This window comes from Streptomyces albus subsp. albus (assembly GCF_000719865.1).
In the GTDB taxonomy this organism is placed as follows: Bacteria; Actinomycetota; Actinomycetes; order Streptomycetales; family Streptomycetaceae; genus Streptomyces; species Streptomyces albus_E.
On record NZ_JOID01000008.1, the window covers coordinates 512,974 to 563,990 of the forward strand.

General features: G+C 73.7%; 48 protein-coding genes (1 of these 48 running past the window's edge). 38 read left to right on the plus strand and 10 right to left on the minus strand.

From position 1 onward, the window contains the following. The 6 genes from folE to IF83_RS0111085 form a co-directional block, all read left to right on the plus strand. Nucleotides 1-211, plus strand: partial view of a GTP cyclohydrolase I FolE gene (folE, locus tag IF83_RS0111060; protein ID WP_030543922.1) — the end only. The gene continues 395 nt to the left of window position 1, outside the view; 211 of the gene's 606 nt are visible here — the last part of the coding sequence; the start codon falls outside the window, past its left edge; the stop codon is at nt 209-211. Nucleotides 212-341: 130 nt separating this feature from the next. Then, entirely contained in the window at nt 342-1,196 is an 855-nt protein-coding gene (gene folP, locus IF83_RS0111065) for a dihydropteroate synthase (protein WP_030543923.1), read from the plus strand. Continuing rightward, a complete protein-coding gene (locus IF83_RS0111070; RefSeq protein WP_030543924.1) occupies nt 1,193-1,687 on the plus strand; it encodes a nuclear transport factor 2 family protein in 495 nt (164 codons plus the stop codon). Before folP ends, IF83_RS0111070 begins: the two co-directional genes overlap by 4 nt. Before the next feature lie 462 nt (nt 1,688-2,149). Further along, nucleotides 2,150-2,509 carry a dihydroneopterin aldolase gene (gene folB, locus IF83_RS0111075; RefSeq protein ID WP_030543925.1) on the plus strand — a complete coding sequence of 120 codons (360 nt, stop codon included), beginning with the start codon at nt 2,150-2,152 and terminating at the stop codon, nt 2,507-2,509. Next, complete coding sequence (gene folK / locus IF83_RS0111080; RefSeq protein WP_030543926.1) at nt 2,506-3,099, plus strand: 2-amino-4-hydroxy-6-hydroxymethyldihydropteridine diphosphokinase; 594 nt, start codon at nt 2,506-2,508, stop codon at nt 3,097-3,099. The genes folB and folK overlap by 4 nt, the downstream gene beginning before the upstream one ends. 80 nt (nt 3,100-3,179) lie before the next feature. Next, complete coding sequence (locus IF83_RS0111085) at nt 3,180-3,671, plus strand: DUF3180 domain-containing protein (protein ID WP_030543927.1); 492 nt, start codon at nt 3,180-3,182, stop codon at nt 3,669-3,671. Between the two features lie 51 nt (nt 3,672-3,722). Here the strand turns inward: IF83_RS0111085 and IF83_RS31160 are convergent, their stop codons facing one another. From IF83_RS31160 to IF83_RS0111105, 4 genes are all read right to left on the minus strand, one after another. Continuing rightward, the gene (locus IF83_RS31160) at nt 3,723-4,427 is read right to left on the minus strand and encodes a hypothetical protein (protein ID WP_051722644.1); all 705 of its coding nucleotides are present in this window, start codon (nt 4,425-4,427) and stop codon (nt 3,723-3,725) included. A gap of 255 nt (nt 4,428-4,682) precedes the next feature. Then, nucleotides 4,683-5,720, minus strand: a complete 1,038-nt coding sequence (locus IF83_RS0111095) for a hypothetical protein (RefSeq protein ID WP_051722645.1) — start codon at nt 5,718-5,720, stop codon at nt 4,683-4,685. A 7-nt stretch (nt 5,721-5,727) separates the two neighbouring features. Further along, on the minus strand, nt 5,728-6,432 hold the full coding sequence (locus tag IF83_RS0111100) for a hypothetical protein (RefSeq protein ID WP_051722646.1): 705 nt from the start codon (nt 6,430-6,432) through the stop codon (nt 5,728-5,730). Between the two features lie 11 nt (nt 6,433-6,443). Further along, nucleotides 6,444-7,484 carry a peptidoglycan DD-metalloendopeptidase family protein gene (locus IF83_RS0111105; protein ID WP_051722647.1) on the minus strand — a complete coding sequence of 347 codons (1,041 nt, stop codon included), beginning with the start codon at nt 7,482-7,484 and terminating at the stop codon, nt 6,444-6,446. A gap of 138 nt (nt 7,485-7,622) precedes the next feature. Here IF83_RS0111105 and IF83_RS0111110 point away from each other — a divergent pair, with 138 nt between their 5' ends. The 13 genes from IF83_RS0111110 (at nt 7,623) to IF83_RS35280 (ending at nt 20,384) form a co-directional block, all read left to right on the plus strand. Then, the gene (locus IF83_RS0111110) at nt 7,623-8,222 is read left to right on the plus strand and encodes a hypothetical protein (RefSeq protein ID WP_051722667.1); all 600 of its coding nucleotides are present in this window, start codon (nt 7,623-7,625) and stop codon (nt 8,220-8,222) included. Nucleotides 8,223-8,242: 20 nt separating this feature from the next. Then, entirely contained in the window at nt 8,243-8,476 is a 234-nt protein-coding gene (locus tag IF83_RS0111115) for a hypothetical protein (protein ID WP_244176970.1), read from the plus strand. A gap of 191 nt (nt 8,477-8,667) precedes the next feature. Then, nucleotides 8,668-8,937 carry a hypothetical protein gene (locus tag IF83_RS0111120; RefSeq protein ID WP_030543934.1) on the plus strand — a complete coding sequence of 90 codons (270 nt, stop codon included), beginning with the start codon at nt 8,668-8,670 and terminating at the stop codon, nt 8,935-8,937. Nucleotides 8,938-8,956: 19 nt separating this feature from the next. Then, nucleotides 8,957-9,730 carry a hypothetical protein gene (locus tag IF83_RS0111125; protein ID WP_030543935.1) on the plus strand — a complete coding sequence of 258 codons (774 nt, stop codon included), beginning with the start codon at nt 8,957-8,959 and terminating at the stop codon, nt 9,728-9,730. Further along, nucleotides 9,723-10,994, plus strand: coding sequence for a hypothetical protein (locus tag IF83_RS0111130; protein ID WP_107046737.1), 1,272 nt, complete (start codon nt 9,723-9,725; stop codon nt 10,992-10,994). The genes IF83_RS0111125 and IF83_RS0111130 overlap by 8 nt, the downstream gene beginning before the upstream one ends. A gap of 41 nt (nt 10,995-11,035) precedes the next feature. Continuing rightward, the gene (locus IF83_RS0111135; protein WP_030543937.1) at nt 11,036-12,529 is read left to right on the plus strand and encodes an SCO6880 family protein; all 1,494 of its coding nucleotides are present in this window, start codon (nt 11,036-11,038) and stop codon (nt 12,527-12,529) included. Between the two features lie 113 nt (nt 12,530-12,642). After that, nucleotides 12,643-14,040, plus strand: coding sequence for an ATP/GTP-binding protein (locus IF83_RS0111140; RefSeq protein WP_051722669.1), 1,398 nt, complete (start codon nt 12,643-12,645; stop codon nt 14,038-14,040). Then, nucleotides 14,037-15,797 carry a type IV secretory system conjugative DNA transfer family protein gene (locus tag IF83_RS0111145; RefSeq protein ID WP_030543939.1) on the plus strand — a complete coding sequence of 587 codons (1,761 nt, stop codon included), beginning with the start codon at nt 14,037-14,039 and terminating at the stop codon, nt 15,795-15,797. The genes IF83_RS0111140 and IF83_RS0111145 overlap by 4 nt, the downstream gene beginning before the upstream one ends. Continuing rightward, entirely contained in the window at nt 15,794-16,234 is a 441-nt protein-coding gene (locus tag IF83_RS30145; RefSeq protein ID WP_030543940.1) for a DUF4913 domain-containing protein, read from the plus strand. Before IF83_RS0111145 ends, IF83_RS30145 begins: the two co-directional genes overlap by 4 nt. Before the next feature lie 73 nt (nt 16,235-16,307). After that, on the plus strand, nt 16,308-17,456 hold the full coding sequence (locus IF83_RS0111155; protein ID WP_030543941.1) for a hypothetical protein: 1,149 nt from the start codon (nt 16,308-16,310) through the stop codon (nt 17,454-17,456). Nucleotides 17,457-17,469: 13 nt separating this feature from the next. Further along, nucleotides 17,470-19,155, plus strand: a complete 1,686-nt coding sequence (locus IF83_RS0111160; RefSeq protein ID WP_051722648.1) for a glycosyltransferase family 4 protein — start codon at nt 17,470-17,472, stop codon at nt 19,153-19,155. A 141-nt stretch (nt 19,156-19,296) separates the two neighbouring features. Continuing rightward, on the plus strand, nt 19,297-19,437 hold the full coding sequence (locus tag IF83_RS33695) for a hypothetical protein (RefSeq protein WP_158711029.1): 141 nt from the start codon (nt 19,297-19,299) through the stop codon (nt 19,435-19,437). Beyond that, complete coding sequence (locus IF83_RS35280) at nt 19,434-20,384, plus strand: zeta toxin family protein (RefSeq protein WP_030543943.1); 951 nt, start codon at nt 19,434-19,436, stop codon at nt 20,382-20,384. The genes IF83_RS33695 and IF83_RS35280 overlap by 4 nt, the downstream gene beginning before the upstream one ends. 137 nt (nt 20,385-20,521) lie before the next feature. On the opposite strand, the gene IF83_RS0111175 is transcribed toward IF83_RS35280, so the two are convergent. Next, nucleotides 20,522-21,883, minus strand: a complete 1,362-nt coding sequence (locus IF83_RS0111175) for an ABC transporter ATP-binding protein (RefSeq protein WP_030543944.1) — start codon at nt 21,881-21,883, stop codon at nt 20,522-20,524. A gap of 277 nt (nt 21,884-22,160) precedes the next feature. Between IF83_RS0111175 and IF83_RS0111180 the strand changes: the two genes are divergently transcribed. The 4 genes from IF83_RS0111180 to IF83_RS0111195 all read left to right on the plus strand — a co-directional run bounded on the left by IF83_RS0111180 (nt 22,161) and on the right by IF83_RS0111195 (nt 25,974). Further along, on the plus strand, nt 22,161-23,000 hold the full coding sequence (locus IF83_RS0111180) for an ABC transporter permease (RefSeq protein ID WP_244176972.1): 840 nt from the start codon (nt 22,161-22,163) through the stop codon (nt 22,998-23,000). Nucleotides 23,001-23,004: 4 nt separating this feature from the next. Then, nucleotides 23,005-23,757, plus strand: coding sequence for an ABC transporter permease (locus IF83_RS0111185; protein WP_051722649.1), 753 nt, complete (start codon nt 23,005-23,007; stop codon nt 23,755-23,757). Then, nucleotides 23,754-24,737, plus strand: coding sequence for an ABC transporter substrate-binding protein (locus tag IF83_RS0111190; RefSeq protein WP_030543947.1), 984 nt, complete (start codon nt 23,754-23,756; stop codon nt 24,735-24,737). Before IF83_RS0111185 ends, IF83_RS0111190 begins: the two co-directional genes overlap by 4 nt. Nucleotides 24,738-24,801: 64 nt before the next feature. After that, entirely contained in the window at nt 24,802-25,974 is a 1,173-nt protein-coding gene (locus IF83_RS0111195; protein WP_030543948.1) for a coiled-coil domain-containing protein, read from the plus strand. Nucleotides 25,975-26,147: 173 nt separating this feature from the next. Here the strand turns inward: IF83_RS0111195 and IF83_RS0111200 are convergent, their stop codons facing one another. After that, nucleotides 26,148-27,290: an NADH-quinone oxidoreductase subunit D gene (locus tag IF83_RS0111200; protein WP_030543949.1), complete on the minus strand. Its 1,143-nt coding sequence runs from the start codon at nt 27,288-27,290 to the stop codon at nt 26,148-26,150. A 42-nt stretch (nt 27,291-27,332) separates the two neighbouring features. Between IF83_RS0111200 and IF83_RS0111205 the strand changes: the two genes are divergently transcribed. Beyond that, entirely contained in the window at nt 27,333-27,911 is a 579-nt protein-coding gene (locus tag IF83_RS0111205) for a PH domain-containing protein (RefSeq protein WP_078843363.1), read from the plus strand. Then, complete coding sequence (locus IF83_RS0111210; protein WP_078843364.1) at nt 27,908-29,341, plus strand: PH domain-containing protein; 1,434 nt, start codon at nt 27,908-27,910, stop codon at nt 29,339-29,341. Before IF83_RS0111205 ends, IF83_RS0111210 begins: the two co-directional genes overlap by 4 nt. A gap of 540 nt (nt 29,342-29,881) precedes the next feature. On the opposite strand, the gene IF83_RS35635 is transcribed toward IF83_RS0111210, so the two are convergent. Further along, the gene (locus IF83_RS35635) at nt 29,882-31,273 is read right to left on the minus strand and encodes an SAM-dependent methyltransferase (protein ID WP_463607023.1); all 1,392 of its coding nucleotides are present in this window, start codon (nt 31,271-31,273) and stop codon (nt 29,882-29,884) included. Nucleotides 31,274-31,555: 282 nt separating this feature from the next. On the opposite strand from IF83_RS35635, the gene IF83_RS0111220 reads away from it, so the two are divergent. Together IF83_RS0111220 and IF83_RS0111225 are read left to right on the plus strand one after the other, a co-directional pair. Next, nucleotides 31,556-32,752 (plus strand): sensor histidine kinase, encoded by a 1,197-nt coding sequence (locus IF83_RS0111220; RefSeq protein ID WP_030543953.1) that lies wholly within the window; start codon nt 31,556-31,558, stop codon nt 32,750-32,752. 233 nt (nt 32,753-32,985) lie between these two features. Then, nucleotides 32,986-33,657: a response regulator transcription factor gene (locus tag IF83_RS0111225; protein WP_030543954.1), complete on the plus strand. Its 672-nt coding sequence runs from the start codon at nt 32,986-32,988 to the stop codon at nt 33,655-33,657. Nucleotides 33,658-33,993: 336 nt separating this feature from the next. Here the strand turns inward: IF83_RS0111225 and IF83_RS0111230 are convergent, their stop codons facing one another. Then, a complete protein-coding gene (locus IF83_RS0111230; RefSeq protein ID WP_030543955.1) occupies nt 33,994-35,163 on the minus strand; it encodes a threonine aldolase family protein in 1,170 nt (389 codons plus the stop codon). A 633-nt stretch (nt 35,164-35,796) separates the two neighbouring features. Here IF83_RS0111230 and IF83_RS0111235 point away from each other — a divergent pair. The 10 genes from IF83_RS0111235 (at nt 35,797) to IF83_RS0111280 (ending at nt 44,665) form a co-directional block, all read left to right on the plus strand. Beyond that, nucleotides 35,797-36,708, plus strand: coding sequence for a Rossmann-like and DUF2520 domain-containing protein (locus IF83_RS0111235; RefSeq protein ID WP_030543956.1), 912 nt, complete (start codon nt 35,797-35,799; stop codon nt 36,706-36,708). Continuing rightward, nucleotides 36,705-37,817: a pantoate--beta-alanine ligase gene (gene panC / locus IF83_RS0111240; RefSeq protein ID WP_078843365.1), complete on the plus strand. Its 1,113-nt coding sequence runs from the start codon at nt 36,705-36,707 to the stop codon at nt 37,815-37,817. The genes IF83_RS0111235 and panC overlap by 4 nt, the downstream gene beginning before the upstream one ends. Nucleotides 37,818-37,995: 178 nt before the next feature. After that, on the plus strand, nt 37,996-39,879 hold the full coding sequence (locus tag IF83_RS0111245) for an L-aspartate oxidase (RefSeq protein WP_078843379.1): 1,884 nt from the start codon (nt 37,996-37,998) through the stop codon (nt 39,877-39,879). Further along, nucleotides 39,876-40,958, plus strand: a complete 1,083-nt coding sequence (gene nadC, locus IF83_RS0111250) for a carboxylating nicotinate-nucleotide diphosphorylase (RefSeq protein ID WP_037679453.1) — start codon at nt 39,876-39,878, stop codon at nt 40,956-40,958. Before IF83_RS0111245 ends, nadC begins: the two co-directional genes overlap by 4 nt. A 6-nt stretch (nt 40,959-40,964) precedes the next feature. Then, nucleotides 40,965-41,762, plus strand: a complete 798-nt coding sequence (locus IF83_RS0111255) for a type III pantothenate kinase (protein ID WP_030543960.1) — start codon at nt 40,965-40,967, stop codon at nt 41,760-41,762. Between the two features lie 131 nt (nt 41,763-41,893). Then, nucleotides 41,894-42,763: a hypothetical protein gene (locus tag IF83_RS0111260; protein WP_030543961.1), complete on the plus strand. Its 870-nt coding sequence runs from the start codon at nt 41,894-41,896 to the stop codon at nt 42,761-42,763. A 47-nt stretch (nt 42,764-42,810) separates the two neighbouring features. Beyond that, entirely contained in the window at nt 42,811-42,999 is a 189-nt protein-coding gene (locus tag IF83_RS0111265) for a hypothetical protein (RefSeq protein WP_030543962.1), read from the plus strand. Between the two features lie 142 nt (nt 43,000-43,141). Beyond that, nucleotides 43,142-43,537 carry a BlaI/MecI/CopY family transcriptional regulator gene (locus IF83_RS0111270; RefSeq protein ID WP_030543963.1) on the plus strand — a complete coding sequence of 132 codons (396 nt, stop codon included), beginning with the start codon at nt 43,142-43,144 and terminating at the stop codon, nt 43,535-43,537. Nucleotides 43,538-43,546: 9 nt separating this feature from the next. Continuing rightward, nucleotides 43,547-44,065, plus strand: a complete 519-nt coding sequence (locus IF83_RS0111275; RefSeq protein WP_030543964.1) for an amino-acid N-acetyltransferase — start codon at nt 43,547-43,549, stop codon at nt 44,063-44,065. Nucleotides 44,066-44,326: 261 nt separating this feature from the next. Then, nucleotides 44,327-44,665, plus strand: coding sequence for a histone-like nucleoid-structuring protein Lsr2 (locus IF83_RS0111280; RefSeq protein WP_030543965.1), 339 nt, complete (start codon nt 44,327-44,329; stop codon nt 44,663-44,665). On the opposite strand, the gene IF83_RS0111285 is transcribed toward IF83_RS0111280, so the two are convergent. Next, nucleotides 44,644-45,231, minus strand: a complete 588-nt coding sequence (locus tag IF83_RS0111285) for an SCO3374 family protein (RefSeq protein WP_394297313.1) — start codon at nt 45,229-45,231, stop codon at nt 44,644-44,646. The two genes, IF83_RS0111280 and IF83_RS0111285, sit on opposite strands and share 22 nt — an antisense overlap. A 477-nt stretch (nt 45,232-45,708) precedes the next feature. Here IF83_RS0111285 and IF83_RS0111290 point away from each other — a divergent pair, with 477 nt between their 5' ends. After that, on the plus strand, nt 45,709-48,234 hold the full coding sequence (locus IF83_RS0111290) for an ATP-dependent Clp protease ATP-binding subunit (protein ID WP_030543967.1): 2,526 nt from the start codon (nt 45,709-45,711) through the stop codon (nt 48,232-48,234). 416 nt (nt 48,235-48,650) lie between these two features. Here IF83_RS0111290 and IF83_RS0111300 read toward each other — a convergent pair whose 3' ends face one another. Then, nucleotides 48,651-50,681 carry an NACHT domain-containing protein gene (locus IF83_RS0111300; RefSeq protein ID WP_078843366.1) on the minus strand — a complete coding sequence of 677 codons (2,031 nt, stop codon included), beginning with the start codon at nt 50,679-50,681 and terminating at the stop codon, nt 48,651-48,653. Between the last annotated feature and the right edge of the window lie 336 nt (nt 50,682-51,017).

Here is a 51,017-nt window from a genome sequence, read left to right on the forward strand (position 1 = left end):
GCAGGAGCGGCTGACCACGCAGGTCGCCGATTCGCTCATGCGCATTCTGGAGGCCCGGGGGGCCATCGTGGTCATCGAGGCGGAGCACATGTGCATGTCGGTCCGCGGCATACGCAAGCCCGGGGCGAAGACCACCACCTCGGCCGTCCGCGGCCAGCTCCGCGACGCCACCACCCGCGCCGAGGCGATGAGCCTGATCCTGGCGCGCTGAGAGCGTGCCGGGTCCCCTGGCGCGCGCCGGGGCACCCCCGTGCGCGCCGGCGTCCGGATTCCGCCGGGAGCGCGCCCCGGCGCCGGTGCCCCCGGCGGGGCGCGGGCGCTCCGGGGCCTAAGGTGGGGGCATGAGCAGTGTGCGCGGCGTGGTGACCGGTCTGCCGGAGTGGGACCGCTGCGCGGTGATGGGCGTGGTGAACGTCACGCCCGACTCCTTCTCCGACGGCGGCCGGTGGTTCGACACCGGAGACGCGGTCAAGCGCGGTCTGGAGCTGGTCGCCGAGGGCGCCGACCTGGTCGACGTGGGCGGCGAGTCGACGCGCCCGGGGGCCTCCCGGGTGGACGAGGCGGAGGAGCTGCGCCGGGTCCTTCCCGTGGTGCGCGGACTGGCCGCCGAGGGCGTGACCGTCAGCGTGGACACCATGCGGGCCGCGGTCGCCGAGCAGGCGGTGGCCGCCGGGGCCGCGCTGGTCAACGATGTGAGCGGCGGTCTCGCCGATCCGGCGATGGTGCCGGTGGTGGCCGCGGCCGGGGTGCCGTTCGTGGTGATGCACTGGCGCGGTTTCAGCCAGGACATGAACGCCCGCGCGGTCTACTCCGACGTGGTCCGCGAGGTCGTCGGCGAGCTGCGGGAGCGGATGGACGCCGTGGTCGCCGGGGGCGTCGCGCCGGAGCGGATCGTGATCGACCCGGGGCTGGGCTTCGCCAAGCGGGCGGAGCACGATCTGGCCCTGCTCGCGGCCCTGCCCGAGCTGCGGAGCCTGGGCCGGCCGCTGCTGGTGGCGGCCTCCCGTAAACGCTTCCTCGGCCATGTGCTGGCCGGCCCCGGCGGCAGCCCGCCGCCCGCCCGGGAGCGGGACGCGGCCACCGCCGCCGTCTCCGCGATCTCGGCGCGCGAGGGCGCCTGGGCGGTACGGGTCCACGAGGTGCGGGCGACGGCCGACGCGGTGCGCGTGGCGCGCGCCGTCGAGGGGGCCGGGTGAGCCGGCCCGCCCGCAGCACCGACTACGAGCAGGTCGAGCAGGCCAACACGGCGCTCTACGAGGCCATGGAGCAGGGCGACTTCGAGGCGCTCTCCGCCATGTGGCTCCCCGGTGACGTCAGCTGCGTGCACCCGGGATGGCCGGTGCTGCGGGGCAGCGGCGAGGTGCTGCGGTCGTATGCGCTGATCATGGCGAACACCGAGTACATCCAGTTCTTCCTGACCGATGTCGAGGTGGAGATCGAGGGCGACACCGCGCTGGTGACCTGCACCGAGAACATCCTCAGCGGCGGGCCCGCCGAGGAGGAGGGCGAGCTGGGGCCGCTGGTCGGCCAGCTCGTCGTGGCCACCAACGTCTTCCGCCGCACGGGGGACGGCTGGCGGATCTGGGCGCACCACGGCTCGCCGGTGCTGGCGGACACCGCCGGTGAGGACGGCGAGCCGGACGAGGACGAGGAGCCCGGCGGCACGGGCGGCACCGGACTGCTCTGAGGGCCGGTCCTCCTGTCGATCCCCGCGCCGGTCCCCCCTGCCGGTCCGCCCCTTCGCGCCGGATCGGGCCGCGGCGTGCGGTGCCGGCAGCGCGGTGAAACATGCGCGGTGCCGTGTGTCACGGCCCCGATGGGAAGGGCCGCACGACTGCCCAGGGGATCCGGGCGGGCCGTCCGAAAGGGTGTCCCAGCTCACCCGTTCGAGTCGCACGGCGGACGGGTAAGGGGTGAGAGCGTGGGTTCACGGACCCCGGCGGGTCCGGCGGCGCGCTGCCGCTCGCGGTCCGGCCGCACCGTGGCACACGCGGGCACGGCCGGGCACGGGTGCTGTCAGCGGCCGCAGGTAGGTTCGTTCCATCAGCGGCGCACCGGTCCCGGAGCGGGGCGGGCGTGCCGCGAGGACGCCTGCGGCACGCTCCGCCCGGCGTCCGTCCATCCGTAACCGACAGCGGGAGTGGCAGTCGTGGACCGAGTCGCGCTGCGCGGCCTCAGGGCGCGCGGACACCACGGGGTCTTCCCCGAGGAGCGGGAGAAGGGCCAGGTCTTCGTCGTGGACCTCGTGCTGGGCCTGGACACCCGCCCCGCGGCGGCCGCCGACGACCTCACGCTGACGGTCCACTACGGCATCGTGGCCGAGGAGGTCGTCGCCGTGATCCAGGGGGAGCCGGTCGAGCTGATCGAGACGCTCGCCGAGCGGATCGCGGAGAGCTGCCTCCGGCACGATCCGGTGCGCGAGGTGGAGGTGGTCGTCCACAAGCCGGACGCGCCGATCACCGTGCCCTTCGACGACGTGACCATCACCATCACCCGGAGCCGCCCATGACCACCAGCGACCCGACCGTGCAGCCCGTCCCGGCCTCGGTGGCCGACTGGGTGGACGCCGCGGACACCACGCTCTCCAACCCGAAACGGGCCGTGATCGCTCTCGGCAGCAATCTCGGCAACCGCCTGGAGACCCTGCAGGGCGCGGTCGACGCGCTGGAGGACACCCCCGGCGTCCGGGTCAAGGCGGTCTCCGCCGTCTACGAGACCGAGCCCTGGGGCGTGGACCCCGGCTCCCAGCCGTCCTACTTCAACGCCGTGGTGCTGGTGAGGACGACCCTGCCGCCGGGCTCCCTGCTGGAGCGGGCGCACGCCGTCGAGGAGGCCTTCGAGCGAGTGCGCGACGAACGCTGGGGCCCGCGGACGCTGGACGTCGACATCGTCGCCTACCAGGGCGTCGTCTCGGACGACCCGGCGCTCACGCTGCCGCATCCGCGGGTGCACGAACGCGCCTTCGTCCTGGCGCCGTGGCACGACGTCGATCCGGCCGCGGACGTGCCCGGCCACGGCCCCGTCGAGGAGCTGCTGGCGGAGATCCCCGGCCAGGGCGTGGAGCGGCGCGCGGACCTGGAACTCCGACTGCCCGAGTAGCCGTTAGTCTCGGTGTCCACCTCCGGTGACCCGCCGTGCGGGGTCGGTCCGTCCACCAGGAAGAGCGAGGCGAGCACTCGGTGAGGCAACTTCGTATCAGAGTGCTGAGCGGGATCTTCGCCGTCGCCGGTGTGCTCGCCTGGGCGGTCGCCCGGCTCTGGGACTCCTACGGCTCGCTGCCGGGCGTGCCCTTCGCCGCCCCCGTGGTGCTGGCGGCCATCGCCGCCGTCCTCGCCGCGACCGCGCTGTCCCTGCGGAGCCGGCTGAAGGCCCAGCGGGAGCGGCAGCCGGGGGCGAAGGGCGTCGATCCGATGGTCGCCGCGCGGGCGGTGGTCTTCGGCCAGGCGAGCGCGCTGGTCGCCGCGCCGGTCGCCGGGATGTACGGCGGTGTCGGGGTCTTCCTGCTGACGAACGGCCTGGACGGGGGCAGCCGCGGCGGGCAGGCCCTCTACGCCGGGCTCTCCGTCCTCGCGGGCCTGGCGGTGGTGGCGGCCGGTCTGCTGCTGGAACGGGTCTGCCGGCTGCCCGAGGACGAGGACGACGAGGGCGGCCCGGGGGCGGCCCCGGCGTAACGGGCCCGGCGCGACGACCCCGTCGTCAACGGCCCTGGCGCAACAGCCGGTTCAGCGGTGCCGGGTGGCCTGCTGAGCCGGCGCGTACACCGCCCCCGGAGGCGGCCGGTGGGCGAGGGCGCGGGCGGCCGAGGACTGCTCCGCGGCGAGGGAGTGCACGCGGCCGCTGGAGATCCCGGTGCGCAGCCCTGCCGCGGCGGGCACGCGCGACGTCCGGGCCAGGTCGCCCGAGAGCCGGGACCTGAGCCCGGCGACGTGCGCCTGATGGCTTCTCAGCTGCTCCGGTGACATGTGCTCCACCGGCATGCGGGCCGCTGCGGACACGGCCGCCGGATGCGCCGGTACCGGCGCGGCCCCCCGTGCCGCACCGCGCGGGTCGAGACCGGCCGAGCGCAGCGCGGCCGCGTGGGCGGCGGTGTCGGGGGTCTGCTCCGCTGAGGCGGGGCCCCGCCGGTGCCGCTCGGTGGTATCCGGCCGTTCTCCGCCGGGGCGGCGGGGGTTCCGGTGCGGTGGGACACGCCAGCTCACCGTGCCGTTCAGCTCGTTCACCGACACCTCGACCCGCACCCGGGGCGACCGCACGCGGGCCGCCCGCGCCCGCGAGAGCGCCCCGGCGCGGTCCCGCTCGTGCCCCCGGGCGTGCCGCTGTTCCCGTTCCCGGTCGGCGAGCGCGGCGTCGGCGGGTCGGCGCCGGTCGCCGTGCGGGCGTTCCCGTCCCGGGGCGGGGCGCCGGGCTGCTGATTCCGGAGAGCTCATGGCTGGATTCCTCCCGGGCGGGCGTATCGGATCAGGAGAGTATCGGTCAACTTTGGTGCGCGGGTGGGCCTTTGCTCTCGTACGGTCGCGGAGCCACCCCGTACGTCCCCGGCCGCCCCCGTATCGTCCCGGAGCCGCGCCGGTACCGTCCCGGCAGAAAGTCGGCAGAAAGTCGGCAGGGAGAAGCCGGCAGGGAGCCGGCAGGGGCCGAGGATCCGCGTTCCCCCCGGGGAGACCGAGGGATCCGGTGCCTGATCACGGCTCCCGTGGCGCCGACGGCTGCGCGACTCCCTGGGCCTGTCCGGCCGCCCGTTCGGCCAGTCGGCCCATGCGGCGGCGCGCTGCCTCCAGTTGTGTGATGTCGGCGGCGGCCGGACCGGCCACGGAGGCGAGTTCGGCCCAGAGGGCCAACAACTCCTCGCCCAGCCGCAGCCCTTCGCGGGCGTCCGTGACGGCACGCCAGGCCGCTGCGGCCTGGAGCACGCTCTGGTACGCGCGCGGATCGCCCCGGTGGTGCCAGGCGCGGGCGGTGTCGAGGGAGATGGCCAGGGAACGGGTGGGATCGCCGGCCAGATAGGCCACGTAGGCCGACAGTTCCCGGAGATTGAGCACATGCGGATGGCCCTCGCCGAAGGCGTGGACGGCGGAGGCCCTGCTCTGCTCGGCCATGGCCGCCGCCGACGTGATGTTGCCCAGGCGAATCGCCTCGTTGATCCGGGTGACCGCCTCGGCGAGGAACGCCGGGACTTCCGGGACGGCCTCCGCAGCGGCCTCGGGGGCGGCGCCGGAGGGGCGCTCCGCGGCCGGCCCGGGGGCCGTGGGTGCCGCGGCCGCCGCCGAGGGCTCGGGTGCGGCCGGTGACGGCTCCGGGGCGGCGTCCGGCGCAGGCTCCGGCAGCGGTGCGGGGGCCGGGGACGGCGGGGACGGCTCGGTCGCGGCAGGGGGCGGGGGAGGGGAAACCGGCTCGGGCGCGGCTTCCGCCATCAGCTCCGGCCAGTGGCCCGGCTCGCCGGCGAACCGGCTCGATCCGTCCACCCGGACCTCGATGGGCGTGACGTAACCGCTGCGCCCGTCGTACACGGTGGCGAGCACCGCGTGCCCGGTGGCCATCGCCAGCCGGTGGAGGTAGTTCAGGACCGCCTCGTGCAGCGGTTCGCCGTCGGCGGGGGTGATCGCCGTTCCGCCGACGGTGCACCCGCCGTCGGCGCTGATGCGCACCTCGAAGGGCTCGGGTGCGGTCTGCGGAGCGGTCGAGGGGGTGTTGCCCCGTTGCCGGCGGCGGAGGATGGCCATCTGGTGCTCACTCGGATCGGTCGGGAGAAGCGGTGGTCTGCTGACTCGGCACGGTGGCCGCCTCGACGACATTGACCTTCGAGACCCGCCAGGGGTCGCCCCTGCCGTCCCGTACGAGCTGCACGAAGGCGTGCAGCCGTGGTCCGGGACCGCTCCAGCCGTCCCGGCCGCGCGCCTTGCCGGTGACGGCGATCTGCCGCCATGCCGTGGTCGCGGTGTCGGAGGGGGCGTCCCCGTCGGTCTCCAGGGAGGTCTTCACCGTGGTCCACGCCTTGTGCTCGGCCCAGAGGAGCCACTGGCCGCCCGCGCCGGCGGCGGGCCGGTGCTCGCGCTCGGCGGCGGCGAGCTTCTCGGTGGCGTAGCGGGCGGCCCGCAGGACGGCGTCGTGCGGGCCGGCGTCGTAGGCGGTGTCGTGGCTGTAGGCGGTGACCGCCCAGGCCGTGGCCACGGAGGTGGGGTCGCCGAAGTCGGCGTCCGGCGGGCTCGGGACCTTCGCGCCGGGACCGAGCGGTTTGCCGCTCGGGACGGGCGCCTTGGCGGTGAAGGACGCTTCCGGGGAGACCTTGGGCGTGGGCTCCGAGGAGCCGCCGCCCAGCCCCGGCAGACCGCAGCCCGCGAGCGCGATCAGCGCGGCGGCGGACACCGTGGCGGACACGGCGGCGGAGCCGGCCCGCGTGGTGGCGCGGCGTGCGCCCGTGCGGTGCGTTGCCATGGCCGTCCCCCTCATTTCCCGATCCATGGTGCCGGATTGACGTACTGGCCGTTCTGCTGCACCTCGAAGTGGAGATGTGCCCCCGTTGAGTATCCGGTGCTGCCCACGGCGCCGACGGGGGCGCCGACCTTGACCTTCTGCCCCTTGCTGACGCCGATGGCCGACATGTGGTTGTACGTGGTGGCGATCGTCTTCCCGTCCATGGTGCCGTGGGAGATGACGACCCGGTTGCCGTACCCGGCGTTCCAGCCGGCGAAGGTCACGGTGCCGTCCATGGCGGCGCGGATGGGAGTTCCGGAGGGTACTCCGAAGTCCATTCCGGTGTGGAGCTTGTTCACGCCGGTCACGGGGTGGACGCGCATCCCGTACGGCGAGGTCATCGGGGGGTTGCCGGCGAGCGGCATGGCCATCTTCTGGCCCGCGGGGATCGTTCCGCCACCGCCACCGCCACCGCCTGCGGCCACGTCCTCGTACTTGGAGATGAGGGACTTGATGCGGGTGACATAGCCCTGGGTCTCGGTGTAGGGCGGTATGCCGCCGTACTGCTCGACGGCGCCCGGGCCGGCGTTGTACGCGGCGAGGGTGAGGTCGAGGGTGGGGCCGGCGGCGATACCCCGGTCCTTGTAGCGCTTGATCTGTTGCGCCAGCGAGCAGTCGTAACGCCCCTGGGCCATGATCGCGTCGCCCGGGTCGAACGGCGAGACGCGGCCGTTGCCGTCGTCGTCCCGGCCCCAGGTGGTCCACGTCCCGGGCATGAACTGGGACAGGCCCTGGGCTCCCACGGGGGACCGGGCTTCGGGGTTCCAGTTGGACTCGGCCTCGATCTGCGCCGCGATGACGGCGGGGCCGATCTCGGGGCACATCGCGCCCGCCCGGAGGACCCAGGGGACGTACTCGGCAGGCACGGTCCCGGACTTGAGGGCACCCCCTCCGCCGGCGGGCGGCTCCGTCCCGCCGCCGCTCACCGCCAGGAACAGCAGCACCGGCGCGAAGACCATGGCCCCCGCGCCGGCGGCCAGCCCCACCAGCGCTCCCTTGTTGCCCTCGGACATCGCTCCCCCGTGTCTGCGCGGACCTCGGTCGCACGAACTGACGTTCCGTGAGTAATATCCGGTGTTCGCGTCACGGAATCGTCTTGATGATGCTACTGATCCGCTCGAACTGTTCGTTCGACGGCTGTAGTTGAGATGATGGCGCAGGCGAACGGGGGAGAGATGAACCAACTGATGGAGCAGGGTGCCCGAGGGGCACCCTACGGTCCCGAGATCTGGGTGCGCGGCCCGCGGGACGGCGCCGCCGGCAGCGGTGACGACCCGGCCGCCGGTGCGGCCGCAGCCGCGGAGACAGCCGCGACGCCCACCGCTTTCGCCTGGGTGAACGCCCATGGCGGCGCGGGCGCCTCGACGCTGTCCGCGGTCCTGGGCGGTGCCGACTGCGGGAACCGTTGGCCGGACCCGGCGGCGGGCGAGCCGGTGACCGTGCTGCTGGTGGCCCGCACGCACGCGACGGGTCTGCAGGCACTGTCACAGGCCCTTGATACGTTCCGTCGGGAGAAGCAGCAGTTGGGGCTCACCGTGGCCGCGGCCGTGCTCGTCGCGGACGCGCCCGGCCGTACGCCCCGTCAACTCGCCCAGCGCATCAAGGTCATCGGATCCGTGATCGAGGTCCACCGGGTGCCCTGGATCCCCCAGTGGCGCACCGGCAATCTCGACGCGCCGCTGCCGCGCGAGGTGGCGGCGCTGGCTCGTCTGGTCTCCGGTCCTCAACAACCAACGGGTGGCACACAGTGAATCAGGCATGGACTTCGGGGGTGCTGCTCGCTCAGCCCCCCTCCAGCGTGACCGGCCCTCTCAACGAGGTGCTCGCCGTGATCGCCTGGCTGGCCACGGCGGCCGGCGTCGCCGGTCTGCTCTTCGTGGGCATCCGCATGGCCATCTCGCTGCGGCAGGGGGACGGCCAGGAGCATCTCGTCCAGTTCGCCATGGTGATGGGGGCCTGCATCATCGCCTCGACGGCGGGGCCGATCGTCGCGTTCGTGACATGACGGCCGCTTCTCGCGGCCTGTGAGTGTCATGGACGCATCACTCGGCCCCCGTCATCTCTGGCCTCCCCGTCACCTCCCGCATCACCCACACCCCCCGCAACGGGCCCGTCAGGGGCCATGGGGGCAGCATCTCTGCCCCGTCGCGCAGCAATCAGAGTCAATCGAAGGAGCAGAACGTGCTGAGGGAACGCATGTACCGGTACCTGGCGGACGGCGGCGTCCCGGACCCCAGCCCCAACGCCCCGGACGAACTGACGGGCAAGGTCGATACGGTGCTGGGCATCGTGGCCTGGGCGGGCACCGCGGCCGGTGTGGCCGGCGTCCTCATCACCGGCGCCATGATGTCGATCTCCATGCGGCGGGGCGAGGGCTCGGAGCACATGGGACGGCTGGGCATGGTGCTCGGTGGATGTGTCCTTGTCGCCGCGGCCGGTCCGCTGGTCAACTTCGTCTTCGTCTGATTACCCGGAGGGCTGAGCGATGGTCAGGACGAGCCGCGGCCGCGGCGAGAGCGGCGAGTGGCAGAAGCCCTTCTGGCAGCAGCGCGGCTGGCTGCTGTCCGCCGGGTTCCTCCTCTCGCTCGCCGTTCTCGGCGGGGTCGCCGCCCTCGCGGGCGGCGGTGAGGAGGGCGGCCGCGGCACCGAGGCGGCTCCGTCCAGTACGCCGTCCGCGCCGCCGGCCGCCGAAGGCGGCTCGGACGGGCGCCCGGAGGGATGCAGCACCGACGACGGCGATCAGAAGACGCCCACGGAGCCGCCGAAGGACCTGAAGTGGAAGAGCGCGGGCGCGAACCGGGTGCCCACCTCCGAGACAGCCGGCCCCAAGCTGATCGACGGCCGGGTGTGGTCGTGCTACGCCCACACGCCCATGGGCGCTGTCATGGCCGCCCACGGCATCTCCAACCAGATCGGTTTCCCGGGGTGGGAAGAGGTCGTCGAGAAGCAGTTCGCGCCGGGACCCAATACGGATTCCTTTGTCAAGTTGCGGTCCAAGCAAGAGGACACTTCTCCGGACGAAGGGCCCCGTGACGGCAAGTACGCCGGGTTCTCGGTGCTTTCCTACTCCAAGAGCCAGGCCACTGTCATGATGCTCATGGAATTCAACGACGGCGCCTACATGAGCACCACGCTGACAGTCCAGTGGCACGGGGGTGACTGGAAGCTGGTTCCGCAGCCCAACGGTTCCATCATCGCGGGCACCGCGAAGGTCAGTGGCACCAATGGATTCGTCCTGTGGGAGTCTCCTGATGATTAAAGAAGAGGACGGAATCCTCGACAAGGTCGGAAATTGCGCGTCGGACCCCCTCGGTTGTGTCGGCGACGTCAAGGACAAGGTCGTCGACGGCGTCTCCGGTGCGGTCGACGACGCCGCCAACTCCGTCATCGGCAGCGCCGTCGAGGCTTTCGCCCGGGCCATCGGCAAGGCCGTCGCCGACATCCTCCAGGAACTCCACAAAGCCTGGTTCTACATCGACATGGAGTCGATCAACCCGGCGAATGACATCGCCAACGAGGTCGACTGGCTGGTCGGGTACATAGCCGTCGCCTCTCTTCTGATCGCAGCCATCCGCATGGCCGTGGACCGGAAGGGACAGCCGATGCAGCAGGCCTTCAACGGCCTGTGGAAAGTCATTCTCGTCGGGGCGGTGGCCACCTGGGGGGTGAAGAAACTCTCCGAAGCGTCCGATGCCTTCGCCCAGTACCTCTTCAACAAGTCCGAAATGGGTGCGGACGGCGCGGAGATCATCGGATTGGTGGTGATCCAGAACATGGTCACCGCGAACCCCGGACTCATCATCATCCTGGGAATCCTGATCATCCTGGCCACCTTCGTCCAGATGATCCTGATGTACATCAGGATCGGCGTCGTCCTGCTCCTGGTGGGCACCCTTCCTCTCGCGGCCGCCTCCTCCATGACCGGCTGGGGCAGCGGCTGGTGGAAGAAGCACATCGGCTGGCTCGCGGCCTGGCTGCTCTACAAGCCGGCCGCGGCGCTGATCTTCTACGGCGCGAGCGCGATGACCGCGGAGGATTCCCCCATCAGCCAGGTCATCGCCGGCCTCGGCATGATGCTCATGGCCGTGTTCGCGCTGCCCGCCCTGCTCAAGCTGATCGTCCCGGCCACCGCGGCCCTCGGCGGGACCTCCGGCGGGACCGTCACCGTCAGCGCCGTCAACAACCTCGCCAGCGGCGCCGTCAGCATCGCGGGCGGCTCGGTCGGCGGTGGCGGTGGCGGCGGAGGCGCCGTGATGGGCTCGGGCGGCGGCAAGAGCGGCGGAGCCTCGTCCAGCGGCCCGAAGGGCTCCCCGTCCACCGGTGCCGGGCAGTCCGCCGGCGCCTCGGGCGCGGGAGGCAAAGCGGCCGGGGCGGCCGGGGGAGCCGCGACCGCTGGGGCGACCGCGGGAGCGTCCGCCGGTGTGCAGGCCGCGGCCGTGGCCGCGCAGACGGCCGTCGCCGCCGGTACCCAGGTGCTCAACTCGCTGGATGACAACGACGGCAACAAGGGCCACAACGAGTAGTCGTTTCCTCGTTGGCTCCGGCCCGAGACGGAAGGAAGTCCATGTCCACCGACGCCGCAACGACGCGTCCTACATACGGCAACTGGCGGCTGCCCCGCCGCCCCGGCCTGGGGCCGCTCGGGCTGGTCGGCACCGTGATCTCCTTCGGCGGGCTGGTCGTCGTCCTGCTCGCGTCCCTCATATCGATCCCGGCGGCGATCACCGTGCTGGTGCCGCTGCTCCTGATCGTCCTGCCGCTGGCCCTCCGCACCGTGGACGGCCGGAACGCGTACCAGCTTCTGGCCGTCCGCGCCGGCTGGGCCCGGCGCAAGGCGAAGGGCTCGCACGTCTACGTCTCCGGCCCGCTCTCCCGCCGGCCCGGGGGGCGCTTCTCCCCGCCCGGCATGCTGGCCCGCGTCAAGATGCGGGAGGGCCGGGACGCGTACGACCGGCCGTTCGGCGTGATCCACCACCCGGGCCGCAACTTCTACACCATCGTGCTCTCCTGCGAGCCCGACGGCGGTTCCCTCATCGACGCCGAGCAGATCGACATCTGGGTGGCGTCCTGGGGCGACTGGCTGGCCCGGCTCTCGCACGAGCCCGGCCTGCGCGGCGCCTCCGTCGTCGTCGAGACCGCCCCCGACACCGGGACCCGGCTCGCGGCGGAGGTCCTGCCGCGGATCTCCCCGGACGCCCCGGCCGCGGCCCGCGCCGTCATGGAGGAGGTCGTCGAGCGCTACCCCGCGGCCTCCTCCGAGATGCACACGTACATCGCCCTCACCTACGGCACCGTGGGCACCCGCCGCGATCCGGACGAGGTCATCACGGACCTCGCCATGCGGATCCCCGGCCTGCTCTCCGGGCTGGTCGCGGCGGGCGGCGGCGCGGCCGCGCCGCTCTCCGCCGAACGCATCGCCGAGGTGGTCCGGGTCGCCTACGACCCGGCGATCGCCCCCGACGTGCTGACGGCCCGGGCGGAGCACGGCGGCACCGGCCTGGAGTGGGCGGACGCGGGCCCCGCGACCGCCGTCGAGACCGTGACCTCCTACGAACACGACTCCGGCGTGTCCCGGAGCTGGCTGCTCACGCTGGCGCCCCGGGGCACGGTCCGCTCCAGCGTGCTGCGCGGACTGCTGGAGCCCGCGCAGGGCACCCGCCGCAAGCGGGTCGCGCTGATCTACCGGCCGATCGACCCGGCCACCTCCGCCCGGATCGTCGAGGCGGACCGGCGCAACGCCCACTTCTCGGCCTCCTCCGGCCGCGGCCTCGTCCAGGCACGCGCCTCGTCGGAGATCCGGGCCGCGGAGCAGACCGCCGCCGAGGAGGCGTCCGGCGCCGGGCTCGTGGAGTTCTCCCTGATGCTCACGATCACCGTGGACACGCCGGAGCAGCTCGACGACGCCGCGACCACCGTGCGGAACCTCCAGGCCTCGTCCCGCGTCATGATGCGGCCCGCCGACCGCATGCAGGCCTCCGCGTTCACCTGCACCCTCCCCGTCGGCATCCTGCCGTGGGAGCACACCCTGATGCCGCGAGAGATCCGGGAGGCGCTGTGAGCGCGCGCAAACGGCAGCCCCCGCAACAGCCGTCCCCGAAGGCGCCGTTCGTGCCCTCCCGGGGCTGGCCGGGGCCGGGCGGCGGGCAGGTCGGCCATCTGGACCCGCCGGCGATGTGGCGCGCGACGACCGTCCAGGCCTGCGGGCTCTGGCCGTTCGCCGCCGGATCCGGCGCGCCCATGACCGGCGTGCCGCTGGGCCAGCATCTGCACACCGGCGCGACGGTGTGCGGGGACCCGATCTCCTGGTTCACCCGGGCCCGCTACATCTCCAACCCGTCGCTGTTCATGCTCGGCATGCCCGGTCTCGGCAAGTCGACCCTGGTCAACCGGATGCTGATCGGCCTGTCCGCCACCGGCGTGGTGCCGCTGGTGCTGGGCGACCTCAAGCCCGACTACGCCGTCACCGTCCGGGCCCTCGGCGGCCAGGTGATCTCCATCGGGCGCGGGGTCGGCGGCATCAACGTCCTCGACCCCGGCGCCATGGGCGAGGCCGCCGAGCGCATCGGCGGCGACGCGGGCCGGGTCCTGCTGGCCGAGGCGCACGGCCGGGTGCTCAACATGGTCGCGGCGCTCGTCACCATCGTCCGGAACCGGCCCATGGACGACCACGAGCAGTCGGTGCTCTCGGCCTGCCTGCACCACCTCCGGGAGCGGACGAAGCCGGGACGCGCCCCGCTCCTCCCCGACCTGCTCAAAGTGCTCGACGAGGGACCGGACCGGGTGCGCGCCGTCACCCTCGACCGCGGCGACGAGACCCGCTACCGCGAGGCCGTGGACCCGCTGCAGCGCTCGCTGCTCGGCGTCCTCGACGGCCCGCTCGGCGACACCTTCTCCTCGGAGACCTCCACCCGCATCAACGCGAACGCGCCCGCCGTCTGCATCGACATCTCCCGCATCGGCGAGGCCGACACCCAGCTCACCGCCGCGGCGATGCTCGCGGCCTGGTCGGACGGGCTCGGCACGGTCGCCGCCGCGCACGCCCTGGCGGACGCCGGACTGGCGCCGCAGCGCTGGTTCTTCACCGTCCTCGACGAACTCTGGCGGCCGCTGCGCGCGGCCTCCGGCATCGTCGAGCGGATCGACGCCCTCACCCGGCTCAACCGCTCGCTCGGCCTGGGCGACGCCAAGATCACCCACACCCTGAAGGACGCCGAGGCACTGGGCAACGAGTCGGACCGGGCCAAGGCGCGCGGCTTCGTCGAGCGGGCCGGCATGGTCGTGTGCGCGGGGCTGCCGCGGAACGAGATGCAGGAACTCGGCAAGGTCGTCGGCATGTCGGAGCGGGAGATCGAGCTGGTGTCCTCCTGGTCCTCGCCGCCGGGCTGGGCCTCCGCGAGCGGCAACGAGGAGCCGCCGGGGCGGGGCCGCTTCCTGATCAAGGTGGGCGGCCGGCCGGGCATCCCGATCAAGGTCGCCATCACTGACACCGAGCGGGAGCTCCACAACACCAACACCCGCTGGGCGGGCAAGGACAACCCGGCCCACGAGAACCTGGAGCCCCGCCGATGACCTCCCGTTCCGGACGCAAGGGCACCGGGGCGGGCGCCGACGAGATCCTGCCGTGGTTCATCGTCGGCGCGGCCGCCCTCGTCGGCCTCGTCTTCTCCGGTGTCTGGCTCGGCGGCACCCTCGGGGCCGCCGTCTCCGGCGCCGGCTGGAACCCGCCGCCGTTCTCCCTGAAGACCCTGACGACCCTCACCCGCGAAGGCCCCGGCGAACTGTGGCCGGCCGCCTCGCCCGGAGCCGTCGTCGCGGGCATCGCCGTGCTCTTCGGCGCCGGGGTGGCACTGGCCGTCCTCGCCGTCATGGCGGTACGGAGCCGGCTGTCGAAGCCCGCCGGGCTCGCCGGGCGGAGGGAACTGGCCGGCATGCTCCCCAAGGGAGCCGAGGCGCGGGCCAGGGAACTGCGGCCGGCGCTCGCCAAACAGAAGCGGCTCGACCCGGACGACACCGGGAACCTGCTGGGCAACCTGGAACCGAACGGTCCGGAGCTGCGCTCCTCGTACGAGGACGTGGAGCTCGACCTGATGGCGCCCCGCTCCGGCAAGTCCACCGGCATCGCCGTACCGCGCGTGCTGCGCGCCCGCGGCTCCGTCCTGCTCACGTCCAACAAGGCGGACGTCTATAGCGTCACCAGGGCCGAACGCGAGCGCACCGGAACCGTCTGGACGTTCGACCCCCAGGGCATCGCCCACACCCCGCGCCGCATGTGGTGGGACATGCTCGCCGACGCCGCCACCATCGAGGGCGCGCGGCGGCTGGCCGGCCACTTCGTCGCCGCCGTCAACGACGACGCCTCCAAGCGCGACTTCTGGATCTCCGCCGCGCAGAACACCCTCACCGCGCTCTTCCACGCGGGCAACCGCGGCGGCCGGACGGTCTCCGACGTGCTGTCCTGGCTCGCCGACCCGGCCGACCGCACCCCCATCGATCTGCTGAACGACGCCAACATGCCCGCTCTGGCCGACCAGTTGCGCGGCACCATCCAGGGCGCGGTGGAGACCCGCGACGGCATCTACGAGACGGCACGCCAGTGCGCCGCCTGCCTGCTCGACCCGGCCATCGCCGCCTGGGTCACCCCCGACCCGCAGGTGCCGCAGTTCCGGCCGGAACGGCACGTCCTGAGCCGGGACACGCTCTACCTGCTCTCCAAGGACGGCGGCGGCTCGGCGGCCGGCGTCATCGCGGGCCTCGCCGACTCCGTGCTGCGCGCCGGCGTCATGGCCGCGGAACGGCAGGGCGGCCGGCTGGAGCCGCCGATGACGGCCGTGCTGGACGAGGCGGCCAACGTCTGCCGCATCTCCGATCTGCCCGACCTCTACAGCCACTTCGGCTCCCGCGGCATCAACATCGTCACCCTGCTGCAGAGCTACCGACAGGGCAGCCGGGTCTGGGGCGAGGCGGGCATGGACGCGCTGTGGAGCGCGGCGACGGTGAAGCTGCTCGGCGCCGGGCTGGACGACGCGGACTTCGTCGAGAAGGTGTCCCGGCTCGTCGGCGAGCACGACGTCAGCACGGTCAGCTACTCGCGCAGCAAGGACGGCCGGTCCCGCTCGACCTCGTACCGGCTGGAGCGGGTGCTGCCCGCCGACCGCATCCGGGCCCTGCCCAAGGGCACGGCGCTGCTGCTGGCCACCGGCGTCAAGCCGGCCCTGATCCGGCTCCGCCCCTGGTACAAGGAGCCGGGCGCCGACCGGATCCAGGCCGCGGCACGGGCCGAGATGGACGCGATCACCACGCGGGCGGCACAGGGGGTGCTGAAATGACGACGGAACTCCAGCCGGACGGGGCGCAGGGCTGGGCGGACGACGGGCAGGGCGGGTACGGCGGGGCACAGGACTCGGGCCCCGCGTTCATCCTCTACCTGGACGGCGAGGACTACCAGGTGGCCATGGACGGCCTCACCACCTGGGTGCACGACCTGCTGCTGCCGGTGTACGGCCGGGAGGTCAGCTCCTCCTCGCCGTGGTGCCCGCAGTGGTGGGAGCACCTGGAGGCCGTGGCGCAACTGCACGCCCTGTGGATGGCCTGGCAGGAACTCACCGACCCGGCGGCGGGGATGACCGGCCCGGCGGTGTGGCACCGCGACTACCTCTGGCCCCTGATGCACACGCTCCGCGACCCCAACGGCCCGTTCGCGGGCTGCCGCGCCGGCGGCCACCGGCCGAAGGAGATGCCGCCCACGGCGCCGTATCCGGGCTGAGCGGGATCATGCTGGTGTCCGACGAGTACGGGGGCCGGGCCGATGAGGCCCGGACAGTAGCGAGGAGTGGTGTGTGAACAGCAGCGGGCAGCAGGACTTGGCGGAGAGCTTCGAGCGGGTTTACCAGGCGGCTTGCCGGATGTTGTGGGCGCAGGGCCGGCCGACGTGGCGGGCTGATCGCCGGACCAAGAGGTGGCCGGACGACCGCTGTACGGCTTTCCAGGAGCTGGAAGCGGTGCTGCGGAGTGTGGACAGTGCCTCTTCGCAGCCGGGGGAGTTGTCGGATCCTGCCCGGCATGTGATCGCCCGGCGTGCTCCGGGGGGTGTGGACCGGCCGTTGACGTTCGACGAGGCGCTGCGCGACTGGGAGGAAAGGCTCGCGGCCGACCCGGGTTATCTGGTGGAGCGCAAGGAGGACGGCTTTACGGATGCGTTCATGGGCCCGGGTTTGTGTGTGGTGATTCCGCACTCGCGGCAGTTGAAGACGCTGTCGGTACTGCGGGAGTTGTACCGCCGGTTGGCGCCGGGACGGCCTGCTGTGGTGATCGGCCCCGAGGCGGCGGAGCTGAGTGGGCTGGCTCACGAGGCGGCTGATGCCTTGCGGGAGCCGTTGGGAGTGGAAGTTCCGGCGCCGCATCCGGGGGAGGCCCCGTGGATTTCTCAGGATTCGCGTCCGGTGCGCGAGGTGCCCGATCTGGCCGCGCGTTTCGAGGAGTTGCGGCATGCCGCGTGGCGGGCAGCGGAAAGTGTGCCGTCCGTCGAGGAGTTGATGGCCGCTGGTGATCTGTCGGTCGCCAGGTCCGTTGCCGAGGCGGCTGTGGAGCTGCGGAATCTCCTGACCGGGCGACCCGCTGTGGTGTGGCAGGAGAAGCACGAGTCCATCGATCCGGCACACCATATGGTGTCCGGTTCCGTCCCGGGCAGTACGGGTGGGCAGCCCACGTCGTTCGCTCAGGAAGCCAGCTCCTGGCGGAAGCAATTTGCTCTGGTCCCCGTGCCGTGGACTCCCCAGACGTATCGCCGGCCTCCTGCTCCGGAGATGGGGGACAGGGATGTGGTGCTGTCGGCCACACGGGCTCTGGTCTTCGCGGAGTTGCTGGACGAGTACGCGGCACGTCTGTATCCGGGCAGGCGATCCGGTGTCATCCATTACAGCGCTTACGACTTCAGCCATTCCCTCATCTGGGGATTCGGGCGGGAGTTGAAGGACATCAGTATCTGACGGAAGGCAGTCCGTGACGGGCCAGCGGTATCGCATTCTTGCGGTCTGCACGCGCAGTGGTATGGGTAAGGGCGGCATTCCGGTCTTCAATGAGCAGATCGCGGTCGCCCTGGGGAGGGAACACGAGGTCACGGTCCTGACCGGGCGGAGCGACACCGCGCCGCACGAGGGTGTCCGTGTGCTCACGATGCCCGACCCCCCCAAGGGGGTGGAGGAAGAGGTCTGGCTCAAGCAGCAGGTCGCGCAGGACCCCCGGGTTTTCGGTCTGCCCGATCCGCGAGAGCAGCCGTTCGACCTCATCATCGGTCATTCCCGCTTCTCCGGGCCTGCGGCCGTCGTTCTGCGGGACGCCTGGTACACGGAAGCGCGGGTGGCGCACTTCCTGCACACCAGCCCGGAGCGGCTGGCGGAGGTCAAGTACGAGCTGGACCCGGAACGAGCGCGGACCAAGGCGCTGACCGACTCGGCGATTGAACGCGAGGTGATGGCGCGTGCCGACATCGTCGTCGGTGTCGGGCCACTTCTGACCGAGGAGGCGAAGAGGCTCGCGTCGACGGGCCCGCATGTGCCCGATGCGCACGAACTGATTCCGGGTACGAGAATTGAGGAAGCAGTTCAGTACTCAACGTCCCACGGCAGGCTCAACGTGCTGGCGATGGGACGTGCGGGTGATCCTCTCAAGGGATTTGAGAGCGCAGCAGAAGCCGTCGCGTTGCTGAACGAGTGGGGTCACGAGGTCCATCTCACGATCCGTGGCGCTCCTCCAGAGGAGATTGAGGATGTGCGCGCGGAGTTGCGGGAGATCGGCGGTGATCACGTCACCGTTGAGCTCTTCACCAAGGATGCCGCCGAGCTTCAGAATGCGGTCAGGCAGGCAGATCTCGTCATCATGCCCTCCAAACACGAAGGTTTCGGCCTCGTGGCCACCGAGGCTTTGGGGCACGGAATTCCCGTGTTGGTCAACGAGGAGAGCGGCGCGGCGAAGTTTCTCGGTGACGAGCGACGGTTCGGCCCCGATCTCGGCAAAGCCTGCATCGTTCCCGAACCCGAATACGCGGAGGATCGTCCGCTCCAGTGGGCCGGAGCGATTCGGCGCGTCCAGACCGAGTTGCCCGAACGCCGCGAGCAGGCACGGCAGTTGCGGGAGGCGCTGCGTTCGTACTCCTGGGATCACGCGGGCAAGGCGCTGGTCGAGGCCGCCATGCGGGTGCCGGAGGAGCGGACGGCGCGGGCGGCCGCGGCTGCGCGGGACGTGCAGCAGAAGGTCGTCCCCGGGGTCACGACGCAGGGGCCGGACGGTGCCCTGGTCAACCTGGGCCCGGGTGGTTCCGGAGCGGGGCCCGGGGGGCCGGGGGGTTCCGGCCCGGGTTCCGGACCGGAGGTCCCGCAGCAGGCAGCCGCGGCGGCGCAGGCCGGGGCCCAGGGGCCGCAGACGCGGCTCGCGAAGGCGGCCGGTCTGACGTCGCAGGGCCGGCGGGGCACGGGGACGGCGGGAGCCGCGGACCAGCAGAAGGCACGGCCCGGGACGGCGCCGGGGCAGGGGCAAGGCCAGGGTCAAGGCCAAAACCAGGGCCAGGGAATCGCGCAGCCGGCCCGTCCGCGGACGCCCGGACTGCCCCAGCAGCCCGGCAGTCCGCAGATGCCCGGACTGCCCAGGCAGCAGGGCGCTCCTGGGCCCCGCGACAACAGGAAGCGATAGACCGTACGAACAACCGAGGGGGCGGTTACGACGCGATGGCGCCCGGACGAGAGCACCGACTACGAAGTGGCGGGGGAGGTGCTGCACCAGCTCTGCGCACTCTGCTCTGCGCGCGAGCTCCGGGGAGGGTGAGGACCCCGGGTGGTCCGCCACTGGGCGGAGGTCCGGGAAGCCCGGACACGAGAGCTGCGCGCGCTGGACCCGGCGGACCGGGCGGGCGTCGCGCGGTTCACCGGTGAGGTACGGGAGCTCATAGCGGAGCTGCGACGGGGGACGGCGTGAGCGACGAGGCGAACAAGTGGAAGCTGCCGGACAGCGAGAACCGGCGGATCTTCGAGGAAGTGATCGCTCCCCGCGCACTGGAGGGGGTGCTCCGCCCCGAGCGGCCGCGCATCGTCTTCATCGGAGGCCAGGCCGCGTCGAGCAAGACCACCGGGCAGCGCACCGCTCTGGCGAGGCTGGGGGAGGAGGGCGGGGTGATCGCGGACTTCGACGCCCTGCTGGCCGACCATCCGGACTACGCCGGACTTCTCGCCGCTGACGACCGGACGGCTGCCCAACGGGTGAGCGGCGACGCCTATCTGTGGATGCGGGCTCTGATCCGGCTGGCCAAGGAGGAGCGGCTCAACATCATCCGCGAGGGCCACATGGGCGGCGGTTCCACCGAGCGCGAAGCGGTGGAGTTCCGCGGGCTGGGTTACGTCACCGAGGCCGACGTCATGGCCGTTCCGGCGGCGATCAGCAGGACGGCGAACCTCGTCCGCTACCAGGAGATGCGGGAACTGTCGCTGCACGGCCGCCTGGTCGCCACGGAGATGCACGACAAGGCGTACGCGGGTATCCCCAGGACCCTTCGGGGTGTGGACGAGCGCAAGTTCCTGGACGCGGTCCGGCTGCACCGCTGGGGCGGCGGCATCGTCCACGAGAACGCCCTCGGCCCGGACGGCCGGTGGAAGGCCCCCGCGCGGGCCCGGGAGGCGCTGGAGCGGGAGCGGACGCGTCCGCTGGACCGGGAGCGGGCGGACTGGCTGCGGGAGCGGTTCGGCCGTCTGAGCCGGGTCCTTCCCGCCGATCTCCGCCCGCAGTTGCGGGAGATCCGGGTCCTCGCCCGTGAGGTCGGGGTGACGGACCTGGCGCCGGTCAGCGGTGTGCCGGTCGCATCGGCCGCAGGCTCGCACGGTGTGACGGCGGCGCGGGCGAGGGAGGACGGACCGGCGCGCGGCACTTGAGCGCGGGGGCGGTCCCGGTGGGCGTGATCCGGATCGTGGCGGTCCGGCCCCGGGGCGACCCGGCCCCCGTCGGGGCCGCGACGCCGGCTTCCCCCGCGGCGGGGGTGGACGGGCCCGGGAGCCGGGCGCGGGCTCGGTCAGCGGTCGGGCACGGTGTCCACGGAGACCTCGGTGCGCGGAAGCGCGTTCGCGTCCGCGCCGATCGAGCGGCGCAGGGCCTCGTGGAGCCGGGCCGGGGTGAGGACGCCCAGGAAGTGGTCGCCGTCCAGGACCGCGATCCAGCCGGCGTCGTGCTGGAGCATGGTGGCGAACGCCTGCTTGAGCGAGGAGCCGACCGGAAGCCACGCCTCCATCCGGCGGGTGTGCTGCCGGACGGTGCCGGCGCCCGGCCCGTGCCCGTGCGGGTGCCGCTGCCCGGCAGTGCCGTGCTCCGCGCCGGCCCCTGGTCCGGCCCCGGTTTCGGTCCCCGCCCCCGGCCCTGTACGGGCCTGTGCCCCGGCCCCGGCATCCGCCCGCGTCCCGGCTCCGGCATCTGTCCGCGTCCCGGCTCCGGCATCTGTCCCCGTCCCGGCCCCGGCGGCGGCCGCTCCCGCCCGGGCCGCGTCGGCCGGCAGCCAGCCGTGGAGCCGTCCCGCCTCGTCCAGGACGACCGCCCAGCGCGCGCCTTCCGCCGTCAGCCGGCGCACGGCCGTACCGAGCGGGTCGTCGAGGCGGACGACGGGCGGCCGCTCCAGGTCACCGGGTTCGACGGGGGTGACGGAGAGCCGCTTCAGCCCGCGGTCCGCGCCCACGAAGCCGGCGACGTACTCGGTGGCCGGGGCGCCCAGCACGGCGGCCGGGGCGTCGAACTGCTCGATCGTTCCGTGCCCGTAGACCGCGATGCGGTCGCCGAGGCGGACCGCCTCCTCCAGGTCGTGGGTGACGAAGAGAACCGTCTTGCGCAGCGTCGCCTGGAGCTTGAGGAACTCGTTCTGCAGCCGCTCGCGGACGACCGGGTCGACGGCCCCGAACGGCTCGTCCATCAGCAGCACGGGCGGGTCGGCGGCCAGCGCGCGGGCGACTCCGACGCGCTGCCGCTGCCCGCCGGAGAGCTGGTCGGGATAGCGGTCGCCGTACACGGCCGGGTCCAGGCCGACGAGGTCGAGGAGTTCGGCAGCGCGCTCGCGGACCGCCTTCCGCGGCCGGCCGAGCAGGCGCGGCACGGTGGCGGTGTTGTCGAGGACGGTGCGGTGCGGGAAGAGGCCGACCTGCTGGATGACGTAGCCGATGCGGCGGCGCAGCCGCACCGGGTCGGCCGCCGCGATGTCCTCACCGTCCAGCAGGATCCGGCCGGAGGTGGGCTCGATCAGCCGGTTGACCATCTTCATGGTGGTCGTCTTGCCGCAGCCCGACGGGCCGACGAGAGTGACGAGTTCACCCTCCGCGACCTCGAAGGAGAGATCGTTCACGGCGGTCGTACCGTCGGGATAGCGCTTGGTCACCTGCTCGAAGCGGATCAACGGTCCCCCTCCGGACGACGGCTCCGGCTCCCCGGCCGGGCGCCGCCCGCCCGCCACCGGATTCGGTGCTCCCACGGTACCGGCGCGGCGCCGTTTCCCCGGGGGGATGTCAGATCCGGGGGATAGGGTCGCCGCACAGCGAGCAGGAGAACACCGTGACGCGGCACCGCGCACGGCGCACACGGCGCGGGGCACGGGGCACGGGCACAACGGGGACGGACGCGCGGGGAGACAACGCGAGGGAACGGCTGACAACGCACCGCGAGGGGGACCGGTCGTGAGTGGTCGGAGCTGGCAGAGCGCGCAGAGTGGCCAGGGCGATCAGAGCTGCCTGACGGCGAACGAATGGATCTGCGGGGAGTATCTCCGCAGCCGCGCCCAGGAGTTGCTGGACGCCACGGCGCAGCATGTGCTGATCGCGGCTTTGTCGGTCGTGCTCGGTCTGCTGGCCGCGTTACCGCTGGCGCTGCTGGTCCGCCGGTGGCGCGGGCTGGCCGGCCCGGTGCTGGGGCTCACGACCGTCCTCTACACCGTTCCGTCGCTCGCCCTGTTCGCCCTGCTCATGCCGGTGTTCGGGCTGTCGGCGTCGGTGGTGGTGACAGGGCTCGCCCTGTACTCGCTGACGGTGCTGGTGCGGAACATTTTGGCCGGCCTCGACGCCGTCCCCGCCGGCACCCGCGAGGCGGCGCGCGGGATGGGATACGGTCCGGCGCGGCTGCTGTTCGAGGTGGAGTTACCGCTCGCGCTGCCCGCGCTGATGGCGGGACTGCGGATCGCGGCGGTCTCCGCCGTGTCGCTGACGACGGTCGGGGCGATCGTAGGCCACGGAGGCCTGGGCAATCTGCTGTACGCGGGCCTGGACAGCTTCTTCAGGGCGCAGGTGCTGACCGCCTCGGTGATCTGTGTGGTGCTCGCCGTACTGGCGGACGTGCTGCTGCTCGGGGCGCAGCGGCTGCTGACGCCGTGGACGCGGCACATACGGTCCGCCGGGGCGTCGGCGCGGCGGCGCGGTGCCGTGCTGTCCTCCGCCGCCGACACGGCTCCGGCGTCCGATCCTCCGGCCGCCTCGGCCGCCTCGGCCTCCTCCGCCGCCCCAGCCGACCGGAAGGCGGGCTGAGCGCGTGGGTGTACTGGCGGAGGCCTGGGCCTGGCTGACCACCCCGGCGCACTGGGCGGGTGAGGCGGGCGCCGGGCGGCGGCTCACCGAGCATCTGTGGCTGACGGCGGTGAGCCTCGGGCTCGCCGCCGCCGTCGCGCTGCCCGTGGCGCTGTATCTGGGACACCGGGGGCGGGGCGGCGCGCTCGCGGTCAACCTCTCCAACGCGGGGCGCGCGGTGCCGACGTTCGCGGTGCTGGTGCTGCTCACGCTCACGCCGCTGGGGCGCCACGGCGACCTGCCGACGGTCCTCGCGCTGGTGCTGTTCGCGGTGCCGCCGCTGCTGACCAACGCCTACGTCGGAATGCGCGAGGCGGACGGGGACGTCGTGGAGGCCGCGCGCGGGATGGGGATGTCCGGCGGCCAGCTGTTCGCCCGGGTGGAACTGCCCCTGGCCTTCGCACTGATCATGACCGGGGTGCGCTCGGCGGCGATCCAGGTCGTCGCCACGGCCACCCTCGCCGGGCTGGTGGGCGGCGGCGGGCTGGGACGGATCATCACGGCCGGGTTCAACACCTACAGCACCCCGCAAGTGGTGGCCGGGGCGCTGCTGGTCGCCGCGCTGGCGCTGGCCGTCGAGGCGGTGTTCGCACTCGCGCAGTGGCTGCTCGACCCGCTCCGGCACAGAGGCTCCGCGCCCCGGTTCCCCTCACCCCGTTCCGCATCCCGTAACGCATCCACGAAGCACCCCCGTCCGAACCGAAAGGTGTCCCGATGAGCAGAATCGCGCGCTCCGCCCGCTTCCCCCGCGTCCTCTCCGCGGCCGCCGGCCTCGCCGTCCTGGCGGCGGGGCTGACCGGCTGCGGAGGCGCGAGCCTGGAGGAGAAGGGCGGCGGCGGCACCGGCGGCTCCGGCTCCGGCAAGGGCTCGCTGGTGATCGGCTCAGCCGGTTTCACGGAGTCCGCGCTCATGGCCGAGCTGTACGCGGCGCTGCTGGCGGACGCCGGTTACGACACCACGGTCAAGACCCTCAAGAACCGGGAGCTGTACGAACCGGCGCTGGAGAAGGGCGAGATCGATGTCGTGCCGGAATACGCGGCCACGCTCGCCGAATTCCTCAACGCCAAGGAGAACGGCCCGAAAGCCGAGCCCGTCGCCTCCAGCGATGTCGGCGAGACCGTCGCCGCGCTGAAGAAGCTCGCCGGTCCGCGCGGTCTGAAGGTACTCCGTGCGGGTGAAGCCGTGGACCAGAACGCCTTCGCCGTCACGAAGGAATTCGCGCAAGAGAACGATCTTGAAACGCTCTCGGATCTGGGCGATTCCGGGAAGCCCGTCCGGCTCGCCGCGGGCGACGAGTGCGACATCCGCCCCTTCTGCCGGCCCGGCCTGGAGAAGACGTACGGCATCGACATCACCGCCGTGGACCCCAAGGGCGTCGGCACCCCGCAGGCCAAGCAGGCGGTCAAGGACGGCACCGACCAGATGGTGCTGACCACCACCACCGACGCCACGCTGGAGGAATTCGGGCTGGTCCTGCTCGCCGACGACAAGGGACTGCAGAACGCCGACAATGTGCTCCCCGTGGTGAACGCGGAGGACGCCGGCGGCAAGGACATCGAGACCGCGCTCGGCCGGCTCACCGACACCCTCTCCACCGATGATCTCGTCGAACTCAATCGCCGCGTCGACGCGGACCGGGAGAAGCCCGCGGATGTGGCGGCCGACTACCTCAAGTCCAAAGGGCTGCTTGACACGTAACCGGCGGAAAACAGATTGCCGCCGCGGTCCCCATCTACGTCAGGCGCACGGTAAGTTTCTGGCCATGCCACGTGGACGCCACCGCCATTCGCCACCCCTGCACCGGCTTCTGCCCCCGTCGACCGTCATCGGTGTCTCGGCCGCCTGTGCCGTCGGCGCCCTGCTCACCGACGATCCGGTGGCGCTCCGGTTGCTGGTCGTGGCCGCGGCGGCCGCCGCCGTCACCGGCGCGGTGCTCATGCGCGCCTGGGACCGGGCCGCCGGCAAGCAGGTCGCCGACCTCCACCGGGCCCGCACGCGCGACGAGTGGCGCGCCGAGGAGCGGATCGCCGAACTCGAGTCGGACGTCGAGGAGTTCCGCGAGCTCCGCGCGGAGCTGGAGGCCAAGCTGCGCGCCAAGCGCACCGAGCTGGCCCGGCTCCGCAACGAGCACGCCGGGCTGCTGCGCCGCTACGCCACCGCCGAGACCGAACGGGCCAGTGCCCTGGAGGGGCGCCGGCTGCTCGCCATCGAGGCCGGACCGGCCAGGCCCGCCCTCGGAGGGGACGGCGCCCCGTCCCCGGCGGCCTACCTCCGGGCCTCCGAGGCGCTGCGGCGGCTGGCCCGCAACGGCGCCCGCCAGCAGGCCGAGCGCACGGTCCTGGCGGCCCGCAGGCGGGAGGCCGAGCAGGCCGGCCGGGGTGAGGCGGACGAGCCCCGGGGGAAGCACGCGGCGGCCGCCGGGAACGACGGCGGTGACCGTACGGCCGCCGCCCCCAGCACCCCCGCGCCGCGGGAACAGCACGCGATGCCGGCCGCCGCGGCCGTGGTGCCGTACGAGCCGCGGCGCGGCAGCGCACCGCGCACCGAGGGCGGTTTCGACTTCTTCGGCACGCAGTCGGAGCGGGCGGCACGGCAGCGCCCGGAGCTGACGGCCGTCGCCCCCGAGGAGGACCTGGCCGATGTGGTCGGCGCCGAGGCGTTCGCCGAGCACGAGGCGCGGCAGGCGGGCCGGGGCGAGCCGGCGGCGCGGGACGAGCAGCCCGCGCAGGCCGGGGGATCCGGGCAGTCCGGGCAGTCCGGGAAGCCCGGACGACCGCAGCCGCTCTCCCGGAAGCAGCAGGACGGCCGGACCGCCGCACGCCCGGAGGCCGAGGAGCCGGAGCACACGCAGAACCGGAACGAGGTCATCGACCTCACCGAGCACGACGAGACGGAACAGCTCGACCTGCAGGAGCTGCGCGCCCACTCCTCCTGAGCGGCCGCACGGCGCCCCGCGCCGGAGCCCCGCCGGGGCCGCCGGAGGCACACGCACCCGCCCCACGCACACACCACACAGGCATCACCGCCGCCCCGGCGCTTCCACCGGGGCGGCGGTGCCGTTGTGACAGCAGGGTCGGGCACGGCCGCCGTCCCGCCCGGCGGGCGCGGCTACTTGTCGACGTCGCCGACGACGAAGAACAGCGACCCCAGGATCGCCACCATGTCCGCGACGAGCGTCCCCGGCAGCAGCTCGGCCAGCGCCTGGATGTTGTTGAACGAGGCCGAGCGCAGCTTCAGCCGGTACGGCGTCTTCTCGCCCTTGGAAACCAGGTAGTAGCCGTTCAGCCCGAGCGGGTTCTCCGTCCAGGCGTAGGTGTGGCCCTCCGGGGCCTTCAGCACCTTCGGCAGCCGCAGGTTGACGGGCCCGGGCGGCAGCGCGGTGAGCCGGTCCAGACAGGCGTCGGCCAGGTCCAGCGCGACATGGGTCTGCTCCAGCAGGCATTCGAAGCGGGCCAGGCAGTCGCCCTCGTCCCGGGTGACCACCTTAAGGACGTCGCCCAGCTCGCCGTAGGCCAGATACGGCTCGTCGCGGCGCAGGTCGAAGTCCACCCCGGAGGCGCGGGCGATGGGCCCGCTGATCCCGTAGGCGTGCACCGCCTCGGGCGACAGCACGCCCACGCCGCGGGTGCGGCCGCGGAAGATCTCGTTTCCGAGCACCAGGTCGTCGTAGTCGCTCATCCGGGACCGCACGGAGGCCACGGCCTCCCGGACCCGGCCCGTCCAGCCCGCCGGCAGGTCCTCCTTGAGCCCGCCGACCCGGTTGAACATGTAGTGCATCCGGCCGCCGGAGATCTCCTCCATGACCGCCTGCAGGTCCTCGCGCTCCCGGAAGGCGTAGAACACCGGGGTGATCCCGCCGAGTTCGAGCGGGTACGAGCCGAGGAACATCAGATGGTTCAGCACCCGGTTCAGCTCGGCCAGCAGCGTCCGCGTCCACACGGCCCGCTCGGGCACCTCCATGCCGAGCATGCGCTCGACGGCGAGCACCACGCCCAGTTCGTTCGAGAACGCCGAGAGCCAGTCGTGCCGGTTGGCGAGCACGATGATCTGGCGGTAGTCGCGCGCCTCGAACAGTTTCTCCGCGCCCCGGTGCATATACCCGACGACCGGCTCGGCGGAGAGGATGCGTTCCCCGTCCAGCACGATGCGCAGGCGCAGCACTCCGTGCGTGGACGGATGCTGCGGGCCGATGTTGAGCACCATGTCCGTGCTCTCCGCCGCGCCGCCGATCCCGACTGTCGTCTCCGTCATGGGAACAGTCTGGCAGTTGCGGCGTCCGCCTAGGCTGGGGGCATGGACACGGGGACGGGCACGGGCCGGGGAACGGACGCGGACGCGGCCGGGAGCGGCGGCACCGGTGACGCGCGCGAGGCGGCCGGCACGGCGGACGACGGCACGGGGGCCGGTATCGACGCCGACTGGACGGGTCTGCCGCGCGGACTGCTGCGGCTGCGCCGCTTCGTCCTCGCGGCGACGGTGCCGGTGCTGAGCGCCGGGCTCGGCGCGCTGCTGTGGTTCACCGCCGGGCCCGTCTGGGCCCTCTTCGCCGTACCGCCGGTGCTGCTCGGCGGCTGGGGCTGGTGGCTGCTCGAACGGAACTGGCGTTCCTGGCGCTACGCCGAGCGGGCGGACGACCTGCTGATCAGCCGGGGCGTGCTGTGGCGTGAGCTGACCGTGGTGCCGTACGGGCGGATGCAGCTCGTGGAGGTCACCTCCGGGCCCCTGGAACGGCACTTCGGCCTGGCGAGCGTGCAGCTGCACACCGCCGCGGCCGCCACCGACGCCCGTATCCCCGGTCTGCTGCCGTCGGAGGCCGCGCGGCTGCGCGACCGGCTCACCGAACTCGGCCAGGCCCGATCGGCGGGCCTGTGACCGCCACCGGCGCGGGCCCGGGCCCCGACTCCGCACCGGGCCCCGGGTCCGCACCGAGCTCCGGGTCCGGACGGTCCACCGGTCCCGGACCGGAGCGGGACGGCAGCGGGACGCCCCCCGGCGGCACCGCTCCCGGTGAGCGCCGGCTCCACCCCGTCACCCCGCTGCGCCGGGCCTGGGCACCGATCGCCATCGCCGTCGGATGGGTCGTCCACGATCTCGACCAGGCGCAGAAGTGGATCAGCGCGCTGACCCTGACCCATGCCCTCCTCGGCCTGCTGGTCGTCGTCCCGGCCGCCGCCTCCTACGGCTTCCTCAGCTGGTGGTTCACCCACTTCGCGGTCACCGACACCGAACTGCGCATCCGTACCGGCCTGTTGTTCCGCCGCACCGCGCACATCCGGCTCGACCGGCTGCAGGCCGTGGACGTCACGCAGCCGCTGCTCGCCCGCGTCATCGGCGTCGCCAAGCTCAAGCTGGACGTCATCGGCACCGACGCCAAGGACGAACTGGCGTTCCTGGGCAACAAGGAGGCCCGGGAGCTGCGCGCCGAGCTGCTGGCCCGCGCGGCGGGTATCGCCCCGGAGTCCGCGCGGGACGTCGGCGAGGCGCCCGCCCGGCAACTGGCGCGCGTGCACCCCCGGACCCTCGCGGTGGCGATCCTGCTGCTCGCCGGGGTCTGGGCGGGCCTCGCCGCCGCGGCCGGCGTCACGGCGGTGATCTGGGCGTTCAGCGGCAGCCCCTGGCCGGCCCTGGCGGCGGCCATCCCCTCCATGGGCGCGTTCTGGGCGGCGAGCGCGGGCCGGTACATCACCGAGTACGACTGGACGGTGGGCGAGTCCCCCGACGGGCTCCGGCTCGACCACGGACTGCTGGACCGGGCCCACGAGACGGTGCCGCCGGGGCGCGTGCAGACCGTACGGATCGTCGAACCGCTGCTGTGGCGGCGGCGCGGCTGGGTCCGGGTCGAACTCGACGTCGCCGGTTCGAAGAACACCGTGCTGCTGCCCGTGGCGGACCGGGACACCGCGGCGATGGTGATCGCGCGCGTGCTACCGGGAGTGGACGTCCCGGCGGTGGCCGGCGCGCTGCGCCCGGTGCCGCGCCGGGCGCGCTGGTGCGTACCGCTGTGGTGGCGGGGTTACGGATTCACGGCCGGGGGACCAGTGTTCGCGGCCCGGCAGGGGTTGGTGAGCCGCACGCTGTCGCTCGTACCGCACGCGAAGGTGCAGAGCGTACGGCTGCGCCAGGGGCCGTGGACGCGGGCGCGCGGGCTGGCCGACGTGATCGTCGACACCGGCGCCAACAAGTCGGTGGCGGCCCGGCTCCGCGACGCCGCCGAGGCACGGGCCGTCATCCGCGCCCAGGCCGACCGCTCACGCACGGGCCGCCGCGAGGCCCTGCCGGACCGCTGGATGACGGGACGCTGACGGACCCCGGCGCGGCGCGCCGGGCCCGGGGTCGCCCCGTGCCCGGTCCGGGGCTGTTCCGCGCCTGGACGCGGGCGTTTTGGGCGTTCGGCGCAGGGAATGTTCCGCGCTCGGCCCGGGGCTCGGCGCCGGGCCCCGAGGGCTCCGCGCCCGGCTGAGGGGTTGCTCCGCGCCCGGCTGGAGGGTTGCTCCGCGCCCGGCCCCGGGGCTGCCCCGCACCCGGCCCCGGGGCTGCCCCGCACCCCGTTTCGGGGGCTGCCCCGGGCCCGATTCCGGGGGGTGACCCGGGCCCTGCCCAAAAGGTGTTCCCTCCTCGGCCCGCGGGTCGCCCCGTGAGTCCCTGACTCCGGTGACGGCCGAGGAACTCCCGGGGGCCGGGGCGGTTCCGCCCTCGGCCGCGGGGCGTTGGGTGCTCGGCCCGGGGGTCGTTCCGTGCTCGCCCCGGGCCGCCGCACCCGGCCCCGGAGGGTTGCTCCGCACCCGGGCTCCGGAGCTGCCCCGCGCTTGGCTCCGGGGGTACTCCGCCCCGGCCCGGCGCCGTCACGTCCGGAACCGGCCGGGCCGTCCCGGGGGCGCGCTTCCTGCCTCGTCCGCCGCCCCGCCGGCCGTCAGCTCCGCCGGCAGCGCGATGCCGATGGGCTGCAACAGCCAGCCGAACGACCCCAGGCCGGACCGGTCGGTGAGCTCCGCCGCCTCGCCGGCCCGGCTCAACGCCCGGACGTACGCGGCCGGATCCCGCGATGCGAGGGCGAGCGGCGGCCTGGCCCCGCTGAGGCCGAGCGCCCGCAGCGCCTCCCGCTGGGTCAGCAGCACGGGATCGTTGGACGCCGCCCCCGAGCCCCGCGCGGAGTCCCGGCCCGAGCCCCGCGCGGAGTGCGGTCCCGAGTCTCCTGCGGAATGCGGCCCCGGACCTCGTGCGGAGTTCCGACCGGAGGTTTCCGCGGGCCTCTGCGCGGAGTCCTGCCCCGAGGCCGGTGCGGTGTTCTGTCCGGAGCCCCGCCCGTCCTCGGGCCCCGGCTCCAGCCCGCTCTCCGGTACGGCAGGCCGCGCGCCCCTCTCCGCGGCCGCCCTCCGCCCCGCCTCCGCACAGGCGTCCAGAGCGACATGGGCCGTGATGTCACAGGAACCGTCCGGCACGGGCGGCACCTCGCGGCCGTTCCGGAAGCCCGTGAGCGTGCCCAGCGGCGGCCGTGACGCCCGCGTGTGGGCGTAGTCGGCGGCCACCGCCAGCCCGCCGTCCAGCGCGCGCACGGCCCGGGCCCAGGCGGTGTCCCTCGGGTGACCGATCTCCGCGCGCGAGCCCGGTACGGGGTCCGGCGGCCACCACCGGCGCAGCCACTCCGCGTCGTGTCCGCCGACCGGCTCGCCGGGTTCCTCCCGCCCGTCCCGGCCGACGAGGACCAGCCGCGCGGTTCCCCGGGCGTCCGTCTCGGCCACATCGACCGGGACGTTGTCCAGCCACTCGTTGGCGAACAGCAGGCCCCGCAGACCCTCGCCGGGGGAGGGGAGTTCCCGCCGCCAGACGATCCGCGGGTCGAGCCCGCCGGGGCGCGCGGCGCGCTCCACGGCGTACGGACGCAGCCGCGCGCCCAGGGCCGGTGGAACGGCCGCGAGGACCCCGGTGAGCAGTTCGCCCCGCCCCGCGCCGACGTCCACCAGCGCCAGCTCCGCGGGCCGCCCCAGCGCGCGGTCCACCCGCGCCAGCAGCTCCGCCACCGCGTCGGCGTAGAGCCGCGAGGCATGGACGGAGGTGCGGAAGTGGCTCGCGGGCCGCTCGCGCAGGTAGAAGCCGCCGCCCGGTTCGTAGAGCGCCCGCTCGGCGGCCTGCCGCCACCCCTGCGGGCTCTGCGGGCTCTGTGAGCTCTCCGGGCTTCCTGGGCTCTGCGGACGCTGCGGGCTGTGCTGCTCCCGCTGCTCCCGCCGCTCCCGCAGTGCGCGGGCATCCCGGCGCCCCGCCCCGCGGCCCGCGCCCTCCGTGCCGTCCCCGCCCGCGCGCCGCCCCCCGCCCCCGCCACCGTCGCGGATGTCGTCGCCGATACCGTCACCGCCGCTGCCCTGGTCGTGCATGCCCTCGCTCGTCACCCGGCCACGGTATGCGGGCTCGCGGGACGCCGGTGATGGGTGATGTGTCCACCTTGGGGAGTAGGCCCGGGAACCGAGGATCGGCCGTCCGGTTGACCCCTACACCTACCGGCCGTCCCTACGCTGGGTTACGTGCAGCGTCTCTACGACTTCCTCCGCAGGCACCCGACGGGTGTCGACACCTTCTGGGCCGCCATCCTGCTGATGCTCGGCGGGCTGTGGGTCGCGGAGGAGACGGCCGGCGATCCCGCACGGCGCTTCGCCGGGATCCTCGTCATCGCCGCGCTGTGCACGGTGGTCGCCCTGCGCCGCCGGGCGCCGGAGCTGATGCTGCTGATCGCCACCGGAGCGGGCGTGGTGCAGCTCCTCACCGACATCCGGCAGAACCCGGCCGACTTCGGCATGCTCGTGATCGTCTACACCGTCGCCGCCAACGGGGCGCGCTGGGCTTCCCGGTTCGCTCTCGCCGCGGGGCTCGCGGCACCGGCGGTCTACAACCTCCGCTGGCCCCCGCAGGGGCCCGAGGGCCCGTTCGTGATCGTCGTCATCTTCATGACCGTCCCGTTCGCCCTCGCCTGGGTGCTCGGCGACTCGGTCCGCACCCGCCGCGCCTACTACGCCCAGCTGGAGGAGCGCGCCGCCCGGCTCGAGAAGGAGCGCGAGGCGCAGGCCAAGATGGCCGTGGCCGCCGAACGCTCCCGGATCGCACGGGAGTTGCACGACGTGGTGGCACACAATGTGTCGGTGATGGTCGTCCAGGCGGACGGCGCGGCCTACGTCCTGGACACCAGCCCCGAGCAGGCCAAGCAGGCGCTGGAGACCATCTCCGGCACCGGGCGCCAGGCGCTCGCGGAGATGCGCCGGCTGCTGGGCGTGCTGCGCACGGGGGAGAGCGACGAGTGCGGGGAGTACGTGCCGCAGCCGGACGTGCGGCAGCTGGGCGATCTCATCGAACAGGTGCGGGGCGCCGGGCTGCCGGTCGACTTCCGGGTCGGCGGCAAGCCGCGCCCGCTGGCGAGCGGCGTCGAGCTCACCGCGTACCGGATCGTCCAGGAGGCGCTGACGAACACCCGCAAGCACGGCGGCCCGGACGTCGGGGCCTCCGTACGCCTCACCTACGGCGACAGCGAGCTCGAACTGCTGGTCGAGGACGACGGAAGGGGCGCGCAGCGGCAGGTGTACGAGAAGGGCGGCACGGACGGGCTCGGCCAGGGTCTGATCGGCATGCGGGAACGCGTCGGCATGGTCGGGGGCCGGCTGGACGCCGGGCCGAGACCGGGGGGCGGCTTCCGGATCAGCGCGGTGCTGCCGCTGAAACCGGCGGGCTGAGACCCGGTGTCATGCGGCGGGACGCCATGCGGCCGGAGGCCGGCTTCCGGTTGCCGGGGCCCGCGTGGCCGGCCTCGCCCGGGCCGCCGCTCCGCCGCCGTCCCCGGTCGCCGTCCGCCCTGGCGTCACCGTTCGCCCGGTACTGCCCGCAGGTGCCGCTCGCCCGTATCCCCACCCGCACCCCTCGCCCCGGACACCGCTCCAGCAGGACCCACCCCTCCGAAAGGGAACACATGTCCATCCGCGTGATGCTCGTCGACGACCAGGTGCTGCTGCGCACCGGCTTCCGCATGGTGCTGGCGGCACAGCCCGACATGGAGGTCGTCGCCGAGGCCGGTGACGGAGCCGAGGCCCTGGAGGTGCTCGGCCCGGCCGCTCCGGACGTCGTCCTGATGGACGTCCGGATGCCCCGGCTGGACGGTGTCGAGGCAACCCGGCGGATCTGCGCCCGGGAGAACGCGCCCAAGGTGCTGATCCTGACGACCTTCGACCTCGACGAGTACGCCTTCTCCGCGCTCAAGGCCGGCGCGAGCGGCTTCATGCTCAAGGACGTGCCGCCGGCCGAACTGCTGTCCGCCATCCGGGCCGTTCACAGCGGGGACGCGGTCGTCGCCCCGAGCACCACCCGCCGGCTTCTCGACCGCTTCACGCCCCTGCTGCCGGGCCCCGCCGACGTCCCCGCCAAGGGCCGCATCGGGAGGCTCACCGAACGCGAGCGCGAGGTGATGCTGCTGGTGGCGCAGGGCAAGTCGAACGGCGAGATCGCCGCCCGGCTGGTGCTCTCGGAGGCCACCGTCAAGACCCATGTGGGTCGCATCCTGACCAAGCTGGAGCTGCGGGACCGGGTGCAGGTCGTCGTCCTGGCCTACGAGACCGGCCTGGTCCGCGCGGGCGGCATGCCGTAGCGCACGGGGGGGCGCCGCGCCCCCGGGCCGGGAAGCGCGGTCGGCGCCGCGGGGAAGCGCGACCCTCGCCACCGGGGCGGGGGCGGGGGGCGGACACAGGCCGGTGCACCCCGCCCGGCCTCGGGCATCCCCGGCCCCGGACGGAGCCCCACGGGCCGGCCGGCCGCCGCGGGCACGGCGGGCCTTGCGCGCGGGGTGGGCGGCGCCCCGGTCCCGCGGCCGGCGGAGCCGGCCCGGACCGTTGACGCCCGGGCCCGGCCCCTTCACGCCCGTTGACGCCCGGGCCCGCTCCGCTCGCGCCCCGGGCCCGGCCCGTTCAAGCCCGTTCGAGCCCGTTCACGGCCGGGAAGTCGACTGCTCCGCGCGCTCCAGGAAGCCCAGGAACTCCGCGACAGCCTCGGTGACGTCCCGCGCCGTCCACTCCAGCCCCGGCCCCGCGACCGTCACCTCGGTCATCGCGAAGCCCGGGACGCGCTGCTCCTCCCACCAGGCCCGGAACAGCAGCGTCCCCGTCTCCTCGGCCTGCCGGGTCCCCGCCTCCGTCAGCGCGTCCGCCGGGTACGGCAGCCACACCTGGAACTCGTGCGTGTGCGGCGGCTCCGGATGAACCCGGAACCACGGCACCCCCGCGGCCGCCAGCCCGTCGCGCAGCGCGCCCGCGACGACCCCGGCGTGCGCGACGTACGACGGCAGCCTCGGCAGTTCCCGGTCCAGCCCGGCCAGCGCGCCGAGCGCCGTCGGCCACTGCTGGTAGAGCTGCCCGCCGTACCGGTGCCGCCAGGCCTTCGCCTCCGCGACGAGCGCCTCCGGACCGGCCAGCGCGGCCCCGGAGAGCCCGCCGAGCGACTTGTAGAACGACACGTACACGCTGTCCGCGAGCGCCGCGATCTCCGGGAGCTCCCGGCCCAGATGGGCGGCGCACTCCCAGATCCGCGCGCCGTCGAAGTGCACCACCGCGTCCTGTTCCCGCGCGGCCCCGGTGACGGCCTCCAGCTCCTCCCAGGACGGCAGGACGAACCCCGCCTCCCGGAGCGGCAGTTCGAGCATCAGCGTGCCGAACGGCTCGTCCAGCGCGCGCACCTCGTCGGCCGTGGGCAGCCGGGGCTCCTGCGTCGGGTGAACCGTCCGCAGACCGGCCAGCACCGCCAGGGCGTCCCGCTCGTGCCGCACCGGGTGCGCCAGCGGGTGCAGGGCCACGGCCGCGTTCCCCGTCCGGCCGGCCCAGCAGCGCAGGGCGACCTGCTGGGCCATCGTCCCGGTCGGGAAGAACGCGGCGGCCTCCGTGCCCAGCAGTCCGGCGACCCGGCGCTCCAGGGCCTCCACGACCCCGTCGCCGTAGACGTCGGTCCGCTCGGTCAGGTCGTACGCCGCGGACGCCTCCGCGGCCAGCCGCGCCAGCCGGCCGCCGATGGTCTCCGCCGGCGCGACCTCCGCCAGCCTCCGGCGGGCCCCGCCCCAGGCGGCCAGCCGGCGGGCCCGCCCCTCATCGCTCGTGTCGTACGCCATGCGCCGATGATGTCGCACCGGCCTTCCGTACGCCCTTGCCGCGCGGGCCGCGCCCCGCTCCCGCCGGAGACGGGCCGTGCCGGCTGTCCTGCGTGCGGTTGCCCGCCTCCGGAGCGGCAGGCCGTGGACGACGGCGGCAACTCGGGGTGACGAAGACGAGGGCGGATCCCGGACGGAGCGCGGAGCACGCGCCGTGCGGTCGCCCGCTCCCGGGGCCCCTCCCGGAGGATGCCGCGCCGGACGGCCGCGCCGAGCGCCCCGGCGGTCCCGCCCTCGCCCGGCGGGCCCGCGTGTCACCGGCGGAAGCGGCTGTCGCCGGGCCGGCGGCGAAACGGGCCACGGCGGCAGGCCGCTCGCCCCGGCCGCGGCCGCTCGGGCGCTCCGGTTCGGCGAGGGGCGGCGGGCGGCCCGGACCGAGCGCGGCCCGGACAGGACGGAGCAGGGCGGGACGGAAGGGGAAGGACCGGAGCGGGCAGAGGTGGGGCGGCGCCCGGCCGGGACGGGGCGGCTGCCCCCGCGCACAGTGCGGAAAGGCGGCGGGCCGTCCTCGCGTAAGCTGGCCGGGACACGTCCGGTACCGCCCCTGGCCCTCCCGAACCGGGCCAGCGGACTGGAACGGAAGGCCGTTATTCCGTGAACACACCCCCTCCCCCCGAGGCCAAGGACCGCCCCGCCAGGCTCGCCGTCGGGGTCGTCGGCGCGGGCCGCGTCGGCCCCGCCCTCGCCGCCGCGCTGCGGCTCGCCGGGCACCGTCCGGTCGCCGTCTCGGGCGTCTCCGACGCCTCGGTGCGCCGCGCGGCGGCCATGCTGCCCGAGGTGCCCCTGGTATCGCCGGCGCAGGTCCTGGCCCGTTCGGAGCTCGTCCTGCTGACCGTTCCCGACGACGCCCTGCCCCGGCTCGTCCAGGGGCTGGCGGAGACCGGCGCCGTCCGTCCCGGGCAGCTCCTGGTGCACACCTCCGGCCGCTACGGCACCGCCGTGCTGGACCCGGCCCGGAGCGCCGGGGCCCTGCCGCTGGCGCTCCACCCCGCGATGACGTTCACCGGCACCGCCGTCGACGTCCAGCGGCTGGCCGGCTGCTCCTTCGGCGTGACCGCGCCGGAGGAACTGCGGCTCGCCGCCGAGGCCCTCGTCATCGAGATGGGCGGCGAGCCCGAGTGGATCGAGGAGCCGGCCCGCCCGCTCTACCACGCGGCGCTGGCGCTCGGCGCCAACCACCTCGTCACGCTGGTGGCCCAGTCGCTCGAATTGCTGCGCGCCGCCGGGGTGAGCGCCCCCGACCGCATGCTGGGGCCGCTCCTGGGCGCCGCCCTGGACAACGCCCTGCGCTCCGGTGACGCGGCCCTCACCGGCCCGGTCGCGCGGGGGGACGCCGGCACCGTGGCCGCCCACGTCGCCGAGCTGCGCGAGCACGCGCCGCAGACCGTCGCCGGCTATCTCGCCATGGCACGCGCCACGGCGGACCGCGCCATGGCGTCCGGCCTGCTGAAACCGGAGCTGGCGGAAGACCTGCTGGGCGTGCTCGCGGACGGAGGCACCCGATGACGGACGACCGGAACACGCCGACGAGCCCGGCCGGCGCCCCGGACACCGGCGTTGACCGCACGGCCGACCGCACGGCCGACCGCACGGCCGCCGACCGGGACGCGGCCACCACGGCCACCGCCGACGGGCCCGCGCCCGCACTCATCCGCACAGCGGCCGGGCTGCGCTCCCTGCCGCGGCGCGGCGAGCGCGCGGTCGTGATGACTATGGGAGCCCTCCACGCGGGGCACGCCGCCCTGATCCGCACCGCCCGCGACCGGGTCGGCCCGGACGGCCAGGTCGTGGTGACCGTGTTCGTCAATCCCCTCCAGTTCGGTGCCGGTGAGGACCTCGACCGCTATCCGCGCACCCTCGACGCCGATCTCGTCATCGCCGCACGGGAGGGCGCCGACGCCGTCTTCGCGCCGTCCGCCGACGAGGTCTACCCGGGCGGGGAACCGCAGGTCCGGATCTCCGCGGGGCCGATGGGCGAACGGCTGGAGGGCGCCAGCCGCCCCGGGCACTTCGACGGCATGCTGACCGTCGTCGCCAAGCTGCTCCATCTGACGGCCCCCGACCTCGCCCTCTACGGGGAGAAGGACGCCCAGCAGCTCGCGCTGATCCAGCGCATGGCGCGCGACCTGAACTTCCCCGTGCGGATCGCCGGTGTCCCGACCGTCCGCGAGCCCGACGGGCTGGCCCTGTCCAGCCGCAACCGCTATCTCTCCGGGCCCGAGCGGGCCACGGCCTTGGCGCTGTCCCGCGCCCTGACGGCGGGACGGGGAGCGGGGCTGTCCGCGGCGGCCGGTACTGCGTCGTCCGACGCGGCGCCCGCCCCGCCGGCCGGGGACCGGGGACCGTCGGCGACGTCCAGTGGGCCGAAGCCGGGACCGGTCGCCGATCCGGTCGCCGATCCGGAGGCCGTACGGGCCGCCGCCCGCGCCGTGCTCGACGAGGCGGCGGGGCACCAACCGCCGCTGGTCACGGACTACTTGGCTCTCGTCGACCCGTCCGACTTCACCGAGGTCCCGGCGGACCACCGGGGTGAGGCCGTGCTGGCCGTGGCGGCCCGGGTGGGCACCACCCGTCTGATCGACAACATCCGCCTGCAGTTCGGAGCCACCCGATGAGCCTGTCCGGCACGACGAGTCCCTCGCGCACGCCGCACCGGCGCCCGGACCGGCGGCCCGCCGCCCACCGCCCGTCCGGAGCCGCCCTGTGAGCACGCCGGACCACGAGCAGCGGGCCCAGGAGCCGCACGAGCCCCACCGGGCCCACCACGTCCAGCGGCCCCACCACCCGCACCAGATGCACCAGTCCGACCGCACCGCCCCGGCCGACCGGCCCGCCCTCCCCACCGAGCCCTCCGCCCCCGAGGCCCTCGCGCTGACCGCCCCGGCCCCCGGCTGGGCCATCGACGCGGACGTCGTCGTGGTCGGCTCCGGCGTCGCCGGGCTGACCGCGGCCCTCCGCTGCGCGGCGGCCGGCCGGAAGACCGTCGTCGTCACCAAGGCGCGGCTCGACGCGGGCTCCACCCGTTGGGCCCAGGGCGGCATCGCGGCCGCCCTGGGCGACGGCGACACCCCGGAGCAGCATCTGGACGACACCTTGGTCGCGGGCGCCGGACTGTGCGACGAGACGGCCGTGCGCGCCCTCGTCACCGAGGGCCCCGACGCCGTACGCCGGCTGATCGGCAGCGGCGCCCGGTTCGACACCGACGCCGGCACCGGCGAGATACTGCTGACCCGCGAGGGCGGCCACCACCGGCGCCGGATCGCCCACGCCGGCGGCGACGCGACCGGCGCGGAGATCTCCCGGGCGCTGGTCGAGGCGGTCCGCGAGGCGGGTGTCGAGACGGTCGAGAACGCCCTCGTGCTCGATCTGATGAAGGACGCCGAGGGCCGCGCCGCGGGCGTCACCCTGCACGTCATGGGCGAGGGGCAGCGGGACGGCGTGGGCGCCGTGCGCGCCCCCGCCGTGGTGCTCGCCACCGGCGGCATGGGCCAGGTGTTCTCCGCGACCACCAACCCGGCCGTGTCGACCGGCGACGGGGTGGCGCTGGCGCTCCGGGCCGGCGCCGAGGTGTCCGACCTGGAGTTCGTCCAATTCCATCCGACCGTGCTGTTCCTCGGCCCCGCCGCGGAGGGACAGCAGCCCCTGGTGTCGGAGGCGGTCCGCGGCGAGGGCGCGTATCTGGTGGACGCCGATGGTGTGCGCTTCATGCGGGGGCAGCACGAACTGGCCGAGCTGGCGCCCCGCGACATCGTCGCCAAGGGCATCATGCGCCGCATGCGCGAGACCGGCGCCCACCACATGTACCTCGACGCCCGCCACTTCGGCGCCGAGATGTGGGAGCACCGCTTCCCGACGATCCTGGCCGCCTGCCGGGCGCACGGCATCGACCCGGTGACGGAGCCGATCCCGGTCTCCCCGGCCGCGCACTACGCCAGTGGCGGGGTGCGGACCGATCTGCGCGGCCGGACGACCGTTCCCGGCCTCTACGCCTGCGGCGAGGTCGCGTGCACCGGCGTGCACGGCGCGAACCGGCTCGCGTCCAACTCCCTCCTGGAGGGCCTGGTCTTCGCCGAACGCATCGCCGCCGACATCGCCGCGACCGCCCCCGCGGAGACCGGCACCGGCACCGCCCCCGGCGGCCCGGCGGCCGTCCCCGACGCGGCCCCCGGCGGCGCGCTCCTCGTCCCCGAGGCCCGTTACGAGATCCAGCGCATCATGACGGCCGGCGCCGGAGTCCTCCGCAGCGCCGCGAGCCTCGCCGCCGCCGCCGACGGCCTGGAGCGGCTGCACGCCACGGCCGCCGCCGAACTGCGTGTGGACGGCAAGACCGCCGAGCCGTGCGTGGAGAGCTGGGAGGCCACGAATCTGCTGCTGGTCTCGCGGGTCCTGATCGCGGTCGCCCGCGAGCGCGAGGAGACCCGCGGCTGCCACTGGCGCGAGGACCGCCCCGACCGCGACGACGAGCGCTGGCGCCGGCACCTCGTCGCCCGCCTCGGGCCCGGCGCCGAACTGGCGATCACCTCCACGGACACGGCAGACTTCCCGCCCGTACGCCCCGGCGCGAGCGCCGGAGCCGGACCCGGCGCGGAATCCCCCGGAGCCTCCCGCAGCCCCGCCTGCCGGGCCGACGCCGCCCCGGCCGTCCGGCACGATCCACCCCGAAGGGACAACTCGTGAACACCCCTGACCGTCCGCAGCCCGTGGACCTTCCGCTGCTCCAGATCGGCGGCCCCTCCGCCGGGGCGGACGGCGGCGGGTGCGGCGACTCCTGCGGCTGCGGCGACGGCGGCGAGGGCTACGACCTGGACCCCCTGGAGTGCGGCCTCGATCCCGCGCTGGCCGAACTGCTGGCCCTCGGCGGGCTCGACCCCGTCCAGGTGGAGGATCTGGCCCACGTCGCCATCGAGGAGGACCTCGACCACGGCGTGGACGTGACGACGGTCGCGACGATCCCCGAGGACGCCGTCGCCACCGGCGACTTCACCGCCCGCCAGGCGGGCACCGTCGCCGGCCTGCGCGTCGCCGAGGCGATCCTGTCGGTCGTCTGCACCGACGAGTTCGAGGTCGAACGGCATGTGATGGACGGCGACCGGGTCGAGCCCGGCCAGAAGCTGCTGACCGTGCGCACCCGCACCCGCGATCTGCTCACCGGTGAGCGCAGCGCGCTCAACCTCCTCTGCCGGCTCTCCGGTATCGCGACCGCCACCCGCGCCTGGGCCGACGCCCTGGAGGGCACCGGCGCCGCCGTCCGCGACACCCGCAAGACCACCCCGGGGCTGCGCTTCCTGGAGAAGTACGCGGTCCGCTGCGGCGGCGGCCTCAACCACCGCATGTCGCTGTCGGACGCGGCGCTCATCAAGGACAACCACGTGATCGCGGCCGGGGGTGTCGCGGCGGCCTTCAAGGCCGTGCGGAGCGAGTTCCCCGACGTGCCCGTGGAGGTCGAGGTGGACCGGCTGGACCAGATTGAGCCGGTGCTCGCCGAGGGCGCCGACCTCATCCTGCTGGACAACTTCAGCGTCGAGGAGACCCGCGAGGCCGTCGCCCTCGTCGCGGGCCGGGCCCGGCTGGAGTCCTCCGGCCGCCTCGGCCTCGACAACGCCCGCGCCTACGCCGCGACCGGGGTCGACTACCTCGCCGTCGGGGCGCTCACCCACTCCTCCCCGATCCTGGACATCGGTCTCGACCTGCGCGACGAGCCGCAGGCCGGTTCCGGTGCCGGGGCGGGCGCCGCCGACGACCGCGCGGAGGCGTGAGAGACGATGCTGCTCACCATCGACGTCGGCAACACCCACACCGTCCTCGGCCTGTTCGACGGCGAGGACATCGTCGAACACTGGCGGATCTCCACGGACGCCCGCCGCACCGCCGACGAGCTCGCCGTGCTCCTGCAGGGCCTGATGGGCATGCACCCGCTGCTCGGCGACGAGCTCGGCGACGGCATCGAGGGCATCGCGATCTGCTCCACCGTCCCCTCCGTGCTGCACGAGCTGCGCGAGGTGACCCGCCGCTACTACGGCGACGTGCCCGCCGTGCTCGTCGAACCCGGCGTCAAGACCGGCGTCCCCATCCTCATGGACAACCCGAAGGAGGTCGGCGCCGACCGGATCATCAACGCCCTGGCGGCCGTCGAGCTCTACGGCGGCCCGTGCGTGGTCGTCGACTTCGGCACCGCCACCACCTTCGACGCGGTGTCGGTGCGAGGCGAGTACGTGGGCGGGGTGATCGCCCCGGGTATCGAGATCTCCGTGGACGCCCTCGGGGTGCGCGGCGCCCAGCTCCGCAAGATCGAGCTGGCCCGGCCGCGCAGCGTCATCGGCAAGAACACCGTCGAGGCCATGCAGTCCGGCATCCTCTACGGCTTCGCGGGCCAGGTCGACGGCGTCGTGAGCCGGATGGCCGCCGAACTGGCGGACGACCCGGACGACGTCACCGTGATCGCGACCGGCGGCCTCGCCCCCATGGTGCTCGGCGAGTCGGCCGTGATCGACGAGCACGAGCCCTGGCTGACCCTGATCGGCCTCCGCCTCGTCTACGAACGCAACGTCTCCCGCACCTGAGAGAACCGGCCCGGCCGGGGAACCGGCCCGCCCCGGACCGCGGGCGCGGGCGCCGGCGCGGACAGCCCAGGGGCACGCCCGGAGGCGGCACACGCGGCGAATAATGTCCGTTTAGTGGTAAAAAACTGCTTATGCCCATGCCTCTAGACTCCCGCGGCGCCCTGGCGTTCAGCGCCGACGAAGTGTCCGTCCTGCGCCGGGCTCTGGCCCTCGCCCTGCGGCCCGGCCCGGCCCCCGTCCGCCCCGGCCCCGAGCGGGCCGGGGTCCACCGGGAACTGGAGCGCCTCGCCGGGGACATGGCCGAGGCGGTGCGCGAGAGCGCCAGGCTGCGCGCCTTCCTCCACTCCGACCTGGCGCGCTACCGGGCCGCTCTCCCGGGGGCGTCCACCGGCTATCTGGACCGTCTCCGGGAGGCCGCCGACGCCGGCCGGCCGCTCGGGGAGGAGGATCTCACCGCGCTGCGCTCGCTCTGCGCCGACCCGGCGGTGAGCCCCGCCGACGCCGCTCGCGCCCGCGCGCGGCTGGCGTCCGCGAGCCGCCGCGGGACCGGGGTGCGCACCGCCCGCCCCGCCGCCGCGAACGGGCCCGCCCCGCACCAGCGGCCCGGCACCTCGCACCGCCGGCCGGACGGCACCCGGCCCGCGCCCGCGCCCGTGCTCGTGCCGGACCCCGCCCGGCGGGCCGCCCGGCGCCTCCTCGCCGTACCGGCCCCCACCGCCCTCGCCAGCTCCTGCGTCCCCATCGCCCCGTCCGCCCCCTCCGCCCTCCCCTGCCGCCGCGCGGCGACGGCCGCCGAACCGGCCGAGCGGCCCCGCCCGCGGCGGGAGACCGGCCCCGACGGGAAGCCCCCGGCCGGCCGGCCGGAGCCGGAGCGTCCCGCCGGGCCCGAGTCCGAGCCCCCGGCCCGCCCGGTGCCCACCCCCGCGGAGGTCTTCCCGCCGCGCCGGCGCCCGGCCCCCGCGCCGCCCCAGCCGCCGGAGGAGGGCCGTACGGCCGGCTGAGGGTGCCGGAGGCCCGGCGGCCCGCGCGGCTCGTTACCCTGGTCGGTATGGAATACGTTGCCGCGCTTCTGCCCTCCACGGTCATGGCCGTGGCCTTCATCGCGCTGATCGTGACGATCGTGAAGAGCCAGGGCGGAGCCAACAAGGCCAAGGAGGACGCCGCCGTCGACGCGGCGCTGTCCCGCGCCGAGGCCGCCCGCCCCGGCACGCCGCCGGAGGGCGGCGCCGCCCGCTGACGGCTCCGCGGGCCGTAGTGACCGGCCGCGCCGGCCGCACCGGCCGAAAAGGCGCGGCCCGGGAACCAGCGTGTCCCGGGGCCGCGCCCTTTTTCTTGTCCGAATAGCCGGAATTCGCAGTATTTGACGCTAGGGTTTCCGGATGCCTCGACCCTTGGGTGAGCTGGAAGACGCCGTGATGACGCGGGTGTGGCGATGGAACCGCCCGGTCACCGTCCGGGAAGTCCTGGAGGACCTCCGCCGGGAACGCCCCATCGCCTACACGACGGTCATGACGGTATTGGACAACCTGCGCCGGAAGGGCTGGGTCCGCAGAGAAGCGGAAGGCCGGGCCTATCGATATACGGCCGTCTCCACCCGGGCCGCCTACTCCGCCGCACTCATGAACGAGGCGTGGGCCACCAGCGACAACCGTGCCGCTGCCCTTGTCGCCTTCTTCGGGATGATGTCGGAGGAAGAGCGGGAAGACCTCCGTGACGCCATCCGCGTGGTACGGCTGGACCGTCCCGATGAGGGGCCCGAGGCCCCGGAGCGATAGCGTCCGTGCATGTCCCCAGTATCAAATGAGGTCACTGTCCGGCGGGCGAGGACGGGCGATGTCCCGGCGATCCGCGGTCTCATCGACGGCTACGTCCGCGCCGGTATCCTGCTCGACAAAGCGACGGTGACGCTTTACGAGGACATCCAGGAGTTCTGGGTGGCCGAACGCGCGGGGGACGCCCGGGTCATCGGCTGCGGCGCACTCCATGTCATGTGGGAAGACCTCGCGGAGGTCCGCACCCTGGCCGTGGATCCGGCCGCGAAGGGCTCCGGGGTCGGCCACCGGGTCCTCGAGGAATTGGTACAGACCGCTCGCCGCCTCGGGGTTCGCCGTATTTTCTGCCTTACCTTCGAAGTCGACTTCTTCACCCGGCACGGCTTCACGGAGATCGGCGACACCCCGGTCGACGGCGATGTCTACAGCGAGCTGCTCCGTTCCTATGACGAGGGCGTGGCCGAGTTCCTCGGGCTCGAACGGGTGAAGCCGAACACCTTGGGCAACAGCCGGATGCTTCTGCACCTGTGACCGCGCGGTTATTCGCGCGTCTTCGTTCCGTCGTCTTCGGCAGTCCTTCCCCCCGCGCCTTCCGTAGACGTTCCGTACGCGTTCCGCCGGCCCTTCGCCGGTCCTTCCCCCATGCCTTCCCCGGCGGAAGCCATACCCTATGTCCGAAACGCGCACCTTTCCCGCGCCGATGACGGACTGAACCGCACCCGGGGGTTTGTGTTTTTCCGTGAAAGGCGGTTTGCTTTCCGTCGTACTGCTTTTTCGATGAAAGGGAATCCGGTGGCACAGAAGGTTCAGGTCCTTCTTGTTGATGACCTCGACGGCGGCGAGGCGGACGAGACCGTGACGTTCGCTCTCGACGGCAAGACTTACGAGATCGACCTCACCACCGCCAATGCGGACAAGCTCCGGGGTCTTCTGGAGCCCTACACCAAGAGCGGGCGGCGCACCGGCGGCCGTTCGGCCGGCGGCCGCGGAAAGGCGCGCGCGGCCTCCGCGGGCGGCGGCCAGGACACCGCGAAGATCCGCGCCTGGGCGAAGGAGAACGGCTACGAGGTCAACGACCGCGGCCGTGTCCCCGCCACCGTGCGCGAGGCCTACGAGAAGGCGAACGGCTGACCCCGGCCGCACAGCAGCCGGGCCCGGTGGCACTCCGTCGCCGCCGTGCCCAGGAGCCGGACGAGATCGGGGGCGGACGCACCGGCGCCCCCGGCCCCTCTCCCGCCGCGCACCGTCGCCGCGGGCAGGGTCGGCTCCACCTCGCGCCCCGGCACGGGCGGGCGCAGCCAGACGGGCCCGTCGCCCGCCCCGCGGGCCAGGGGAGCGGCCGTCCGCCCGCCCGCGCCGAGCGCCCTCAGATCCAGGGGGACGCCGTCCCACTCCAGCCAGCGCAGCAGCTCCGGCAGCTCCTCGGCGCTCCCGGCCGCCACGAGCAGCCGCATCCGCGAGCCGTGCAGCGCGACCGGTCCGGTGTCCGGCACGCGCCGCAGCGCGGCGAGCCCCGCGGCGGCGGGCAGCTCCAGGATGTCGAAGCGCACCCCGGTGAGCAGTTCCAGCGGGGCGCCGCCGGCCGTCGGCCAGCCCAGGCCGTGCTCGTACCAGTCCCGGGCGGCGCTCGCGCCGGCGGGCACCGTGCGGGGCCGGCCGGGAGCGGTCGCGGTCGTCATGCCCGGAGCGGTCGTCATGCCCGGAGCAACTGAACGGGACCGTGCGGGTTACGCTGAGTTGGCGAACGGGTACGCACAGTGGTAGCTGCGGGGGCGTGCGAGGCGCCCGAGGGGGCGCAATGGTGTTCGCCCGTAGCTGAGTGGCGGGGGTCGCGCCGCATGGACCGCCGGTCCCCGGGGGTAAGACTTGCCTTGTGGGAGGGACGGAGCGCGGTTGTCGCGGGCCCGGAGCACCGCCCGGCGTTCGCCATCGGCGTACTGCCGACGCGGATAGATGCCTGGCCTGCGGGAACATCGTCTCGCACGATCGGGTTGAAGCTGTTGTCGGCTGTCCGGGGCAGGAGACTTGTGGAGTTACGTCCCCGTAACCAGCGGGGGAGACCGGACGGGTGTCGGCAGATGGAATGAGCTGTCCCCTGTTGCGGGACTAGCATGCGGAAGGACAGGGAGGGGACCGTCCCCGATCTGCCCGACCGCTCTGAGGAGCGATTAACGATGTTCGAGAGGTTCACCGACCGCGCGCGGCGGGTTGTCGTCCTGGCTCAGGAAGAAGCCCGGATGCTCAACCACAACTACATCGGCACCGAGCACATCCTCCTGGGCCTGATCCACGAGGGTGAGGGTGTCGCCGCTAAGGCCCTGGAGAGCCTCGGGATTTCGCTCGAGGCGGTCCGCCAGCAGGTGGAGGAGATCATCGGCCAGGGCCAGCAGGCCCCGTCCGGTCACATTCCCTTCACCCCCCGTGCCAAGAAGGTCCTGGAGCTGTCGCTCCGCGAGGCCCTCCAGCTCGGCCACAACTACATCGGCACCGAGCACATCCTGCTCGGCCTGATCCGCGAAGGCGAGGGCGTCGCCGCCCAGGTCCTCGTGAAGCTGGGCGCCGACCTGAACCGGGTCCGGCAGCAGGTCATCCAGCTGCTCTCCGGCTACCAGGGCAAGGAGGCCGCCACCGCCGGCGGCCCGGCCGAGGGCACGCCCTCGACCTCCCTCGTCCTGGACCAGTTCGGCCGCAATCTCACCCAGGCGGCCCGCGAATCCAAGCTCGACCCGGTCATCGGGCGCGAGAAGGAGATCGAGCGGGTCATGCAGGTACTGTCCCGCCGGACCAAGAACAACCCGGTCCTCATCGGCGAGCCCGGCGTCGGCAAGACGGCGGTCGTCGAGGGCCTGGCCCAGGCCATCGTCAAGGGCGAGGTGCCCGAGACCCTCAAGGACAAGCACCTCTACACCCTCGACCTCGGCGCCCTGGTCGCCGGCTCCCGCTACCGCGGTGACTTCGAGGAGCGCCTGAAGAAGGTGCTCAAGGAGATCCGCACCCGCGGCGACATCATCCTGTTCATCGACGAGCTCCACACCCTGGTGGGTGCGGGCGCCGCCGAGGGCGCGATCGACGCCGCGAGCATCCTCAAGCCGATGCTCGCCCGCGGTGAGCTCCAGACCATCGGCGCCACCACGCTCGACGAGTACCGCAAGCACCTGGAGAAGGACGCGGCGCTGGAGCGCCGCTTCCAGCCCATCCAGGTCGCGGAGCCGTCGCTGCCGCACACCATCGAGATCCTCAAGGGTCTGCGCGACCGCTACGAGGCGCACCACCGCGTCTCCATCACGGACGCCGCGCTGGTGGCCGCCGCGACCCTCGCCGACCGCTACATCTCCGACCGCTTCCTGCCGGACAAGGCGATCGACCTGATCGACGAGGCCGGCTCCCGGATGCGCATCCGCCGGATGACCGCTCCGCCGGACCTCCGCGAGTTCGACGAGAAGATCGCGAACGTCCGCCGGGACAAGGAGTCGGCGATCGACTCCCAGGACTTCGAGAAGGCCGCGTCGCTCCGCGACAAGGAGAAGCAGCTCCTGGCCCAGAAGGCCAAGCGGGAGAAGGAGTGGAAGGCCGGCGACATGGACGTCGTCGCCGAGGTCGACGAGGAGCTGATCGCCGAGGTCCTCGCCACGGCCACCGGCATCCCGGTCTTCAAGCTCACCGAGGAGGAGTCCTCGCGGCTGCTCCGCATGGAGGACGAGCTCCACAAGCGCGTCATCGGCCAGGAGGACGCCATCAAGGCGCTCTCCCAGGCGATCCGGCGCACCCGCGCGGGCCTCAAGGACCCGAAGCGTCCCGGTGGCTCGTTCATCTTCGCCGGCCCGTCCGGTGTCGGTAAGACCGAGCTGTCCAAGACGCTCGCCGAGTTCCTCTTCGGCGACGAGGACGCGCTGATCTCCCTCGACATGTCGGAGTTCAGCGAGAAGCACACCGTCTCGCGGCTCTTCGGCTCGCCCCCCGGCTACGTGGGCTACGAGGAGGGCGGCCAGCTCACCGAGAAGGTGCGCCGCAAGCCGTTCTCCGTGGTCCTGTTCGACGAGGTCGAGAAGGCCCACCCCGACATCTTCAACTCCCTGTTGCAGATCCTGGAGGACGGTCGACTGACCGACTCCCAGGGCCGGGTCGTGGACTTCAAGAACACGGTCATCATCATGACGACCAACCTCGGCACCCGGGACATCTCCAAGGGCTTCAACCTCGGCTTCGCGGCCCAGGGCGACGTCAAGAGCAACTACGAGCGGATGAAGAACAAGGTCAACGAAGAGCTCAAGCAGCACTTCCGCCCCGAGTTCCTCAACCGTGTCGACGACACGGTCGTCTTCCACCAGCTCACCGAGGAAGACATCATCCGGATCGTCGACCTGATGGTCGCCAAGGTGGACGAGCGCCTCAGGGACCGCGACATGGGCATCGAGCTCAGCGGCGAGGCCAAGTCGCTGCTCGCGAAGAAGGGCTACGACCCCGTCATGGGCGCCCGGCCGCTGCGCCGGACGATCCAGCGGGAGATCGAGGACCAGCTCTCGGAGAAGATCCTCTTCAACGAGCTGCGCCCCGGTCACATCGTGGTCGTGGACGTCGAGGGCGAGGGTGACCAGAAGAAGTTCACCTTCCGCGGCGAGGAGAAGTCGGCACTGCCGGACGCTCCGCCGATCGAGTCCGCCGCGGGCGGCTCCGGCCCGAACCTGAGCAAGGACGCGTGACCGCGTGACCGCTCGCGCGAAGCGCTGAGCGGGCAGGCAGGGCAAGGCCGAGGGGCGGCCCCGGAACCGTTACGGTTCCGGGGCCGCCCCTCTTCCGTGTCCGGAGTCCGCTCGCCGGCGCTCCCGCCCCGTCTTCGCCCGCATGCCTGCCGGCTCGTCCGACGGCCGCCCGGCTGCCGCGTACCCGCTTCCCGCTGACCGGTCGCCGTCGGCGGGCCGGTCCGCCCGGATGACCCGTTCGGAGTCCGGGAGGCGGTCGGTGCCCAGGACCTGTGCGCTGCCGGGGAGCACGCTGATCGTCTCCGGATGGAAGCCGGTCCCGGTCCGGCTCCCGCTCGTCCCGGACCCCTCCGGGGCGGGAGCCGCAGAAGCCGCTCAACCCATCGGCCCGCCGGCCGGCCCCGGCCGGGCCCCCGTCAGACCGTCACCACATGGATGCCCTCCGGGACCCCGTGCGCCGGGAGGGCGTGGCGGCTCACGGTCAGGGTGTGCAGCCTCGGGAAGGAGCTGAGCCACTCCAGGCCGGTCCCCAGGTCGTAGGCGAGCCACAGGTGGGTCAGCTTCTCCGCGACCAGCCCCTCCACGAGCTGTCCCGGGGTGAACCGCCCGGCGATCTGGACGGCCGGGCGGCCCCCGAGGCGGCGCAGCGCGCGCAGTTCCGCCGGGTCGGAGACGGGGAAGTCCAGCGCGCGCTCGTCGAGGTGGGCGATGACCTCGTCGGCGTACCGGTCGGTGTCGTACCGGCGCCAGGCGCCGGCGAGCAGGGACCGGATGTGCCAGGACTCGCGGTGCCGCAGCCGCACCAGGTAGTCGATGGCCCGGTCGTCGGCGATGGACGTGGCCGTGACGGCCAGCAGATACGCCTCACGGTCGGGAAGGCCGGCCGGGTCGGGCAGCATCTCCAGGGCGATCGGCCCGATCCAGCCGAGGGCGCGGGCGGCCGCCTCCGTGGTCGGGCGGACCATGTTCTTGGTGTACTGGTGCACCCGGGACCGCACCCCGGGGTCCAGTTCGGTGACGTGCTCCAGGCAGGCCGCGGCGAGCAGCTTGCGGTGCCGGGACTCCACGGGCTTGGCGCCCGGCCGGGCGGCCAGCAGCCCGTCCAGCAGCTTCGCGCACTCGTCGGGCCGGGCCAGCGCCGCGGCCATGCGGACGACCTCCTCCCAGTCGTCCTGGTGGGCGTGGCGGATGAGGAAGTCGAAGTCGTGGCGCTCCACGGCGGCCCGCGCGCTCAGATAGTCCTGGAACGTGCGGTGGACGAAGTCCACCGAGCCGGGCGTGGGCTCCCGGAGCAGCCCGGTGCGGTTGAGCAGATGACGGTAGATCTCCGCGGGCCCGCCCTGCTTCAGGGCCTCGGGTATCGCCGGCAGATGGTGCTCCAGGATCTCCACGGCCGTGCCGACGTCCATCTCCGAGCGCTCGTGGACGAGCATCCAGTGGGCCAGTTTCTGGAGCAGCTGGACCTTCGACTCCTGGGCCAGGTCGATGCCGTCCGTCGTGGCCATGTCCCGCTCCCGGTCGCGCCGCTCCAGCAGCATGGAGAGCGCGGCGTCGTACAGGGCGCGGCGGCCGCGCGGAAGATAGCCGCGCCGGTCGCGGTGCAGGGCGCAGAGGAGGCCGCACATCAGCGGGTTGGTGGCCAGCCGGCCGAGTTCGCGGGTGGACCGCACGGCCTGGAGCAGGGTGTGTTCGTACTCGTCCAGCCGGTGGAGGTCCTTGGGCTTCTCGGCCCGCGCCGCGGCGTGCCAGCGCTGGATGAAGGCGGCCACGCCCTCCCGGCTCAGCGGGGCCAGCTTGAGCTCGGTGAAGCCGTCGGCGGCGAGCCAGGCGTCGGGCACGGCGGACGGACGGGAGGTGACGAGCCAGATGTTGCCCGGGTGCGCGGCGATCAGCGCCCGCAGTTCGGCCCGGAGCTGCTCGCGGAGGCCCTCGGGGGCTTCATCGATCCCGTCGACCAGCAGCAGCCCGCGCCCGTCGGCCAGGACGCGGGCGGCCCAGCCCGGTGGCTGGTCCTCGGCGCACGGATGCCGCACGGCGGACAGGAACTCCTCCGGGGCCGGGAACCCCTTGTGCGGAAAGCGCCGCACGGGCAGGACGTAGGGCACGCGGGCGCGGAGCTGCTCCAGCTGGTCCGGCAGTTCGTCGCGGGCCGTGGAGACCGCCAGCCACTGGGCCAGGGTGGTCTTGCCGGACCCCGCCACCCCGCGCAGCAGCACCTTGTCCCGGCCGGCCAGGGCCTGTTCGGCGGGGAGCGCGGGGTGCGGCTGCGGGCCCGCCGCTCCGCTGCCGTCCGGGCCGAGTTCCGCCTCCAGGCTCAGATACGCGGCGTCCAGCGGCCAGGTGTCGGGCGAGTGGTTCAGGTCGATGCCGTAGATGGTGAGGTGGTTGTGTCCGGCGATGATCTCCTGGGCGTAGCGCTCCTCGAACGCGGCGTCCTCGGGATGCATGTCCCGTCCCCCCGTAGTGGCTGTGGCGACAGCTCTACAGCTCTCTCCGAGCACCCAGGGTAGGGGAGCGGAGCGCTGTGTGAACCGGCTTGCGCCGGTTCGCGGAACGGCTCGGCGGAACGGCTCGGCGGGAACGGCGGTGCGCGGGGGCGGGGCGCGCGGCGGGCGGCCGTTCCGGGGATCCGGCCGCGGAGAAGCCCGGCTTCGCCGGGACCGGACGGGCCGGGACGGCTCTCGGGGGGGGTGCCTCTATGTCTTCCGTCAAGACACCCTGTCGGGTTTGGGATGGTTCGGGGTGCTGAGGTTATGCGGCGAGCTCGACATCTTTCGGTGTCC

Bases quoted from the DNA above. Each gene is read 5' to 3' on its own strand.
- folP (WP_030543923.1), top strand. From the start codon at position 342: ATGAGCAGTGTGCGCGGCGTGGTGACCGGTCTGCCGGAGTGGGACCGC.
- folK (WP_030543926.1), top strand. From the start codon at position 2,506: ATGACCACCAGCGACCCGACCGTGCAGCCCGTCCCGGCCTCGGTGGCC.
- IF83_RS31160 (WP_051722644.1), bottom strand. From the start codon at position 4,427: ATGAGCTCTCCGGAATCAGCAGCCCGGCGCCCCGCCCCGGGACGGGAA.
- IF83_RS0111095 (WP_051722645.1), bottom strand. From the start codon at position 5,720: ATGGCCATCCTCCGCCGCCGGCAACGGGGCAACACCCCCTCGACCGCT.
- IF83_RS0111100 (WP_051722646.1), bottom strand. From the start codon at position 6,432: ATGGCAACGCACCGCACGGGCGCACGCCGCGCCACCACGCGGGCCGGC.
- IF83_RS0111105 (WP_051722647.1), bottom strand. From the start codon at position 7,484: ATGTCCGAGGGCAACAAGGGAGCGCTGGTGGGGCTGGCCGCCGGCGCG.
- IF83_RS0111110 (WP_051722667.1), top strand. From the start codon at position 7,623: ATGGCGCAGGCGAACGGGGGAGAGATGAACCAACTGATGGAGCAGGGT.
- IF83_RS0111120 (WP_030543934.1), top strand. From the start codon at position 8,668: ATGTACCGGTACCTGGCGGACGGCGGCGTCCCGGACCCCAGCCCCAAC.
- IF83_RS0111125 (WP_030543935.1), top strand. From the start codon at position 8,957: ATGGTCAGGACGAGCCGCGGCCGCGGCGAGAGCGGCGAGTGGCAGAAG.
- IF83_RS0111130 (WP_107046737.1), top strand. From the start codon at position 9,723: ATGATTAAAGAAGAGGACGGAATCCTCGACAAGGTCGGAAATTGCGCG.
- IF83_RS0111135 (WP_030543937.1), top strand. From the start codon at position 11,036: ATGTCCACCGACGCCGCAACGACGCGTCCTACATACGGCAACTGGCGG.
- IF83_RS0111140 (WP_051722669.1), top strand. From the start codon at position 12,643: ATGTGGCGCGCGACGACCGTCCAGGCCTGCGGGCTCTGGCCGTTCGCC.
- IF83_RS0111145 (WP_030543939.1), top strand. From the start codon at position 14,037: ATGACCTCCCGTTCCGGACGCAAGGGCACCGGGGCGGGCGCCGACGAG.
- IF83_RS30145 (WP_030543940.1), top strand. From the start codon at position 15,794: ATGACGACGGAACTCCAGCCGGACGGGGCGCAGGGCTGGGCGGACGAC.
- IF83_RS0111190 (WP_030543947.1), top strand. From the start codon at position 23,754: ATGAGCAGAATCGCGCGCTCCGCCCGCTTCCCCCGCGTCCTCTCCGCG.
- IF83_RS0111195 (WP_030543948.1), top strand. From the start codon at position 24,802: ATGCCACGTGGACGCCACCGCCATTCGCCACCCCTGCACCGGCTTCTG.
- IF83_RS0111200 (WP_030543949.1), bottom strand. From the start codon at position 27,290: ATGACGGAGACGACAGTCGGGATCGGCGGCGCGGCGGAGAGCACGGAC.
- IF83_RS0111205 (WP_078843363.1), top strand. From the start codon at position 27,333: ATGGACACGGGGACGGGCACGGGCCGGGGAACGGACGCGGACGCGGCC.
- IF83_RS0111225 (WP_030543954.1), top strand. From the start codon at position 32,986: ATGTCCATCCGCGTGATGCTCGTCGACGACCAGGTGCTGCTGCGCACC.
- IF83_RS0111230 (WP_030543955.1), bottom strand. From the start codon at position 35,163: ATGGCGTACGACACGAGCGATGAGGGGCGGGCCCGCCGGCTGGCCGCC.
- panC (WP_078843365.1), top strand. From the start codon at position 36,705: ATGACGGACGACCGGAACACGCCGACGAGCCCGGCCGGCGCCCCGGAC.
- IF83_RS0111245 (WP_078843379.1), top strand. From the start codon at position 37,996: ATGCACCAGTCCGACCGCACCGCCCCGGCCGACCGGCCCGCCCTCCCC.
- IF83_RS0111255 (WP_030543960.1), top strand. From the start codon at position 40,965: ATGCTGCTCACCATCGACGTCGGCAACACCCACACCGTCCTCGGCCTG.
- IF83_RS0111260 (WP_030543961.1), top strand. From the start codon at position 41,894: ATGCCCATGCCTCTAGACTCCCGCGGCGCCCTGGCGTTCAGCGCCGAC.
- IF83_RS0111265 (WP_030543962.1), top strand. From the start codon at position 42,811: ATGGAATACGTTGCCGCGCTTCTGCCCTCCACGGTCATGGCCGTGGCC.
- IF83_RS0111270 (WP_030543963.1), top strand. From the start codon at position 43,142: ATGCCTCGACCCTTGGGTGAGCTGGAAGACGCCGTGATGACGCGGGTG.
- IF83_RS0111275 (WP_030543964.1), top strand. From the start codon at position 43,547: ATGTCCCCAGTATCAAATGAGGTCACTGTCCGGCGGGCGAGGACGGGC.
- IF83_RS0111285 (WP_394297313.1), bottom strand. From the start codon at position 45,231: ATGACGACCGCTCCGGGCATGACGACCGCGACCGCTCCCGGCCGGCCC.
- IF83_RS0111290 (WP_030543967.1), top strand. From the start codon at position 45,709: ATGTTCGAGAGGTTCACCGACCGCGCGCGGCGGGTTGTCGTCCTGGCT.
- IF83_RS0111300 (WP_078843366.1), bottom strand. From the start codon at position 50,681: ATGCATCCCGAGGACGCCGCGTTCGAGGAGCGCTACGCCCAGGAGATC.